General features: G+C 66.8%; 53 protein-coding genes and 2 tRNA genes (1 of these 55 running past the window's edge). 24 read left to right on the forward strand and 31 right to left on the reverse strand.

Annotated features, from left to right (window positions below):
* From ACFOD4_RS15095 to ACFOD4_RS15105, 3 genes are all read right to left on the reverse strand, one after another.
* Positions 1-885, reverse strand: an 885-nt coding sequence (locus ACFOD4_RS15095) for a 50S ribosomal protein L11 methyltransferase (RefSeq protein WP_379598872.1), incomplete at its 3' end; no start/stop codon positions are given.
* On the reverse strand, positions 882-3,122 hold the full coding sequence (locus tag ACFOD4_RS15100) for an ATP-dependent helicase (RefSeq protein WP_379597678.1): 2,241 nt from the start codon (positions 3,120-3,122) through the stop codon (positions 882-884). The genes ACFOD4_RS15095 and ACFOD4_RS15100, both read right to left, overlap by 4 nt.
* Positions 3,122-3,526, reverse strand: coding sequence for a pentapeptide repeat-containing protein (locus ACFOD4_RS15105; protein WP_379597680.1), 405 nt, complete (start codon positions 3,524-3,526; stop codon positions 3,122-3,124). The genes ACFOD4_RS15100 and ACFOD4_RS15105 overlap by 1 nt, the downstream gene beginning before the upstream one ends.
* Before the next feature lie 118 nt (positions 3,527-3,644).
* On the opposite strand from ACFOD4_RS15105, the gene ACFOD4_RS15110 reads away from it, so the two are divergent.
* On the forward strand, positions 3,645-4,649 hold the full coding sequence (locus ACFOD4_RS15110; RefSeq protein ID WP_379597681.1) for a hypothetical protein: 1,005 nt from the start codon (positions 3,645-3,647) through the stop codon (positions 4,647-4,649).
* A 91-nt stretch (positions 4,650-4,740) separates the two neighbouring features.
* Here the strand turns inward: ACFOD4_RS15110 and metF are convergent, their stop codons facing one another.
* Positions 4,741-5,694, reverse strand: a complete 954-nt coding sequence (metF, locus tag ACFOD4_RS15115) for a methylenetetrahydrofolate reductase [NAD(P)H] (RefSeq protein WP_379597683.1) — start codon at positions 5,692-5,694, stop codon at positions 4,741-4,743.
* A 214-nt stretch (positions 5,695-5,908) separates the two neighbouring features.
* Here metF and ACFOD4_RS15120 point away from each other — a divergent pair, with 214 nt between their 5' ends.
* Together ACFOD4_RS15120 and ACFOD4_RS15125 are read left to right on the forward strand one after the other, a co-directional pair.
* Positions 5,909-6,736, forward strand: a complete 828-nt coding sequence (locus tag ACFOD4_RS15120) for an MlaA family lipoprotein (protein WP_379597685.1) — start codon at positions 5,909-5,911, stop codon at positions 6,734-6,736.
* A 63-nt stretch (positions 6,737-6,799) separates the two neighbouring features.
* Positions 6,800-7,432 (forward strand): MlaC/ttg2D family ABC transporter substrate-binding protein, encoded by a 633-nt coding sequence (locus ACFOD4_RS15125; RefSeq protein ID WP_379597687.1) that lies wholly within the window; start codon positions 6,800-6,802, stop codon positions 7,430-7,432.
* A 5-nt stretch (positions 7,433-7,437) separates the two neighbouring features.
* Here the strand turns inward: ACFOD4_RS15125 and ACFOD4_RS15130 are convergent, their stop codons facing one another.
* Positions 7,438-8,331, reverse strand: coding sequence for a hypothetical protein (locus ACFOD4_RS15130; RefSeq protein ID WP_379597689.1), 894 nt, complete (start codon positions 8,329-8,331; stop codon positions 7,438-7,440).
* Between the two features lie 623 nt (positions 8,332-8,954).
* Here ACFOD4_RS15130 and ACFOD4_RS15135 point away from each other — a divergent pair.
* A complete protein-coding gene (locus tag ACFOD4_RS15135) occupies positions 8,955-10,721 on the forward strand; it encodes a putative bifunctional diguanylate cyclase/phosphodiesterase (RefSeq protein ID WP_379597691.1) in 1,767 nt (588 codons plus the stop codon).
* Between the two features lie 7 nt (positions 10,722-10,728).
* On the opposite strand, the gene ACFOD4_RS15140 is transcribed toward ACFOD4_RS15135, so the two are convergent.
* The 6 genes from ACFOD4_RS15140 to ACFOD4_RS15165 form a co-directional block, all read right to left on the reverse strand.
* Entirely contained in the window at positions 10,729-10,935 is a 207-nt protein-coding gene (locus tag ACFOD4_RS15140) for a hypothetical protein (protein ID WP_379597693.1), read from the reverse strand.
* 106 nt (positions 10,936-11,041) lie between these two features.
* A complete protein-coding gene (locus ACFOD4_RS15145) occupies positions 11,042-11,449 on the reverse strand; it encodes a hypothetical protein (RefSeq protein ID WP_379597694.1) in 408 nt (135 codons plus the stop codon).
* Between the two features lie 227 nt (positions 11,450-11,676).
* Entirely contained in the window at positions 11,677-12,204 is a 528-nt protein-coding gene (locus ACFOD4_RS15150) for a GNAT family N-acetyltransferase (protein ID WP_379597696.1), read from the reverse strand.
* A 40-nt stretch (positions 12,205-12,244) separates the two neighbouring features.
* Positions 12,245-13,924 (reverse strand): energy-dependent translational throttle protein EttA, encoded by a 1,680-nt coding sequence (gene ettA, locus ACFOD4_RS15155; protein WP_379597698.1) that lies wholly within the window; start codon positions 13,922-13,924, stop codon positions 12,245-12,247.
* A 99-nt stretch (positions 13,925-14,023) separates the two neighbouring features.
* On the reverse strand, positions 14,024-15,469 hold the full coding sequence (locus ACFOD4_RS15160) for a sensor domain-containing diguanylate cyclase (RefSeq protein ID WP_379597700.1): 1,446 nt from the start codon (positions 15,467-15,469) through the stop codon (positions 14,024-14,026).
* 212 nt (positions 15,470-15,681) lie between these two features.
* Positions 15,682-15,754, reverse strand: a tRNA-Ile gene (locus tag ACFOD4_RS15165).
* Positions 15,755-15,879: 125 nt separating this feature from the next.
* Here ACFOD4_RS15165 and ppa point away from each other — a divergent pair.
* Positions 15,880-16,404 carry an inorganic diphosphatase gene (ppa, locus tag ACFOD4_RS15170; protein WP_379597702.1) on the forward strand — a complete coding sequence of 175 codons (525 nt, stop codon included), beginning with the start codon at positions 15,880-15,882 and terminating at the stop codon, positions 16,402-16,404.
* Between the two features lie 50 nt (positions 16,405-16,454).
* On the opposite strand, the gene ACFOD4_RS15175 is transcribed toward ppa, so the two are convergent.
* The 4 genes from ACFOD4_RS15175 to ACFOD4_RS15190 form a co-directional block, all read right to left on the reverse strand.
* Complete coding sequence (locus ACFOD4_RS15175; RefSeq protein ID WP_379597704.1) at positions 16,455-17,030, reverse strand: GNAT family N-acetyltransferase; 576 nt, start codon at positions 17,028-17,030, stop codon at positions 16,455-16,457.
* Between the two features lie 3 nt (positions 17,031-17,033).
* The gene (rpoD, locus tag ACFOD4_RS15180; protein WP_379597706.1) at positions 17,034-18,962 is read right to left on the reverse strand and encodes an RNA polymerase sigma factor RpoD; all 1,929 of its coding nucleotides are present in this window, start codon (positions 18,960-18,962) and stop codon (positions 17,034-17,036) included.
* A gap of 206 nt (positions 18,963-19,168) precedes the next feature.
* Positions 19,169-21,004 carry a DNA primase gene (gene dnaG / locus ACFOD4_RS15185; protein ID WP_379597708.1) on the reverse strand — a complete coding sequence of 612 codons (1,836 nt, stop codon included), beginning with the start codon at positions 21,002-21,004 and terminating at the stop codon, positions 19,169-19,171.
* A gap of 24 nt (positions 21,005-21,028) precedes the next feature.
* The gene (locus ACFOD4_RS15190) at positions 21,029-21,487 is read right to left on the reverse strand and encodes a GatB/YqeY domain-containing protein (protein WP_379597710.1); all 459 of its coding nucleotides are present in this window, start codon (positions 21,485-21,487) and stop codon (positions 21,029-21,031) included.
* Positions 21,488-21,669: 182 nt separating this feature from the next.
* On the opposite strand from ACFOD4_RS15190, the gene carA reads away from it, so the two are divergent.
* The 5 genes from carA (at position 21,670) to ACFOD4_RS15215 (ending at position 28,986) form a co-directional block, all read left to right on the forward strand.
* The gene (gene carA, locus ACFOD4_RS15195) at positions 21,670-23,076 is read left to right on the forward strand and encodes a glutamine-hydrolyzing carbamoyl-phosphate synthase small subunit (RefSeq protein ID WP_379597711.1); all 1,407 of its coding nucleotides are present in this window, start codon (positions 21,670-21,672) and stop codon (positions 23,074-23,076) included.
* Positions 23,077-23,108: 32 nt separating this feature from the next.
* Entirely contained in the window at positions 23,109-23,858 is a 750-nt protein-coding gene (locus ACFOD4_RS15200) for an SDR family NAD(P)-dependent oxidoreductase (RefSeq protein WP_379597713.1), read from the forward strand.
* A 29-nt stretch (positions 23,859-23,887) separates the two neighbouring features.
* Positions 23,888-27,133 (forward strand): carbamoyl-phosphate synthase large subunit, encoded by a 3,246-nt coding sequence (carB, locus tag ACFOD4_RS15205; protein WP_379597715.1) that lies wholly within the window; start codon positions 23,888-23,890, stop codon positions 27,131-27,133.
* 141 nt (positions 27,134-27,274) lie between these two features.
* On the forward strand, positions 27,275-27,748 hold the full coding sequence (gene greA, locus ACFOD4_RS15210) for a transcription elongation factor GreA (RefSeq protein ID WP_379597716.1): 474 nt from the start codon (positions 27,275-27,277) through the stop codon (positions 27,746-27,748).
* A gap of 2 nt (positions 27,749-27,750) precedes the next feature.
* A complete protein-coding gene (locus tag ACFOD4_RS15215; RefSeq protein ID WP_379597718.1) occupies positions 27,751-28,986 on the forward strand; it encodes a threonine ammonia-lyase in 1,236 nt (411 codons plus the stop codon).
* Positions 28,987-29,006: 20 nt separating this feature from the next.
* Here the strand turns inward: ACFOD4_RS15215 and ACFOD4_RS15220 are convergent, their stop codons facing one another.
* A complete protein-coding gene (locus ACFOD4_RS15220) occupies positions 29,007-29,480 on the reverse strand; it encodes an Lrp/AsnC family transcriptional regulator (RefSeq protein ID WP_379597720.1) in 474 nt (157 codons plus the stop codon).
* A 138-nt stretch (positions 29,481-29,618) separates the two neighbouring features.
* Between ACFOD4_RS15220 and trxB the strand changes: the two genes are divergently transcribed.
* The 3 genes from trxB to ACFOD4_RS15235 all read left to right on the forward strand — a co-directional run bounded on the left by trxB (position 29,619) and on the right by ACFOD4_RS15235 (position 31,938).
* Positions 29,619-30,593, forward strand: coding sequence for a thioredoxin-disulfide reductase (trxB, locus tag ACFOD4_RS15225; protein WP_379597722.1), 975 nt, complete (start codon positions 29,619-29,621; stop codon positions 30,591-30,593).
* Positions 30,593-31,486 (forward strand): LysR family transcriptional regulator, encoded by an 894-nt coding sequence (locus ACFOD4_RS15230; RefSeq protein ID WP_379597724.1) that lies wholly within the window; start codon positions 30,593-30,595, stop codon positions 31,484-31,486. Before trxB ends, ACFOD4_RS15230 begins: the two co-directional genes overlap by 1 nt.
* 299 nt (positions 31,487-31,785) lie before the next feature.
* A complete protein-coding gene (locus ACFOD4_RS15235) occupies positions 31,786-31,938 on the forward strand; it encodes a hypothetical protein (protein WP_379597726.1) in 153 nt (50 codons plus the stop codon).
* Between the two features lie 3 nt (positions 31,939-31,941).
* Here the strand turns inward: ACFOD4_RS15235 and ACFOD4_RS15240 are convergent, their stop codons facing one another.
* From ACFOD4_RS15240 to ACFOD4_RS15250, 3 genes are read right to left on the reverse strand one after another with little or no spacing between them, the layout of a single operon-like run.
* The gene (locus ACFOD4_RS15240; protein ID WP_379597728.1) at positions 31,942-35,214 is read right to left on the reverse strand and encodes an error-prone DNA polymerase; all 3,273 of its coding nucleotides are present in this window, start codon (positions 35,212-35,214) and stop codon (positions 31,942-31,944) included.
* Positions 35,211-36,644: a Y-family DNA polymerase gene (locus tag ACFOD4_RS15245; protein WP_379597730.1), complete on the reverse strand. Its 1,434-nt coding sequence runs from the start codon at positions 36,642-36,644 to the stop codon at positions 35,211-35,213. Before ACFOD4_RS15245 ends, ACFOD4_RS15240 begins: the two co-directional genes overlap by 4 nt.
* Complete coding sequence (locus tag ACFOD4_RS15250) at positions 36,644-37,318, reverse strand: ImuA family protein (RefSeq protein ID WP_379597732.1); 675 nt, start codon at positions 37,316-37,318, stop codon at positions 36,644-36,646. The genes ACFOD4_RS15245 and ACFOD4_RS15250 overlap by 1 nt, the downstream gene beginning before the upstream one ends.
* 189 nt (positions 37,319-37,507) lie before the next feature.
* Between ACFOD4_RS15250 and ACFOD4_RS15255 the strand changes: the two genes are divergently transcribed.
* Positions 37,508-37,747: a hypothetical protein gene (locus ACFOD4_RS15255; protein ID WP_379597734.1), complete on the forward strand. Its 240-nt coding sequence runs from the start codon at positions 37,508-37,510 to the stop codon at positions 37,745-37,747.
* A 16-nt stretch (positions 37,748-37,763) separates the two neighbouring features.
* Here ACFOD4_RS15255 and ACFOD4_RS15260 read toward each other — a convergent pair whose 3' ends face one another.
* Positions 37,764-38,069, reverse strand: coding sequence for a hypothetical protein (locus ACFOD4_RS15260; protein WP_379597736.1), 306 nt, complete (start codon positions 38,067-38,069; stop codon positions 37,764-37,766).
* 185 nt (positions 38,070-38,254) lie between these two features.
* Here ACFOD4_RS15260 and ACFOD4_RS15265 point away from each other — a divergent pair, with 185 nt between their 5' ends.
* Positions 38,255-38,581 carry a multidrug DMT transporter permease gene (locus ACFOD4_RS15265; protein WP_379597738.1) on the forward strand — a complete coding sequence of 109 codons (327 nt, stop codon included), beginning with the start codon at positions 38,255-38,257 and terminating at the stop codon, positions 38,579-38,581.
* Positions 38,582-38,587: 6 nt separating this feature from the next.
* On the opposite strand, the gene ACFOD4_RS15270 is transcribed toward ACFOD4_RS15265, so the two are convergent.
* The 11 genes from ACFOD4_RS15270 to ACFOD4_RS15320 form a co-directional block, all read right to left on the reverse strand.
* Positions 38,588-39,160 (reverse strand): DJ-1/PfpI family protein, encoded by a 573-nt coding sequence (locus ACFOD4_RS15270; RefSeq protein WP_379597740.1) that lies wholly within the window; start codon positions 39,158-39,160, stop codon positions 38,588-38,590.
* 94 nt (positions 39,161-39,254) lie between these two features.
* Positions 39,255-40,250, reverse strand: coding sequence for a GNAT family N-acetyltransferase (locus ACFOD4_RS15275; protein ID WP_379597742.1), 996 nt, complete (start codon positions 40,248-40,250; stop codon positions 39,255-39,257).
* 7 nt (positions 40,251-40,257) lie between these two features.
* Positions 40,258-41,457 carry a pyridoxal phosphate-dependent aminotransferase gene (locus ACFOD4_RS15280; protein ID WP_379597744.1) on the reverse strand — a complete coding sequence of 400 codons (1,200 nt, stop codon included), beginning with the start codon at positions 41,455-41,457 and terminating at the stop codon, positions 40,258-40,260.
* A gap of 127 nt (positions 41,458-41,584) precedes the next feature.
* Positions 41,585-42,361 carry a M48 family metalloprotease gene (locus ACFOD4_RS15285; RefSeq protein ID WP_379597746.1) on the reverse strand — a complete coding sequence of 259 codons (777 nt, stop codon included), beginning with the start codon at positions 42,359-42,361 and terminating at the stop codon, positions 41,585-41,587.
* Between the two features lie 139 nt (positions 42,362-42,500).
* A complete protein-coding gene (locus ACFOD4_RS15290; protein WP_379597748.1) occupies positions 42,501-42,956 on the reverse strand; it encodes a GNAT family N-acetyltransferase in 456 nt (151 codons plus the stop codon).
* The gene (locus ACFOD4_RS15295) at positions 42,953-44,155 is read right to left on the reverse strand and encodes a pyridoxal phosphate-dependent aminotransferase (RefSeq protein ID WP_379597751.1); all 1,203 of its coding nucleotides are present in this window, start codon (positions 44,153-44,155) and stop codon (positions 42,953-42,955) included. The genes ACFOD4_RS15290 and ACFOD4_RS15295 overlap by 4 nt, the downstream gene beginning before the upstream one ends.
* A gap of 75 nt (positions 44,156-44,230) precedes the next feature.
* Positions 44,231-45,049, reverse strand: a complete 819-nt coding sequence (locus tag ACFOD4_RS15300) for a DUF2189 domain-containing protein (protein WP_379597753.1) — start codon at positions 45,047-45,049, stop codon at positions 44,231-44,233.
* A gap of 149 nt (positions 45,050-45,198) precedes the next feature.
* Complete coding sequence (locus ACFOD4_RS15305; RefSeq protein ID WP_379597755.1) at positions 45,199-46,014, reverse strand: ABC transporter permease subunit; 816 nt, start codon at positions 46,012-46,014, stop codon at positions 45,199-45,201.
* Positions 46,011-46,850 (reverse strand): ABC transporter permease, encoded by an 840-nt coding sequence (locus ACFOD4_RS15310; protein ID WP_379597757.1) that lies wholly within the window; start codon positions 46,848-46,850, stop codon positions 46,011-46,013. The genes ACFOD4_RS15305 and ACFOD4_RS15310 overlap by 4 nt, the downstream gene beginning before the upstream one ends.
* Entirely contained in the window at positions 46,850-47,893 is a 1,044-nt protein-coding gene (locus ACFOD4_RS15315; protein ID WP_379597759.1) for an ABC transporter ATP-binding protein, read from the reverse strand. The genes ACFOD4_RS15310 and ACFOD4_RS15315 overlap by 1 nt, the downstream gene beginning before the upstream one ends.
* 4 nt (positions 47,894-47,897) lie before the next feature.
* On the reverse strand, positions 47,898-48,995 hold the full coding sequence (locus ACFOD4_RS15320) for a polyamine ABC transporter substrate-binding protein (protein ID WP_379597761.1): 1,098 nt from the start codon (positions 48,993-48,995) through the stop codon (positions 47,898-47,900).
* Between the two features lie 292 nt (positions 48,996-49,287).
* Between ACFOD4_RS15320 and ACFOD4_RS15325 the strand changes: the two genes are divergently transcribed.
* The 9 genes from ACFOD4_RS15325 to murA form a co-directional block, all read left to right on the forward strand.
* Positions 49,288-49,941, forward strand: coding sequence for a hypothetical protein (locus ACFOD4_RS15325; RefSeq protein ID WP_379597762.1), 654 nt, complete (start codon positions 49,288-49,290; stop codon positions 49,939-49,941).
* A gap of 71 nt (positions 49,942-50,012) precedes the next feature.
* Positions 50,013-52,475, forward strand: a complete 2,463-nt coding sequence (locus ACFOD4_RS15330) for a glycosyl hydrolase family 28-related protein (RefSeq protein WP_379597763.1) — start codon at positions 50,013-50,015, stop codon at positions 52,473-52,475.
* The gene (locus tag ACFOD4_RS15335; protein ID WP_379597764.1) at positions 52,475-53,710 is read left to right on the forward strand and encodes a phage head spike fiber domain-containing protein; all 1,236 of its coding nucleotides are present in this window, start codon (positions 52,475-52,477) and stop codon (positions 53,708-53,710) included. Before ACFOD4_RS15330 ends, ACFOD4_RS15335 begins: the two co-directional genes overlap by 1 nt.
* 54 nt (positions 53,711-53,764) lie before the next feature.
* Positions 53,765-54,136, forward strand: a complete 372-nt coding sequence (locus ACFOD4_RS15340) for a phage tail fiber protein (RefSeq protein WP_379597766.1) — start codon at positions 53,765-53,767, stop codon at positions 54,134-54,136.
* 50 nt (positions 54,137-54,186) lie between these two features.
* Positions 54,187-54,378 carry a hypothetical protein gene (locus ACFOD4_RS15345; RefSeq protein ID WP_379597768.1) on the forward strand — a complete coding sequence of 64 codons (192 nt, stop codon included), beginning with the start codon at positions 54,187-54,189 and terminating at the stop codon, positions 54,376-54,378.
* A gap of 202 nt (positions 54,379-54,580) precedes the next feature.
* Positions 54,581-54,655, forward strand: a tRNA-Thr gene (locus ACFOD4_RS15350).
* A 28-nt stretch (positions 54,656-54,683) separates the two neighbouring features.
* Positions 54,684-54,857 (forward strand): hypothetical protein, encoded by a 174-nt coding sequence (locus ACFOD4_RS15355; RefSeq protein ID WP_379597770.1) that lies wholly within the window; start codon positions 54,684-54,686, stop codon positions 54,855-54,857.
* A gap of 108 nt (positions 54,858-54,965) precedes the next feature.
* Positions 54,966-55,520 (forward strand): dCTP deaminase, encoded by a 555-nt coding sequence (gene dcd, locus ACFOD4_RS15360; RefSeq protein ID WP_379597772.1) that lies wholly within the window; start codon positions 54,966-54,968, stop codon positions 55,518-55,520.
* A 12-nt stretch (positions 55,521-55,532) separates the two neighbouring features.
* A protein-coding gene (murA, locus tag ACFOD4_RS15365) for a UDP-N-acetylglucosamine 1-carboxyvinyltransferase (protein ID WP_379597774.1) crosses the window boundary here: on the forward strand, positions 55,533-55,746 show its 5' end (the start). The gene runs 1,046 nt beyond the window's last position; only the first 214 of its 1,260 coding nucleotides appear in the window; its start codon is at positions 55,533-55,535; its stop codon lies off the right edge, out of view.

Genomic DNA, 55,746 nt, shown 5'->3' on the forward strand with positions numbered 1-55,746 from the left:
TAGCACCAGGGCCGACCATGCGCCCTGATCGATGCGGCGCTCCAGCACCAGTCCGGCGCGACGATGGGCTGCCAGCACCATGCGAACCTGGTTGCCCAAGAGCCCGGCCAGGATGGCGGTGCCGCCCGGCGCCAGATGGTCGGCCAGATCCTTGGCCATGGAGCAGAGCGGCCGCGCCAGGATGTTGGCAAAGACCAGGTCGTAACGTCCGCCATGCACCGCGGGGCTGCGCCAGCCATCGGCCAGCCGCGAGCGGATCAGGTTGCGCAGCCCGTTAAGCTTGGCGTTTTCCTCGGTGATGCGCACGGACCAGGGCTCGATATCGGTCGCCAGGATGCGGCGCTTCAGGCGCTTGGCTGCGGCCATGGCCAGGATGCCCGAGCCGGTTCCGATATCCAGGATGCGGCGCGGGCGGCGATGCGCCATGCGCTCGAAGCCGATCAGGCAGCCGCGGGTGGAACCATGCTCGCCGGAGCCGAAGGCCAACCCGGCGTCCAGCAGCAGAACGGTGCGTCCATAGGTTACCGGGTTCGGCAGGTGGGTTGGGCGGATCAGCACCCGGGCGCCGATCTCCTGCTCGGGGAAAGCCTGCACGGTGCGGGCCAGCCAGCCTTCGGCTTCCACCGGGGCACGCTGCAATTCGGGCGCCTCGATGCCGGACAGCGCGGCGGCCAGCACCAGGGCGGGCATCAGCTCCTCGTCGCCCTCGCCCACTTCGCGCACCGCTTCCAGCCGCCAGGTATCGGTGGGCTCGTCACGGAAATAGCCGACGCTGGGGCAGACGGTCAGAAGGGCAGCCTCGAAGGCGGGAACGGCCTCTTCGGGCAGGCCGTCGAGGGTCAGCGTTTCCAGCGACTGGATATGACGGCGGTTCAAGATGGTCAGGCCTTCTCCACGAAAGTGTCGAGCACACGCTTCCGGCCGGCCTTGTCGAACTCGACATCCAGCTTGTTGTCATCGGCGCCCACCACGCGTCCATAGCCGAATTTCTGGTGAAACACCCGTGAGCCGATGGGAAGAGCGGCAGCGCGCGCCGGGCGTTCCGAAACCTCCCAGGCGCCAGCCTCGATGACCCGCGGCTTGCGCGCCACCAGGGGAAACTGTCCGTTGCCGAAAGCGGAGGGCTGGTTCAGCATCCGCTGCCGCTCGGCGCCCGCACCGCCCTCTACCTGCACCTGATCGGGCGGCAGCTCGTCCAGGAAGCGGCTCGGGATCTGGCTGGTCCAATTGGCGTAGATGCGGCGGTTGGCGGCATGGCTGATGATGCATCGCTTGCGCGCGCGGGTGATGCCGACATAGGCGAGGCGACGCTCCTCCTCCAGCCCCTTCTCGCCCCCCTCGTCGAGCGCGCGCTGGTGGGGGAACAGCCCTTCCTCCCAGCCGGGAAGGAAAACATGGTCGAATTCGAGGCCCTTGGCCGCGTGCAGCGTCATGAGGCTGACGCGCTCGCCTTCGGCATTCTCGTCATTCTCCATGACCAGCGCGACATGCTCCAGGAAGCCGGCCAGCGTCTCGAACTCCCCCAACGCCCGCACCAGCTCCTTGAGGTTGTCGAGCCGCCCCGCCGCCTCGGGCGACTTGTCCTGCTTCCACATCTCCGTGTAGCCGCTTTCATCGAGCAGCGTCGCGGCAGTGACCACATGCCCCTCGCGCCCCAGCATCTCGCGCCAGCGGGCGAAGCCCTCCAGCAGCTCGCGCAGCGCCTGGCGCGGCTTCGGGCGCATGGCGCCCCCCTCCACCATCTGCCAGGCGGCGACCACCAGCGGCCGCTGTGCGTCGCGCGCCTGCTGGGTGATGGCGCGGATGGTGGTGTCGCCCAGCCCGCGCTTCGGAACGTTCACGATGCGCTCGAAGGCCAGGTCGTCGGCTGGCTGGTTCAGCACCCGCAGATAGGCCATGGCATCGCGGATCTCGGCGCGCTCGTAGAATTTCTGCCCACCTACCACGCGGTAAGGGATGCCCAGCGTGATCATCCGTTCCTCGAAGGCACGGGTCTGGAATCCGGCACGCACCAGAATGGCTGTTTCCGAGAGGTTCTCGCCCGAGCGCCGCGAGGCCTCGATGCGGCTGCCCACCATGCGGGCCTCCTCCTCCGAGTCCCAGAGCGAGACGACGCGCACCGGCTCGCCCTTGGCGTCGTTGCGGCCGGGGCGCAGCGTCTTGCCCAGCCGCCCGCTGTTCTTGGCGATCAGCCCGGAGGCGGCGGCCAGGATCGGCGCGGTGGAGCGATAGTTGGATTCCAGCCGCACGATGGTGGCGCCGGGGAAATCCTTCTCGAAGCGCAGGATGTTCTCGATCTCGGCGCCGCGCCAGGAATAGATCGACTGGTCGTCGTCGCCGACGCAGCAGATGTTCCGCTCCGCCGTGTTCTCCCGCTGTGCCAGAAGCCGCAGCCAGAGGTACTGCACCGTGTTGGTGTCCTGATACTCATCAACCAGGATATAGCGGAAGCGGCGATGATAATCGGCCAGCACATCCCGGTGCGTGCGCAGGATCTCGGTCACATGCAGCATCAGGTCGCCGAAGTCGCAGGCATTCAGCTGCACCAGCCGCTCCTGGTAGCCGGCGTAGAGACTGCGGGCTCGGTTGTTGGCGAAGTCGCTGTCCTCGGCCGCGGTGATGCGGGCGGGCGTGAGCCCACGGTCCTTCCAGCGCTGGATGATGGACATCAGTCCCTGCGGCGGCCAGCGCTTCATATCCACGCCCGCCGCATCCATCACCTGTTTCAGCAGGCGCATCTGGTCGTCGGTGTCGAGAATGGTGAAGTTGCTTTCCAGGCCCACCAACTGCGCATGCCGGCGCAGCATGCGGGCGCAGAGGGCATGGAAGGTGCCCAGCCACAACCCCTCGGCAGGCTCGCCCAGGATGGCCGCGACGCGCTCGCGCATCTCGCGCGCCGCCTTGTTGGTGAAGGTGACGGCCAGTACCTGGCTGGGAAAGGCGCGTCGCGTCATCAGGATGTGGGCGAAGCGAGTGGTCAGCACGCGGGTCTTGCCGGTTCCGGCGCCGGCGAGCACCAGCAACGGCCCGTCCACCGTCTCGACGGCAGCGCGCTGCTCGGGGTTCAGCCGCGACAGATAGTCGTCGCTGGAGGCAGGCAGGTTTCCGGGCGACGCGTTCATCACTGGCAGCGCCCTACCGAGCCGGCGGCGCAAAGCTTTTCACCATCCACCCAGCGCGCGCCGTCCAGAGTGGCGGTGGAAAGGTCGGCGCCGCCGATCATGGCGCCGGTCAGGTCGGCCTCGGTCAGGTCGGCGCGGAAAAAGCGGGCGTTGCGCAGATCGGCCTTCACGAGCTTGGCGCCCTTCAGCCGCGTCCGCGTGAAATCGGCGCCCCGCAGCGTGGCGCCAGTCAGGTCCGCCCCCTCCATCTCGGCTGAGGTGAAGCGGGCATCCTGGGCCTCGGCCTGCGTCAGGTTGGTACCGATCAGCCGTGCCCGGCTGAAGCCGGCATCGCGAAGAACCGCGCCGGAAAGGTCCGCGCCGCTGAGGTCCTGCCCATCCTGCAGGCATCGGGTCCAGCGCACCTTCGGCCCCGGGGCGTCGGTACAGGCGGCCCTGGCCTCCGGCGCCGGCACCAGCAGAACCAGGGTTGAAGCAAGGAGGAGGGGAAGGATTGGCGCGCGCACCCCCGGGATATAGAACGTGAAGCGAACGCGGCCAACCTCCGGCCGTCCGGCGATTTGGGGAGGCACCATCCTCGGCTCCATCCTCCGCATCCTGGAATGGTGCGCGCGCCAAGGCAGCACCCTCCTGGTTTGCGGCATCCTGATCGGGCTGTTCGTGCCGCCGCTGGCCGCCGCGATGCGGGAGGTGCTGACCCCCTGCGTCTTTCTGCTGATGCTGCTCGCCCTCCTGCGGGTGGACCCGTCGCGTGCCCTGTCCTACCTGCGGCGGCCACTGCTGGTGGCTGCGCTCTGCGCCTGGCTGCTGCTCGCTTGTCCGATGATCGCCTTCGCCATTGCCTGGACAACCGGACTGACCACGGGCGAGGCCGCGTCGTTTGGCGCCGCCCTGGTGATCATGGCGACCGGCTGCGCCGCCACTTCCTCCCCCGCTTTTGCCCGGCTGGTGGGACTGGATGGCGAGTTGTCCCTGGTGGTGGCCCTGTTCACAACATTGCTGGTGCCCTTCACCGCACCACCGCTGGCGCTGGGACTGCTGGGCATAGACCTGTCGATCTCCATCCCGGCCTTGATGGCACGGCTGGCGCTGCTGGTCGGGCTGCCGCTGATCCTGTCCCTGATCCTGCGGCACCGTCTGGGCACAGACCGGCTGGAGCGGGCCGGCGGTGCCGTGGACGGATCCGTGGTGCTGCTGGTGGTGATCTACGGCTTCGGGGTGATGGACGGCATTCTTGATCGCCTGCTGGCGGAGCCGCTGATGATGGCGGCCGGCACCGCGTTGGCCTTCGCCGGCAGCCTGGGGCTGAATGCATTGACCGCCCTCGCCTTCCGCCCCGCAGGGGCAGGCCCTGCCCTGACCGCTGGGCTGCTGTCGGGCAACCGCAACATGTCGCTCTACCTGGCGGTGCTGCCGGCGGCGACCGATGCGCGCATTCTTCTGTTCTTCGCCCTATGCCAGTTTCCGCTGTTCTTCAGCCCCCTCCTGTTGAAGCCCCTTTATCGCCGGCTGCACAGGCAGGGCTGAGGCCTCAGGGCGCAAGGGAGGATTCGGAGCGCGCGTGCCGTCGCCCTCGATACCCGGCCAGGGCCCGGCGGCATCGCCGCCGGGCGAGGCGTCAGAGCACCGGCTTCGGCCGCGCACCCAGGATATGGGCGATCGCATAGGTGAGATCGGCGCGGTTCAGCGTGTAGAAATGGAATTCGTCGACCCCATTGGCACGCAGCAGCCGCACCTGCTCGGCGGCCAGAGAGGCGGCGACCATGCGGCGGGTTTCCGCATCCTCGTCCAGCCCCTCGAACAGCCGCCCCATCCAGTCCGGGACCGATGCGCCACACATGGCGGAGAACTTGGCCACCTGCTTGAAGTTCGAAACCGGCAGGATGCCCGGCACGATGGGAACGGTGATCCCCGCGGCATGGGCGCGGTCCAGGAAGCGCAGAAACACGTCCGTGTCGAAGAAGTACTGGGTGATGGCACGGGTGGCGCCGGCATCGATCTTCCGCTTCAGGTTGTCGATGTCGTGATCGGCGGAAGAGGCGGTTGGATGAGTCTCGGGATAGGCTGCCACCGAAACCTCGAAGGGAGCAATACGCTTCAGCCCCTCCACCAGATCGGCGGCGTAAGCATAACCTTCCGCGTGCGGCACGTAGCCCGCCTCGCCTGCCGGCGCGTCGCCACGCAGGGCCACGATGTGCCGCACTCCGGCATCCCAGTAAGCACGGGCCACGTCATCCACCTCGCCCCTGCTGGCGCCAACGCAAGTGAGGTGTGCCGCCGGGGTCAGGGAGGTTTCCCGCACCAGCCGCGCCACTGTGGCGTGGGTGCGTTCCTGCGTCGTGCCGCCAGCGCCGTAGGTAACGGAAACAAAGCTTGGCGCCAGCGGCTCCAGCCGGCGAACGCAGGTCCAGAGTTGCTGTTCCAGCGCCTCGGTCCGGGGCGGAAAGAACTCGAAGGACAAGGTGGGCGGCGCCATTTCCGATGGCACGGGCAGACTGGCCACGCGCGGAGCGGTCAGCCAGCGCTGCAAGGTGCCGGGGGCGGCGGAGGCGTGGTCGGCGATCTGGTCCATTGCCTTTCCATAACGCAGGCCGCGACGGAATTGAACCATAACGCCGGCAACACCATAAAATGCGCTACAACCATGAGCGGGGCCTTGCGTTAGGGCTGGAGCATGGCGCCGGCTTCCTAACATTCATTCCAGAATGTATGTAGCTCGGGACGCCCAGCCCTGATCCGGCGCTTCACCAACGCTTTCCCGCGGCGAACACAGGATGATTCGCACCATGCCCCAACTTCGCCGCTTCCGGATGGCCAAGCCCGGCGCCCTGCTGCTGGCGGGCCTGCTGGCGCTTTCCGCCTGCGCCACGCGCCCTCCCGCCAGCGAGCCGGAAGCCCTCGCCGAGTACCAGCAGAACAACGACCCGCTGGAACCAATGAACCGCGGATTGTTCGTGGTGCATAACGGAATCGACACGGTTCTGCTGCGCCCGGCCGCCGAGTTCTACCGCTTCCTGGTGCCGCCGCCGGTCCGCGGCGGTGTCCGCAATGCGCTGGCCAATCTGCGCACCCCGGTAATCCTGGTGAACGACGTGCTGCAAGGCAGCGCCGAGCGCGCCGGCACCACCCTGGCGCGCTTCGCCATCAACAGCACCATCGGTGTTGCCGGCCTGTTCGATGTTGCCCGTGATTTCGGCCTTCCCGGCCACACGGAGGATTTTGGCCAGACGCTGGCAGTCTGGGGCCTTGGCGAAGGCCCCTACCTGTTCATTCCAGTGCTGGGCCCGAGCAACCCGCGTGATCTCGCCGGGTTTGGTGTGGACATGGCCGCCGATCCCATGACCTGGGTTGTGGCGAACCCCAACAACGACAGCGCTTGGGAGACGGCTTCCTGGATCCGCACCGGCCTCACCGCCGTGGATACGCGGGAAAGCCTGATCGAGGCGATCGACAGCGTGAATGAAACCAGCCTCGATCCCTATGCCACGCTGCGCAGCGCCTACCGCCAGCGGCGGGCGCAGGAGATCCGCAATGGCGGCGACAATGCCGCCGGCTCGGACGCCCTGGGCACCGGACTTGGTGCCGGCGGCTCGAGCTACGCGCCGCCGCGCTGAGGCTGGCGCTTCTGCAACGTGCCGGCCCTGCCGGCGACACGGAAGAAGATGAGAACGACCAGGATGAATCGCCGTTCGCTGCTGACCGCCACACTGGCCGCCCCTTTCGCGGCCGCGCTGCTGCACCCGGCCGCGGCGCGAGCCGAGATGGATATCGCCCGCGCCTCTGCCTTTATCGAGAGCACTGGCAAGGAGCTGGTCGCCACCCTCAACACCAACGCGCCGATCGAGCAACGCCGGCAGCAGGTAGCCAACATTCTGCGCCAAGCCGTGGATGTGGAGGGAGTTGGCCGCTTCATCCTGGGCCGCTGGTGGCGCAGCGCCAGCGCTGCGGAGCAGCAGGAATACATGACGCTGTTCGAGGAAACACTGATCCGCAATCTTTCGGCGCGCTTCGGCGAGTATCAGGGCGTCACCTTCACCCTGGGCCGCTCGCAACAGCGGACCGAGGATGACGCGCTGGTGAATACCATCATCCAGCGTCCAAGCGCTGCCGCCTTCAGCCTGGACTGGCGTGTCGGCGAAGTTGCCGGGCAGCCTCGGGTCGTGGATGTGATCGCGGAAGGCACCTCTCTGCGTCTTACCCAGCGCAGTGAGTATTCCTCTGTGATCAGCCGCAGTGGTGGACAGGTTTCCGCCCTGTTGGATGCCATGCGTCGTCAGATCGCTGCCTTGGCCGCCCGCGAAGGCCGCTGAGGCAACTAGCCGATCCGGGTGGTCAGGCTGTAGAGCCGGCGGCCTTCCGGATCGCGGAACAGGCGGCGCCGCGCAACAAGGCGTGCGGGAATGCCGGCTGTCATCGCCTTCATCTCCTCCGGCGTCCGCCAGCGTGGCGCAAGGCGCCAGAAGGCCTGCAGCATGGCGGCTTCTCGTGGCGCCTCAGCTGCCGAGCCCAGCATCAGCAACCCACCCGGCTTCAACGCCGCAAAGGCGGCGTCGGCCAGATCTGCCGCCTCCTTCGGGCGGAGCTCGTCCGGCACAGCCGGCATGGCAATCAGATCGTAGCAGCCTCTGAGAAAGGGCCGTCTGGTGAAATGCGCCAGGCTGCAATGCAGGCCCCGAACGGGAATTGCCGAGGGCACCGACAGGCGCATCGTCTGCAAGACCGTGCGACGGGCATCCTGCGCCACCCAGCGTGCCAGACGATCTCCACGCGTTACATGCCACGCTTCCTGCAAATGGCCCGCCCGCAAGCTTAGGACATCCACGGATGCTTGTTTCTGCTCGGCGACAGCATCAATGACCCGGGCGCTGTAACGCACCGCGTGGCGCAGCGCGGCGAAATGCCCCAGGTCGCTGCTGGCCGCCATAAGGTCCTGCCCTGCCCGGGAAACAGGCGTCAGGCTCTCGGGCACGCGGCCGAATGCCAAGTCCAGCAGCCCGGCCTCGTCCCTGCCCTCGGTCTGGAAGCAGTGGCGGCAAAGGGGGTCTTCATGCAGAAGGCGCTGGATAGGGTGGGAGAGCATGGTGCCGCAGGCGGTTCGCCAGCCATCGGCATCCAGATCCCGCCATAACATCTCGCAAACCGAGACGAGCCGCGAAAGTGCCAGTGGTGCCCAACCTGGGTCCCAGGCGAGTTCGAGCGTATCGTCCAACGCCAGTCTCAGCTGACGAGGATCACGCAAACTTCCTGAATTCAAGAAGATGGAGGATGTCGCATCAGGCATGGACACATCTCCGTCGGTCGGAACCAGCGTGCCGCGTCTGAAGCGGCTGATCAAAGTTGTAATAAGTAGAAGGCGCAATCGGACAACAAGGCAACAATATCCTGTCGCAACGGTGTTCCACCGCAATCCCATCCAAGCTCTTCCAGCTTGGGCAGCATGGGCTGGGTCGGGTTGAAATGCCGGCTCAGGCCGGCCCCTGCGCACCGAGCCTGCTCAGTGTCAGGAAGCGCTACGACACGGCGGTGCCGGCGGATCGCCCCTGGGCGGCAGCAGAACAGCGACGGCGATGGAAGGCCGGTGCGGCATCTCCTGGGCAGCATCTTCGCCGCCTGGTCATTCCTGTGCTGGAATAAGGGAGGATCGACAGGGGCGTGCCACATGGCGCGAAAGCAGATCGCCGCAACCTTAGCTTGCATAGCCCGTTGACCTGTCTGTCACTACGGTGACGATGCAGTAAGCATCGGGGGCGCAGAGTGCCGGCCTCGCAGCACACAGCAAGGGGCGGCAGAGTGTCAGGGGTCAGAGCCAAGGATGCCGGTCGGAGCGTGGCGTTGAGCGATGCCCCCCAGGGCTGGCGCCGGCTTCGCAGCGGTCTGGCCAAGCTGTACCGCCGCGACCGCCCCGGCTCGCCTGAGAACGACCTCAGGCGCCTGCTGGACACCCTGCAAGAAAGCGAGTTGCGCTACCGCCTGTTGGCAGAGAATGCGACCGATATGATCGTCCGCCTGAGTCTGGACGGTGTACGCACCTACGTCTCCCCCGCCAGCACCAATGTGGTGGGCTATGCCCCTGAGCAGCTCGTCGGCATCTCCACCTTTCGTTTCGTGCATCCGGACGACGACGCCCTTGTGCGTGAGCGGATGCGCAAGGTGCGGGAAGGCGAAGGGGACCAGCGTGGTCCCAACCGGGTAATTCGCGCCGATGGCAGCATCACCTGGGTCGAAGCCAATCTGCGCCTGGTACGAGATCCGGCAACCGGTAAACCGGTGGAAATCGTCGGCGTGACGCGCGACATCACCGAACGGCAGCGCAGCGAAGCCCGCATCCAGAGCCTTGCCCATACCGATCAGCTCACCGCCCTGCCGAACCGCCGGACCTTTCTTCAGGCACTGCAGCAGCATCTGGAAAGTGGCCGGTCCTGCGGGCTGCTGTTCATCGATCTTGACCACTTCAAGCCGGTCAACGACCTGCATGGCCATTCGGTCGGGGATGAAGTTCTGGCCGAGGCCGCATCCCGTCTGCGGCGGCATGCGCCGGATGGCGCCATGCTGGCAAGGCTCGGGGGCGACGAGTTCGGTGCGCTGTTGGACGGGGGCGAGAACGCGGAAACTGTTGCTGCCACCCTGCTACGTGCACTCGACCTGCCCATCGTCGTGGGCGACGTGGTGGCGGAAATCGGCGCCAGCATCGGCGTGGCCATTAGTTCGCGCGATGGCTGCAACGCCGAGGCTTTGCTCCGCGCCGCCGACATGGCGATGTATGATGCCAAACGCACTGGCAAGGGTCAGGTCCGGAGCTTCCGGCCTGCCCTGGAGGATGAGCAGAAAGAGCGCGCCTTGCTGACTGCCAGGTTGCGCGACGCTGTGGCAAGGGAGGAGATCGTGCCCTTCTACCAGCCGCTGCGGGAGCTGCGTGGGGGCCGGTTGGTGGGGCTGGAAGTACTGGCACGTTGGCAGCACCCGCAGCGTGGAACCTTGCCTCCTTCCGAGTTCATCACCCAGGCCGAGGAAAGCGGCGTGGTGACGCCCATGTTCCGCTCGCTGCTCTGCCAGGTCTGCCGGGATGCGGTGCACTGGCCGACCGATCTCCGTTTCGCCTTCAACCTGTCGCCTCAGCAATTACAGGACCCGACCATGGCGCAGGAGATCCTGCTTCTGGCTCAGGAGGGGGGAATGGATCCCCGCAGGCTGGAGATCGAGGTGACGGAAACGGGCATTGTTCGCGATGTCGGCACGGCGCGGCGCAACCTGGCGGAGCTGAAGGCTGCCGGTGTCACTCTGGCTCTGGACGACTTCGGCACTGGCTACGCCAGCATTGCCATGTTGAAGGCACTCCGCGTTGACCGGCTGAAAATCGACCGGTCCTTTATTGCCAGCATGCGTTCCACGCCGGAGGATACACGCTACGTAGCCGCCATCATCGCCCTGGCCACCACCCTCGGGCTTGGCACCACCGCCGAAGGGCTGGAGGATGAGGCGGCTATCCATGCTGTTGGGCAGATGGGAGCCGATCTGGGCCAGGGCTATGCCTATGGTCGCCCTTCACCCGCCGTCACAGTGGTCGACTGGCTTTCGCCTCACCTTCTGCTCGCATCCTAAACGACAATCAGGGCCGCCGCCCTCCACGCCCGCCAACTATCAAGAACAGCAGGATGAGAACAATCAGGGCCGCGGCTACGGTGCCGAGCCATAGGCCCAGTTGTCCGGAGTCGCCAAGCTCGGGACTGTCGGCGACCGTCCAGCCGAATGCGGCCACGAACATGGCAATGCCCAACAGCAGCAACAGAATCAGGATGACCATCAAGCGCGACATGCGACGCCCTCCCATCGGAGCAGCCAGCAGGACCGGCTGTTGGGTCAACAACCCGATTGTGGTGAGGTGACGCCTGTTGTGCAAGAAAATCGCGGATTCCCGGTCGTCAGAAGAGAAATCGCAGCGCGGCCAGTCCAAGCAAGGGACGTGGCTCTTCCGGGCCTGTGCTCATCACGCCGGTGGAAAGATAACCGTTAAGCACCACATCGGCTCCGCCAATCTGCCCCAGCGCCATTCCGCCATTCAGGACCAATTGCGGCCGTGAATTGAACACCGGCCGGGTCATGGTTATCGCAGGCAAGGCGCCGGAAAGGCTGATGACGTTTTGCGACGGCGTCTTGCCGGCCAGACGGGCTACCACGAAGGACTCCTTCCCCGCATAGGGGACCGAACCGCCTAGAGCAGCATTCAGGGTGTAGGTCGGCCTGGGTTGCGCCGTGGCGGATGCACCGCAAAAGGCAAAAAGCGGAAGCGCCGCCAGCAAGGCAATACGCGTAAGACGGCTAGGCTGCATAGACTTCGAACTCCTGTCAGGCTGGCGTTTCCTCCTGCCTTTCGTTGAAGTTCATATGCAGCTTGAGCTTGCCTCATTTCAACCACATTGAGGCAAACTCATCGGGATCTCAGCCGCACCGATGCTCAAATGACACAATTTACTCAGCAAAATCAGGGTATTAATCAATCGTTAACGAGGTTCCAAAAAAAGGCATGAATAAGGCAATCAAGGCAGTGCTCAACTGTTCATGCGCCTTTTTCCTGACTCTCATGCTGAAAGCCAAGCGAAGGGCTAAGGCTCTCCAGGATCAGCATGGAGTGCCCCTGATGCTCGAAGTTTCCAACGTCACGCAGGCCAAGATCCGCCAGCACCGCCCTTGAGGCGTGATTTGATTCCCGCGCCACAGCGATGATCCGGCGGAGGCCGGCGCGATGACCAAAGTCCAGCGCTGCCCTGGCTGCTTCCCGCGCATAGCCCTTCCCCCGTGACCAGGGCCACAAGGCGAAGCGCAACGCCACGCCACGCCCGTCAGGGCGTTCCATCAAGCCGGTGATGCCGAGGAATGCATCGTCTTCCGCCCGGTGCACTGCCCATGTGCCGTAACCGCGCGCTGCCCAGAACGCGATGTCCTCGCGCAGTTCCTGCTCGGAGCGCTCCGGCGTACGGACACCATGGAGCATCAGGCCGAAGGCGGCTTCATCCGCTTTCAGGGCGACAAGTTCCGCCAGATGGCCATGTCCGACCGGGCGCAGCACCAGGCGTGGAGTGCGCACGGTATGCGGGGAGTGCTCCCGCGCCGGATGGTCCACCGGGTTACCGGGTGAGCGGCCGGTACTTGATCCGGTGCGGCTGATCGGCCGCCGCGCCAAGGCGTCGACGTCGATCGGCCTCATAGGCCTGGTAGTTGCCCTCGAACCATTCGACGTGGCTGTCGCCTTCGAAGGAAAGGATATGGGTCGCGAGGCGATCCAGGAACCAGCGGTCGTGGCTGATGATCACAGCGCAGCCGGCGAAATCCTGCAGGGCCTCTTCCAGGGCGCGGAGGGTGTCCACGTCCAGATCGTTGGTCGGCTCGTCCAGCAGGATGACGTTGTGCGGGTTGCGCAGCATCTTGGCGAGGTGGACGCGGTTGCGCTCACCACCCGACAGCACGCCCACCGGCTTCTGCTGGTCGCCGCCCTTGAAGTTGAAGGCCGCGGCATAGGCACGAGACGGCACGGAACGCTTGCCCATGGTGATCATGTCCTGCCCGTCGGAGATTTCCTGCCAGACGGTGCGCTTGTCATCCAGGGTGTCGCGGCTCTGGTCGACATAGCCGAGGGACACGGTGTCGCCGACCTTCAGCGTGCCGGCATCCGGCTTCTCCTTGCCGGTGATCATCTTGAACAGGGTGGATTTGCCGGCGCCGTTGGGACCGATCACGCCGACAATGCCGCCGGGCGGCAGCTTGAAGGACAAGTCATCGATCAGCAGCTCGTTGCCGAAGCCCTTGCGCAGACCCTCGGCCTCGATGACCGTGTTGCCCAGGCGAGGCGCGGGCGGGATCTGAATCTCGGTCGGATCCGGCGCGCGCTCCTGCGACTTGGCCAGCAGCTCCTCATAGGCCTGGATGCGGGCCTTGCTCTTCGACTGGCGGGCAGCGGGGGAGCGACCGATCCATTCCTGCTCCTCGGCCAGCTGCCGCTGACGGCTGCTCTCCTCCTTCTCTTCCTGGGCCAGGCGCTTGCGCTTGGCGGCAAGGTAGGCGGAGTAGTTGCCTTCGTACGGAATGCCGCGGCCGCGATCGACTTCCAGGATCCAGTTGGTGACGTTGTCCAGGAAGTAGCGGTCATGGGTAACAATCAGAACGGCACCCTGGAACTCGCGCAGCGTCTTCTCCAGCCAGGACACGCTCTCGGCGTCGAGGTGGTTGGTAGGCTCGTCAAGCAGCAGCAGGTCGGGCTTCTCCAGCAGCAGCTTGCACAGCGCGACGCGCCGCTTCTCGCCACCCGAAAGGTGCGACACCGCGCTTTCCGCCGGCGGGCAACGCAGCGCGTCCAGGGCGATGTCGATGGTGCGGTCCAGGTCCCAGCCATTGGCCGCGTCGATGCGCTCCTGCAGTTCGGCCTGCTCGGCGAGAAGGGTGTTCATCTCCTCCTCGCTCATCTCCTCGGCAAACTTCATGGAGATCTCGTTGAAGCGCGCCAGATCAGCCGTCAGCGTGCCGAAGGCATCCATGACGTTCTCGCCCACGGTCTTGTTCGGATCGAGTTGCGGCTCCTGCGGCAAATGGCCGATCCGCACGCCGTCCGCGGCCCACGCTTCGCCCCCGAACTCCTTGTCCATACCCGCCATGATGCGCATCAGCGTGGACTTGCCGGCGCCATTCGGACCCAGAACGCCGATCTTGGCGGTGGGCAGGAAGGACAGGGTGATGCCTTTGAAGATCTCTCGCCCGCCCGGGTAGGACTTGGTGAGATCCTTCATCACATAGACATACTGGTGAGCGGCCATGGCAACACGATCCCCGGGGGCAGAATTTCGCCAGAGGTTCTAGCCAGCATGGCGCCGCACGCCAAGCGCGGGCCGGGCGGTGCGGCGGCGAGGCCTCGCCTAAATCGCGTCGCGAACCTGGTCGCGACCGCTCCGCTTGGCGGCGTAGAGCGCAGAATCGGCACGCCGCAGCATGCCTTCCAGCCCGTCCTCGCCTGGCTCGGCCAGCGCGATGCCGAAGCTGCCCGATACTTGGCGTCGAGGCGCCGCGATGGGCAGCACGATGCCGGTCAGGGCCACGCGCAACCGCTCCGCCACCCGCCGCGCCTCGGCGCGACCGACCCCGGGCAGCGCCACGGCGAATTCTTCGCCGCCGATCCGGCCGAAAAGGTCGCAATCCCGCAGTTCCGCCGCACAGCGCGCCGCAGTCTGGCGCAGCACGGCATCTCCCGCCGCATGGCCAGCCGTGTCATTGATGGACTTGAAATGATCGAGGTCGAAGGCGATCAGGGCGAAGGGACGGCCGGAGGCGGCGTCGAGCCGCAGGGCGGCCTCGGCGGTCGCCATGAAAGACCGGCGATTGGCCAGCCCCGTCAACCCGTCCGCATCCGCCAGACGGCGCAGCTCCGAGGTGCGCTCGGCCACGCGCCGCTCCAGTGAGAGATTGGCCTCGGCCAGGGCGGTCTCGGCTTCCCGCCTTTCACTGACCAGCGCCAGCAGGGTCAGGATGTTCATGGCGCACAGCACGATGAGCAGCCCCACCGACTGCATGGGATTCGCGACCGAACCGCCCTGGAACGGCCCGAGACCGGCCACCGTACCGGCAGAGGCGATGATGCAGATCAGTGTCAGCAACGTGTAGGCCGCCCGCAAGGAAATCCGCAGAGCGATCCAGGACAGCGGAACGGCCAGCAGGAAGACCAATTGCGAGGCCGGGAGCTGCGGGGGCAGGCGGAGCAGGAAGACCAGCAGCGCCAACCCGGCCGTGCCGATCCAAACCGTGACGTCGAGCCGCTCCAGCCGCTGCCGCCCGCGCCCTGCCGGCACCCGTTCCACCCCCAGCCAGAGCGCCAGGGAAGGCGCGAAGTAGAAGGTGCCGCCCGCATCGCAAAGCAGCCAGCGGCTCCAGATGCCGGGCAGAGCCTCGACAGGCACACCGCCCAGAAGCCAAAGCGCGGTCACGCCGCCGAGGGCCGAAAGCGATGCATGCAGCAGAACCACCCCTGCCAGAAAGGCCACCACGCCGCGGAACCGCGTGAAAAGGCCACTGGAAGGTCGGAAGCGACGGGTCAGAGCCACACCAGCCAACGGCCCGATGGCATTGCCAACCGAGATCAGCGCCGCCAGCCCCGGCGGGCTGCCGAAAACCGATGCATTGACCAGGAACGAGCCGACAAAGATGCCCGGAAGGATGCGCCATCCACCCAGCATGGCGGCCGTTGCGGCGAGGCCGGCCGGCAGCCAGATCGGTGCGGGAAACAGGCCAAACACGGCGAAGAACCGTCCAACGGCCAGTCCCAGAGCAAGATAGGCCAGCGCCACGGCCAAGTTGAGGCCGAACCACATATCCAGGCCACCGCCGGCGCACCAAGCGGGGCACCACGGATCATTCCGCCGCGGCATTTCACCTAGGATGGGCCGGCCTAAGGGAAGAGGTAGCGAAGCAGACAATCCTTCCTCCAGCGGTTGGGCTGGAGGCCCGATGATCGCCTGGAAGAATATCACGCATTCTTGATCACAACTGCAACATGCAATTGCGCCTTCAATACGGCTCTCCCTGCGCCTGGCAGGACTCGAACCCGCAACCAAGCCGTTATGAGCGGCCCGCTCTGACCATTGAGCTACAGGCGCACCGGGAGATCCTGCCTGCGTGCTAGACCGAGGCGCGTTCCAGGGCAAGAAAGGGTTGGTTTGCTGCCCGGCGCAGCCCCTGCTAACAGCGCGCTCTCCCCATCCTGCACGGAACGGATGCCCGCATGGACGTGACCAAGCTTTCCACCGGCAAGAACCCGCCGCACGACATCAACGTCGTCATCGAGATTCCCCAGGGAAGCGCGGTGAAGTACGAGGTGGACAAGGATAGCGGTGCCGTGGTGGTGGACCGCTTCCTGTTCACGCCGATGGCCTATCCGGCCGCCTATGGCTTCATCCCCAACACGCTCGCCGATGATGGCGACCCGTCCGATGCGCTGGTGCTGGTGCCGGCTCCCGTGGTGCCCGGCGCCGCCATCCGCGCCCGGCCGATTGGCGTGCTGTTCATGGAGGACGAGAGCGGCCAGGACGAGAAGCTGGTCTGCGTGCCGCATGACAAGATCTCCCTTGCCTATACGGACGTGAAGGAGCTGGAGGATCTGCCGAAGATCATCCGCGACCAGATCGAGCACTTCTTCACCCGCTACAAGGATCTGGAACCGGGCAAGTGGGTGAAGGTGAAGGGCTGGGGCGACGCGGCCCAGGCGACCGAGATCATCCAGAAGCAGATCGCTGCGGCGCAGAAGTAAGCCGCCATTCCGGCGGGGCGGCGGGTTGTTGGGCCGCCCCCCCGCCACGCTCAGGCCAGCAGGTTTTCCGGCACGTTGAGGCCAAGCCGTAATGGCACCGGCCAAATCTCGCGCACCACGCGCAGCCGCGAGAAGCCGGCGGCCAGGTAGTTGGGCAAGGCGCGGGGATGGTCGGCGGTGCAGGTGTTCACCGTGACCCCTCCCTGCCCTGTTGCCCACGCGGCATCGATGGCGGCGCGCAGGAAGGCAGCGCCTATTCCCTGCCCCACCGCGTGCGGCAGCAATCCGAAATAGCCGATATTGGCCGTGCCGGTGGCCGGCCGCCGCTCGAGCTCGAAAAAGCCGGCAGGCGCACCATCCCTGTAGAGCACATGGATGGTAATCGCGGGATCCGCGAGAATTTCGGCGATCTCTGCATCCGGCGTGGCACGCCGCAGCCACCAGACGTAGTCCTGCCCCACCGTGTTGTAGAGGTAGCGATAGAACGGCACCGTGCAACGTGCCACCTGCTCCAGTCGGCAATCGGGCGGCAGGGCCGGCGCCGGAGTGTCAGGAGGCGCCGCCATGCGCAGAAAGGTGACCTGCACCGCGACCCGAACCACCGGCTCCACGAGCGACAGGCCCATCGCTCAGCTGTCCAGGAAGGACCGCAGCTTGCGGCTGCGGCTGGGGTGTTTGAGCTTGCGCAGCGCCTTGGCCTCGATCTGCCGGATGCGCTCGCGCGTCACGTTGAACTGCTGCCCGACCTCTTCCAGCGTGTGATCCGTGTTCATGCCGATGCCGAAGCGCATGCGCAGCACCCGCTCCTCGCGCGGGGTGAGGCTGGCCAGCACGCGGGTCGTCGCCTCGCGCAGGTTGCTCTGGATGGCAGCGTCCAGCGGGATGATCGCGGCCTTGTCCTCGATGAAGTCGCCGAGGTGGCTGTCCTCCTCGTCGCCGATCGGGGTCTCGAGGGAGATCGGCTCCTTGGCGATCTTCAGCACCTTGCGCACCTTCTCGAGCGGCATGCCGAGCTTCTCGGCCAGCTCCTCCGGCTGCGGCTCGCGGCCAATCTCGTGCAGCATCTGACGCGAGGTGCGCACCAGCTTGTTGATCGTCTCGATCATGTGGACCGGGATGCGGATGGTCCGCGCCTGGTCCGCGATGGAGCGGGTGATCGCCTGCCGGATCCACCACGTGGCGTAAGTCGAGAACTTGTAGCCGCGGCGATACTCGAACTTATCGACCGCCTTCATCAGGCCGATATTGCCTTCCTGGATCAGGTCCAGGAACTGCAAACCGCGATTGGTATATTTCTTGGCGATGGAGATCACGAGGCGGAGGTTGGCCTCGATCATCTCCTTCTTCGCCTGGGTCATGTCGCGCTCGCCACGCGACACGGTGGAATAAACCCGCTTGAACTCAGCAACCGGCAGCCCGGTCAGCGCCGCCGTGTTGGCAATCTGGGCGCGGATCGCCTCCGCGTCGTTGCGCGAGCGCTCAACGAAGTTCTTCCAGGACTTGGCCGGCAGCAGGGCGACGCGCTCGAACCAGGTGGGGTCGATCTCGGCGCCGGTCCAGTGCGCCAGGAAGTCCTCGCGCTTCACCTTGCTGGCCTCAGCCAAGCGCAGAACCTGGCCCTCGAAGCCGGTGATGCGGCGGTTGAGGCCCTTGAGCTGGTCCACCAGCTCCTCAATGCGGTTGTTGTGGAGCTGCACCTTCTCGACCAGCGCCACCAGCTCGTCGCGCAGCTTCTCGTAGGACTTCTCGCTCTTGCCGGCCAGTTCCTCGCCGGCGCTGTACGCGTCCATGCGCTTCGAGCTGAGCTTCTGCAGCCGCCCGAACACCTCGCCGATCGCCTCGAACGCCGCCAGCGCCTCCGGCTTCAGCTTCTCCTCCAGAGCGGAAAGGGACAGGCCTACGCCCTCGCCTTCCTCGCCTTCCTCGAACTCCTCGGCCTCGGCGGCGGCGGGTGGCGCTTCGGGGCTGTCGGCGCTGGCGGTGGCCTCGAGGTCGATCACCTCGCGCAGCGCCATGCGACCATCCTTGACCGCCTCGTGCCAGGTGAGGATGGCCTGGAAGGTCAGCGGGCTCTCGCACAGCCCGCCGATCATCATGTCGCGCCCGGCCTCGATGCGCTTGGCGATGGCGATCTCGCCCTCGCGAGAGAGCAGCTCCACGCTGCCCATCTCGCGCAGGTACATGCGGACGGGGTCATCGGTGCGACCGGCCCCCTCATCCACATTGCCAGAGGCTTCCTCTTCTTCCTCTTCTTCCTCGGCGCCCTCGGCCTTGGTGGCGGCCTTGCCGTTCACCGCCTCGGGATCCTCGGCTTCCTCGCCCTCCACCACGTTGATGCCGCTCTCGCTCAGCATCGCCATGGTGTCCTCGATCAGCTCGGAGGAGACCTGACTGTCGGGCAGGGCCTGATTGACCTCGTCATAGGTGACGTAGCCGCGCTCCTTGCCCCGGGCGACCAGCTTCTTCACCGCCGCCGAGAGTGTGTCGAGGAGCGCCCCCTCCACCGCCTCATCGCGGTTCTCGACCGTGTCCGTGCCGTTCGCGACCTTGCTCGCCATGCCGATCCGCTCCGTCTGACACCGTCCGGCCTGTTCTGGGCCGGAATGCCTTGCAGTCCTTGCCGTCCCCCGCATGATGCGGGTCGGAAATGCTGCGGCCGCATGCAGGCCACCTTGGGGCCATAACGCCCCCGCACCCGCCAACACAAGAGCACCACCGCAGCCCCCCGCATGTTCGGGTGAGGTTTTGCAGCTGCCGCACCGGCTCAGATCACCTCGCCACCCGTGCTCTCATCCTCCATCTCCCCGCGCCGCTGCGCCGCGATCAGCTCGTTCAGCCGGATCAGCCGGGTCTGCGCGGCGGCATCGCCGGTTGCTGCGAAATCCCGCTCTGCCGCCTGCCGCTCGGCCAACAGGGCCGCCTCGCCCCTGAATCGGCCGAAGAAGTACCACCATTGCTCGGCCACCAGCTTGGGCAGCGCCTCAGGGCCGGCGGCCGCCGGCAGCATGCGGGGAGTCCGGCGCAGCCAGGCAAAAGCCTCCGGCTCCACCGAAAGCAGGTGGTCGGCCAGCGGCGCGGCTTCAAGCGCCATGCCGGCCGCATGCCAGGCAATCAGCGCCGTGCGCAGCCGGTGCGGCATACCATCCGGCAAGTCGATCTGCCCCAGAACTTCTTCAATCTCGTTCAGCAGCCAGGGATGTGCCGCGGTGATGGCCAGGAGGCACCGCGCCTGCTCGAGCCGCACCTGGGTGGGATCGATGCCAGGACGCGGCAAGGCCAGGGCGGGCGGCCCAGGGCGGGAGCGGCCGCCGCGATCGACGCCGCGAGGTGCCAGGGCCGAGCGCCGGCCGGACGCGAAGAAGCGGTCCAGCAGGGCACGACGGTATTCACCCGCCAGAAACTTGTCCGGGATCTTGCCGGCGGCCTCCTCCAGCGCGTGACGCAGGGCGGCCCGCGCTTCGGGCGCGCCGCCCGGATGGTGTGCCGCCACCATGTCATAGAGCACCCCGGACAGCGGCCTCGCGGCATCCAGCAGGGAACGAAAAGCCTGCGGTCCAGATTTACCGATGAGGGTATCCGGATCTTCTCCCGCGGGCAGGGTTACAAAGCCCAGCGAACGCTCCGTGGAAATCAGCGGCAGGGCCAATTCGGCCGCACGGGCGGCGGCACGGGCACCCGCGGCATCACCGTCGAAGCACAGAATGGGCTGGGGCGTCAGGCGCCACAGCTCGGCCAACTGCTCCTCCGTGAGGGCGGTGCCGAGCGGCGCCACGGCACCTTCGAGCCCTGCCTGGTGCAGGGCGATCACATCCATATAGCCCTCGACCACCACCACCGGCGCGCCCTTAAAGGCGGCGTCGCGCGCGAGGTCGATGCCGTAAAGGTTGCGGCGCTTGGAAAAGAGCTCGGTTTCAGGGCCGTTGACATATTTGGGCTGTCCGTCGCCCAGGATCCGGCCGCCAAAGGACACGATACGGCCGCGGCGGTCCCGGATCGGAAACATGACACGGTTGAAGAACAGGTCGACGGCAGGCTGGCCATTCTCCGCGGCACGCATCAGCCCGGCCTCGGCGAGCTGGCCGGCGTCGATTCCTGCGGGCTTCAGGTCGGCGGCCAGGGCACCGCGCCCGCCACCTGACCATCCCAGGCCGAACTTGCGGATGGTGCTTTCGGACAATCCCCGGCGCAGCAGGTAGTCGAGCCCCGCCCGCCCCTCGGGCAGGCGAAGGCGGCGCTGGAAAGCCTCCGCCGCCGCATCCAGCACGGCGTTCAGGTCGCGCCGCTTCGCCTCCCGGCGGGCATGCTGCGGGGTGGCCTTCGGCACCTCCATTCCGGCCTCAGCGGCCAGCCGCTCCACCGCCTCGGGGAAGGTCGCGCCCTGGCTCTGCATCACAAAGGCGATCGCGTCGCCATGCGCGCCGCAGCCGAAGCAATGGTAATGATCGTCATAGACGTAGAAGGAGGGCGATTTCTCGCCGTGGAAGGGACAACATCCCTTCCATTGCCGGCCAGCCCGGGTGAGTTTGGTGCTGCGGCCGATCAGCGCCGGCAACGGTGTCCGCAGGCGCAGCTCATCCAGGAAGTTCGGCGGCAGGGACATGCCGCCTTCCTAAGCCATCGGGCCTCAGCCGCCCAGCGCCGCCTTCACCAGCGGACCCGCCTTGGCCATATCCAGAGTGGCGGCATGCTTCGCCTTCAGCACGGCCATGACCTTGCCCATCTCCTTGACAGAGGTGGCGCCGGACTCAGCGACGGCCTCAGCCACCGCAGCCTTCATGGACGCCTCGTCCATCTGCTGCGGCAGAAAGCCCTCGATCACGGCGATCTCCGCAGCTTCCTTGTCCGCCAGTTCAGGACGCCCGCCATCCCGATACATGGTCTCGCTTTCACGGCGGGACTTCACCATGCCACGCAGCATGGAAGTGATCTGCTCATCGCCAACCTGATCCACGCCAGAGGGGCGGGCAGCGATGTCGGTGTCCTTCAGCTTGGCCATGATCATGCGGATGGTCGAGGTGCGGGCCGCATCCTTGGCGATCATGGACGCCTTGAGTTCTTCGGTGAAGCGGGCGCGCAGGCTCATGGGGGCGGTCTCCGTTGCAGGGATCCGCACGGAGGGTAGGCCCTTCCGTGCGGCGGGGGTATAAAGCGCCTCCGCCAGACCCGAACAACCGGGAAGGCGGCAATACAGCCTCTGGGAAGAAAATTCCCAGCGCTTCGGAACGATGCCTTGCTTTGGGAATTTTCTTCCCAGATAAGGATGACATGCGGTCCGTCGAAGACATCATCGCCCTCGCGGGCGGCGCCGAAACCCTGGCAGCCCGGTGCGGTGTCGGCACCGAAGCCGTGCGCAAGTGGCGCCAAGCCCGCGCCATTCCTGCCAAGCACTGGGCCGCAGTGGCAGCCGCCACCGGCTTGCCGTTGGACGCGCTGGCCGTGCTCGGCGCAAACACCCCCTCCCCTCGTTCTGCGGAGACGAACATGGCCCAAGACACCGCCGCCCCGGCTTCGCAGGATGCCGGGATGCCGCCAACAGGTGCAACGGCCGCCCTGGTGCTGGCCGACGGTTCCGTGTTCTGGGGTATCGGTTTTGGAGCGCGGACCCGCAACACGGGCGAGATCTGCTTCAACACCGGCATGACCGGGTATCAGGAAACCCTGACCGATCCTTCCTATGCCGGGCAGATCATCACATTCACCTTTCCCCACATCGGCAATGTCGGCGCCAACGCCGAGGATGTGGAAAGCATCACCCCAGCCGCGCGCGGGCTGGTGGTGAAGCTGGACCTTACCGAGCCCGCCAATTACCGCGCCACCCGCCACCTGGATGATTGGCTGAAGAGCCATGGCATTCCAGGCATTGCCGGGATCGACACCCGCGCCCTGACCATCCGCATCCGCGACGGCGGCGCGCCCAACGGGGTGCTGGCCTTTCCGGCGGACGGCAAGTTCGACTTGGCCGCGCTGCGGGCCGAGGCCGCGGGCTGGCCGGGGCTGGAAGGCATGGACCTGGCGCGCGAGGTTTCCTGTCGCCAGTCCTATCGCTGGGAAGAAGGGCTTTGGCACTGGGGTCAGGGCTACGACGTGGCCCCGGTCCGCAAGCACAAGGTTGTCGCTGTGGACTACGGCGCCAAGCGCAACATCCTCCGCTGCCTTGCCGATGCCGGCTGCGACGTCACCGTGGTGCCCGCCACCGCCACCGCCGAAGACATCCTGGCGCAGAACCCGGATGGAGTTTTCCTGTCCAATGGCCCGGGCGACCCGGCAGCCACCGGCGAGTACGCAGTGCCGGCCATTCGCGGCGTGCTGGAGGCCGGCAAGCCGGTCTTCGGCATCTGCCTAGGCCATCAATTGCTGGCCCTGGCGCTCGGGGCCAAGACCTTCAAGCTGGATCGCGGCCATCGCGGGGCCAACCAGCCCGTGAAGGATCTTGCCACCGGGCGGGTGGAGATCACGAGCCAGAACCATGGCTTCGCGGTGGATGACACCTCCCTGCCCGTGGGGGTGAAGATCACCCATGTCTCGCTGTTCGACGGATCAAACGAGGGCATCGCGGCCGAGAATAAGCCCGCCTTTTCCGTTCAGTACCATCCGGAGGCCAGCCCCGGCCCCTCGGACAGCCACTATCTCTTCCGCCGCTTCGTGGACATGATCGAAGCCCACAAGGGCTGATCCTCGGCCCGGTCTCGGGAAGGAAGCGGATGATGTTTGATCTCAGCGGGCGTGTCGCCCTGGTCACCGGCGGCAATGGCGGCATCGGGCTCGGCATGGCGTGCGGGCTTGCCGCCTCCGGCGCCTGGGTGGCGGTGGTTGGCCGCAACGCCGACAAGAACAAGGCGGCGGTGGCCGAGCTGGGCAAGGATGCTTTTGCCGTCCAGGCCGATCTGTGCGAGCCGGGCGCCGCCGACCGCGTGATCGCCCAGGTGGTGGATCAGGCGGGTGGGCTGGACATCCTGGTCAACAATGCCGGCACCAACATCCGCCGCCTGCCGCAGGATGTGACGGATGAGGACTGGATGGCCGTGATGGACGCCAACCTCACCAGCGCCATGCGGATGAGCCGGGCGGCCTATCCGCACCTCAAGGCCAATGGCCGCGGGCGGGTGATCTGCATCGGTTCCATGATGTCGATCTTCGGCCTGCCGCTTTCGCCTGCCTATGGCGCCAGCAAGGGTGGCATCGTTCAGTACACGCGCTCCCTCGCCGTAGCATGGGGTTCGGACGGCATCACCGCCAACTCCATCCTGCCCGGCTGGATCGAAACGGAGCTCACCGCCGGCGCCAAGCGGGACATCCCCGACCTCAATGACCGCGTGGTCGCCCGTACGCCGCAGAAGCGCTGGGGCCTGCCCCGTGACTTCGCCGGCATTGCGGCCTTTCTGGCCAGCGATGCCGCCGCCTTCATCACCGGCACCGCCATCCCCGTGGATGGCGGGCTCTCGGTGCATGGCTGAACTTTCCCCCTAACAACAGGGTCCCCCCGATGCCGAAGCGTACCGACATCAAAACCATCATGATCATCGGGGCCGGCCCCATCGTCATCGGCCAGGCCTGCGAGTTCGACTATTCCGGCGCACAGGCTTGCAAGGCGCTCAGGGCGGAGGGTTACCGGGTGGTCCTGGTGAACTCCAATCCGGCGACGATCATGACCGATCCGAGTCTGGCGGATGCCACCTATATCGAGCCGATCACGGTGGAGATGGTCGAGAAGATCATCGCCAAGGAGCGCCCTGATGCGTTGCTGCCCACCATGGGCGGGCAGACCGCGCTGAACACTTCGCTGAAGCTCGCCGAAGCCGGCGTGCTCGAAAAGTATGGTTGCGAGCTGATCGGCGCCAAGGCCGAAGTGATCGACAAGGCCGAGGACCGGCTGAAGTTTCGCGATGCCATGACCAAGATCGGCATCGAGAGCCCCCGCTCCCACATCGCCCACACGATGGAGGAGGCGCGGGCCGGACTGGAGCAGGTGAAGCTGCCCTGCGTCATCCGCCCCTCCTTCACGCTGGGCGGAACAGGCGGCGGCATCGCCTACAACAAGGAAGAGTTCGAGCAGATCGTCTCGGCCGGCCTCGCCGCCTCCATGACCACCGAGGTGCTGATCGAGGAGAGCGTGCTGGGCTGGAAGGAGTTCGAGATGGAGGTGGTCCGCGACGCCGCGGACAATTGCATCATCGTCTGCTCCATCGAGAACCTCGACCCGATGGGCGTGCACACGGGTGACTCCGTCACGGTGGCCCCGGCGCTGACGCTGACGGACAAGGAATACCAGCGGATGCGCGACGCATCCATCGCCTGCCTGCGCGAGATCGGCGTCGACACCGGTGGCTCCAACGTGCAGTTCGGCATCAATCCCGCCGATGGCCGCATGGTGGTCATCGAGATGAACCCGCGCGTGTCGCGTTCCTCGGCGCTGGCCTCCAAGGCCACCGGCTTCCCGATCGCCAAGATCGCCGCGAAGCTGGCCGTGGGCTACACGCTGGACGAGCTGAAGAACGACATCACCATGGTGACGCCGGCCGCCTTCGAGCCGACGATCGACTACGTTGTGGTGAAGATCCCGCGCTTCACCTTCGAGAAGTTCCCCGGCACGCCGGCCACACTGACGACCTCGATGAAGTCGGTGGGCGAGGCGATGGCCATCGGCCGCTCCTTCAACGAGGCTCTGCAGAAAGGGCTGCGCTCGCTGGAAACGGGGCTGTCCGGCCTCGACGACATCGGGCAGCCGGGCGACGGCTCGAAGGAGGCGCATATCGCATCCCTCGCCACGCCGAAGCCGGACCGAGTGCTCAACGTGGCGCAGGCCTTCCGCGCCGGCCTCTCGGTCGAGGAAATCCACGCGGCCTGCAAGTTCGAGCCCTGGTTCCTGCGCGAGATCGAGAAGATCGTGAAGGCGGAGGAGTGCGTGCGCGCCGAAGGGCTGCCGGACGACGCCACCGGCCTGCGCCGCCTCAAGGCGATGGGCTTTTCCGACAAGCGCCTCGGCGTGCTCGCTGGACAGGGCGAGGCCGAGGTGCTGGCACTGCGCGAGGAGCTGGGCGTGCTGCCTGTTTTCAAGCGCATCGACACTTGCGCCGCCGAATTCGCCTCCGACACGCCCTACATGTATTCGACCTACGAGGGGGGCTTCGGCACGCCCGTCTGCGAAAGCAGGCCGACGGAGCGGAAGAAGATCGTCATCCTTGGTGGTGGGCCGAACCGCATCGGCCAGGGCATCGAGTTCGACTATTGCTGCGTCCATGCCTGCTACGCGCTGCGCGAGGCCGGCTTCGAGACCATCATGGTCAACTGTAATCCCGAAACGGTGTCGACCGACTACGACACCTCCGACCGCCTGTATTTTGAGCCTCTGACGGCCGAGGATGTGATCTCCATCATCCGGCGCGAGCAGGAGAAGGGGGAGATCCTGGGCTGCATCGTGCAGTATGGCGGGCAGACACCGTTGAAGCTCAGCCAGGCACTGCACAAGGCGGGCATTCCCATCCTCGGCACCTCCGCCGAGGCCATCGACATCGCCGAGGACCGCGAACGCTTCCAGCAACTGCTCAAGGGCCTGGGGCTGAAGCAGCCGCAGAACGGCATCGTGCGCACGCTGGACGAGGCGGTGCTGGAGGCGGAGCGCATCGGCTACCCTGTTGTCGTGCGCCCGTCCTATGTGCTGGGCGGCCGCGCCATGGAGATCGCCTACAACCGCGACCAGTTGCTTCGCTTCGGCCAGGAGGCGGTGAAGGTCTCGGGCGAGAACCCGATCCTGATCGACCAGTACCTGCAGGACGCCATCGAGGTGGATGTCGACTGCATCGCCGATGAGGCGGGCGAGGTCTACGTCGCCGGCGTGATGGAGCATATCGAGGAAGCCGGCATCCATTCCGGCGACAGTGCCTGCTCGCTGCCGCCCTACTCGCTGTCGCCTGCCATCATCACCGAACTGCGCGCCGAGACCGAGGCGATGGCCAAGGCCCTGAAGGTCAAGGGGCTGATGAACGTGCAGTATGCGGTGAAGGACAGCGAGATCTATGTGCTGGAGGTCAATCCCCGAGCCTCCCGCACCGTGCCCTTCGTTGCCAAGGCGACGGGCGTGCCGGTGGCCAAGATCGGCGCCCGTGTGATGGCGGGAGCCAGGCTGGCCGAATTCAAGCTGGATGACGATGCCATCAGCCGGCATGTCGCGGTAAAGGAAGCGGTGTTCCCCTTCAACCGCTTCCCCAATGTGGATGTGATCCTTGGTCCCGAAATGAAGTCCACCGGCGAGGTGATGGGCCTCGATGCCAGCTTTGAGCGCGCCTTCGCGAAATCCCAGCTGGGCGCAGGGGTGAAGCTGCCGGAGGCGGGCACCGCCTTTGTGTCCGTGAAGGACAGCGACAAAAAGACTGCCGTGCAGCTCGCCCGCCGGCTGACGGAGATGGGCTTTGCCGTTGCTGCCACCAAGGGCACGGCGGCGGTGCTGCGGGACGCCGGGCTGCCTGTGTCGGTGGTGAACAAGGTGATGGAGGGGCGGCCGCATTGCGTGGACGCCATCCGCAACGGCGAGATCCAGCTGGTGATCAACACCACCGGAACAGGCCAGGCGGTGGCGGACAGCTTCGACATCCGCCGCGGCGCCCTGACCCAGGGCGTGCCGCACTACACCACCATGGCCGGTGCCCGCGCCGCGGTTCACGCCATCGCCGCGCTCAAAGCGGGAACACTTGATGTGGCGCCGCTCCAGGCCTATTTTGAAGCTTCTTTCTGAAGGGCGGGCGGGTCCGTGAAACCGGGTCCGCCCGCTCCCCATTTTGACGGATGGGTTTTCGCCACAGGCCCCTGACAGGGTGCCGACCGGCCGCCAGGCTCAGCCCGGCGGCCGCTTCCGCGTATGAAGGATGGGACTGCCGTGCAGAAGTTCCCGATGACCGCCCAGGGCCTCGCCAAGCTGGAGGACGAGCTGCGCCAGCTCAAGTCCGAGGAGCGCCCCGCCGTCATCCGCGCCATCGCGGAGGCGCGCGAGCATGGCGACCTTTCCGAGAACGCCGAGTACCACGCCGCCCGCGAGCACCAGTCCTTTATCGAGGGCCGCATCGCCGAGCTGGAAAGTGTGATCCCGTCCGTCGAGGTGATCGACGTGTCCAAGCTGTCGGGTGACCAGGTGCGCTTTGGCGCCACCGTCACCATCATCGACGACGACAGCGAGGAAGAGAAAACCTACCGCATCGTCGGCCAGCATGAGGCCGATACCAAGCAGGGCTCGATCTCGCTGTCCTCGCCGCTGGCCAAGGCGTTGCTGGGCAAGTCGGTGGGCGACACAGTGGAGGTGCCGGCCCCAGGTGGTGCCCGCGCCTACGAAATCACCAAGGTGCGCTTCATCTGACCATGGGTGGAAGCGTCCTGTCCGGCGGCACGGCCACAGTGGCGCTGGCCGATGTGCGCGCCGCCGCATCCCGTATCCAGGGGGCGGTTCTGCGCACTCCTACGCTTCCTGCGCCTGCCGTCGGCCGCGTCGCCGGCTGCCAGGTGTGGCTGAAGCTGGACAATCTCCAGGCTACCGGCGCCTTCAAGGAACGCGGCGCGGCCAATCGATTGGCGTTGCTGACGGCGCGGGAAAAGGCGGCGGGCGTGATCGCCATGTCTGCCGGTAACCACGCCCAGGCGGTGGCGCGCCATGCGGAGCGGCTCGGCATCCGCGCCACCATTGTCATGCCGCGCTTTACACCCTCCACCAAGGTGGTGCGCACGGAAAGCTGGGGGGCCATGGTGGTCCTGCATGGCGAGACGCTGGCCGAGGCTGCCGCACATGCGCATGAGTTGGCCTTGCGCGACGGGCTCACCTTCATCCATCCCTATGACGATCCGGGCATCATCGCCGGCCAGGGCACTATGGCTCTGGAAATGGTCGAGGATACGCCGGAGCTGGACACCCTGGTGTTTCCCGTGGGCGGTGGCGGATTGTTGGCTGGCTGCGCCGCGGCGGCGCTGGAGCTGAACCCGTCGCTCAGGGTCTACGGTGTCGAGGTCGAAGGCTACCCGGCGATGGCGCAGCGTCTGGCGGGGGAGCCGGTCGCCGTGGGAGGACCGACCATTGCCGAGGGAATCGCTGTGCGCGACGTCGGTGAAACGCCTTATGCGCTGCTGAAGCGTCTCGGGATCGAGGTGCTGGTCGTGCCGGAACGTGCAGTGGAGCAGGGTATCGCCCTCCTGGCGGAAGGCGCCAAGGTGGTGGCGGAAGGTGCCGGCGCGGCCGGGGTTGCCGCACTGTTGGCGCACCCCGCCCGCTTCGCAGGGCGATGCGTCGGCACGCCGGTCTGCGGCGGCAACATCGATGCGCGCGCGCTATCCAATGTGTTGCTGCGGCAGTTGCTACGGGATGGTCGGATCATGCGGCTGCATTTCGACATTCCCGATCGGCCTGGCGTGCTGGCCGACATTTCCAAGCGAATCTCGGATGCCGGCGGCAATGTCATCGAGGTCAAGCACCAGCAGCTCTTCGGTGCGCCCACTGTGCAGTCCACCGAGCTGGAACTGATGATCGAGGTGCGCGACAGCGTCCAGGGACAAGCCATCATCTCGGCCATGGTTGCCGCCGATTACGTGGTACGGCGGGTTCAGTAGCCGACCGGCAGCAACCGGCATCAGATCGGCACGCCGGGCTCTTCCTTGGCGGTCTGGATGGTCTGCAGGGTCATCACACGCGCCACATTCGCGGCCGAGGTGAGGCGGTTGGTCAGCTGGTTCTCATGCGCCGTGTCTCGCGCTACCAGCCGCAGCAGGAAGTCGCCGCCGCCGCGGATCATGTGGCATTCCCGCACTTCTGGCCAAGTGGTCACATCGGCCTCGAAAGCGGACAGGATGGCGTGCTTCTGGCTTTCCAGTGCCACCAGGGCAAAAAAGGTGATTTCCCAGCCCAGGGCCACGGGGTCGATGTCCGCATGATACCCGCGGATGATCCCCGCCTCCTCGAGCCGGCGGACCCGGCGCAGGCAGGGCGGAGCTGAGAGGTCCACGCGCCGTGCCAGCTCCACATTGGTCATGCGGCCATCCTCCTGAAGCTCGGAGAGGATTTGGCGATCGACGCCATCAAGTGTTTCAATCGTATCGGACTTCATCGGTACCGTTTCATTGCTGGCGCGGCGTCTCCGACGCAATATCCTTGCACAGAGCGGTGGATTCAAGGCATCGGGTTGGCATTGCCGCCCATCTTTCCGATATCCTGCATCTCCGAAGCGATTCCCAGGATCAGAGCCTTGCCCGAAACGCACCGCACCCGCCTTTTGATTCTCGGTGCCGGCCCTGCCGGGTACACGGCGGCCATCTATGCCGCCCGCGCCGGGCTGGAGCCGCTGATCGTCGCCGGCATGCAGCCGGGCGGGCAGCTCACCATCACCACCGAGGTCGAGAACTACCCCGGCTTCGCCCAACCGATCCAGGGTCCGTGGCTGATGGAGCAGATGCGCGAGCAGGCCGAGCATGTCGGCACCCGCATCCAGTATGATCTGATCACGGCGGTCGATCTCGGTCAGAGGCCGTTCCGCGCCACCGGGGATTCGGGCGACACCTATATTGCCGAGGCCGTGGTGATCGCTACCGGCGCCCAGGCCAAGTGGTTGGGCATCCCGGGCGAGAAGGAGCTATCCGGGTTCGGTGTCTCCGCCTGCGCGACCTGCGACGGGTTCTTCTATCGCGGCAAGCATGTGGCGGTGATCGGTGGCGGCAATTCGGCGGTAGAGGAGGCGCTCTACCTTTCCAACCTCGCCAGCCAGGTGACGCTGATCCACCGCCGGGATTCGCTGCGTGCCGAGCGTATCCTGCAAAAGCGCCTCTTCGCCAAGCCGAACGTGACCGTGCTGTGGGACACCGTGACAGAGGAAGTGTTGGCCGAGACCGGAGGCCGCACTCCGGTGGCTCGTGGCCTCCGGCTGCGTGACCGCAAGGGCGGCGAAGCCCGGGAACTGGCCGTGGACGGCGTGTTCGTCGCCATCGGCCACGCCCCGGCGACGAGCCTGTTCAGAGGACAACTCGAGATGGATGCGGAGGGTTATCTGGTGACAGCGCCTGATTCGACTCGCACCAGCCTGGACGGCGTATTCGCCGCCGGCGACGTGCAGGACCGCACCTACCGTCAGGCGGTTACCGCCGCCGGCACCGGCTGCATGGCCGCGCTGGAAGCCGAGAAGTTCCTCGCCGTGCTCGAGGACGGCGAAGCCGCCGAGGCCGCCTGATGCCCTTGGACTGGGACAAGCTCCGGGTCTTCCACGCCGTTGCCGAGGCGGGCTCCTTCACCCATGCGGGCGAGTCGCTGAACCTCAGCCAGTCGGCCGTATCTCGCCAGATTCAGGCTTTGGAGGAGGCGTTGGCGGTGCCGCTGTTCCACCGCCATGCCCGGGGCCTGATCCTGACCGAGCAGGGGGAGACGCTGAACCGCACGGTGCGGGAAGTTTTCGCCAAGCTGGCCATGACCGAGGCGCTTCTGACGGAAAGTCGGGAGCGCGCCGCCGGCCGGCTGAAAGTGACCACCACCACCGGCTTCGGCGCCACATGGCTGGCGCCCCGCCTCAGGAAGTTCATGGGCATCAACCCTGATGTCACCGTGACGCTGCTGCTAGACGATGCCGATCTGGACCTTGCCATGCGTGAGGCCGACGTGGCCATCCGCATGCATCCTCCGAAGCAGCCGGACCTGATCCAGCGCCATGTGGCGACCTTTGGCTGGAAGGTGGTGGGATCGGCCGATTACCTGAAACAGGCCGGTATCCCGCAGCGAGTCGAGGATCTCGATGCCCATCGGCTGATCGTTTATGGTGACTACCGCCCGCCGATCGAGAGCATCAACTGGCTGCTGGAAGCGGGACGACGGCCCGGCAGTCCACGCCGCGCGGCCGTGGAAGTGAACTCGCTGCCGGCCATGCTGCACGCCGTTCGCTCCGGACTGGGGCTTGCTGCCCTGCCCGACTATATGGGTGACCAGCTGGATGAACTGATTCCGGTCCTGCAGGACTTCAAGCCGCCCAGGATCGACGCCTACTTCGTTTATCCGGAAGAAATGCGGAACTCCAAACGGGTGGGGGTGTTCCGAGACTTCCTGGTCACGGAGCTAGCTTCGCTCGGCGGGTAAAACAGAAACTTAACTATGCCTCTGATGCATAGGTGCGGCGCAGTAATGCCAAGTCGTGCATGGCCGTGCGAGCGTTACCATTCGCTCATCCGGTTTGATCGGATGGGGTCCCTGACCCTACGTCTCCCAGACGTGAAGCCTCCCTGTATGACTTGGCCCGCTCGCCCAATGGCTGAGCGGGCTTCTTTTTGGGTGCCGTATTTGCGCATCACCGGTCATGCTGATCGCTTCAAGCAAAGTCTTTATTAAGAATTTCGCGCGATAGTGTCGTTGTCGGTTCCTGAAACGGCGGGTGCATCATGCGCGATCTTTCCATCGAAGCCTCCTTTGTCCAGCCCCGCGTCATGGGCGGAGATCGCCAGCCCTCCTTCGCCAAGGGCCTGCTCTGGGGGTGTGCGCTGTGCGTACCGATCTGGGGTGCCATCGGCTGGGCCGTGTCCCGCGCTCTGTGAGCGTTACCGGAAATCCCGGCTTGGCGGCAGGCTGACCAACGGCACCGGGCCGGGGCGACGAACCTCATCGGCGGGCCCCAGGCTGCGTCGGGCGATGGCATCGACATCACCTTGTGCCATCCCGGCCAGCAGATCGGATCGGTCCGTCAGTCGCCGCGCGATCAGGTGTGTGATCGGCACCTGGGTCATGCGAGGATCTGCCTCACGCTTAATCCGCCCTTCCGCGATCAGTAGCCGCGCCCCCACCAGAGCCGCCCGATCGCGGGCGCCGATGGCGGAATAGACCACGATGTTGGCTTCGCCGAACTCATCCTCGATCGTCAGGAAGACCACCCCCTTGGCGGTACCCGGGCGTTGACGCATCAGCACGATGCCCGGCAGGCGCAGCAATGCCCCGGGCCTCGCATTCCGCACATCCCGTGTATCCTGAAGGCCAAGCCTGCTCAGCGCCGGTCGCAGCAAGGCCATGGGATGCCGGCGCAGGGTCAGACCGGTACGGGCATAGTCATTCGCCACCGCCTCCCCTTCTGCCTCGGGGGGCAGAGACACGGACGGCTCGGAGAGCAGCCTTGCCGCTTCAGCCGCCGCAAAGAGAGGCAGGTCCTGCGCCGTGCCGCTGGGCAGGGTTGAGGCTTCCCACAGCGCACTCCGCCGCCCCAAACCCATGCCGCCCAGTGCATCCGCAGCGGCCAATGCTTCCACCGCATGTCGCCCAATACCGGCGCGGCGCACCAGTTCCTCCACTGAGGCGAAGGGTGCGCCATTGCCCGCCAGCCGTGCTGCGACCACCCCCTGCCCGTCCTTCTCGGACAATCCGGCGACCATGCGCAGCCCAAGGCGCAATGCCAGGTAGCGGTGGCCGGGCGCCGCCTCCAGGGTGCAGTCCCACGCGCTGGCATTCACATCGGCAGCGCGAACCGGAACGTCATGGTTCTGCGCATCGCGCACCAACTGCGCCGGGGCATAGAAGCCCATGGGCTGGCTGTTCAGCAGCGCCGCGACAAAGACATCGGGGTGGTGGCATTTGATCCAGGCTGAAATGTAGACCAGCTTGGCAAAGCTGGCCGCGTGGCTCTCCGGGAAGCCATAGGAGCCGAAGCCTTCGATCTGCCTGAAGCAGTTCTCGGCGAAGTCGCGGGGAAAGCCGCGTTCCACCATGCCTTCTACCATGCGATCCTGGAAGCGGCTGACCTTGCCATGCGCCTTGAAGGTGGCCATGTCGCGGCGCAGCGCATCGGCTTCGGCGGGAGTGAAGCCGGCGGCGACAATGGCGATCCGCATCGCCTGCTCCTGGAACAGCGGCACGCCCAGCGTTTTTTCCAGCACCGGGCGCAGCGCCTCCATGGGTCCTCGGAAATCCGGTTTCTCCAGCCCTGATTTCCGCTTCAGATAGGGGTGCACCATGTTGCCCTGGATCGGGCCCGGGCGGACGATCGCCACCTCCACCACCAGATCATAGAATTTCGAGGGCCGCAGCCGGGGCAGCATGTTCATCTGCGCGCGGCTTTCCACCTGGAACACCCCGACGCTGTCGGCCCGCTGCAGCATGGCAAAGGTTTCAGCGCAATCGGCGGGCACGGTGGGCAAGGTGAGTGTTATTCGCTTGTGCCGCTCCAGCAAGACCAGGCCACGCTGCAGGCAGGACAGCATGCCAAGCCCCAGAACATCCACCTTCAGCATGCCCAGCGCATCGATATCGTCCTTGTCCCATTCCAGGACGGTGCGGTCCTTCATCGCCGCGTCCCGCACAACGGCGAGTTCCACCAGCGGCCTCTGGGTGATGACGAAGCCGCCCACATGGGTGGCCAGGTGACGCGGGAAGTCCTGAATTTCCTCGGCCAGTTCCAATGCGAGGGCCAGGCGCCGGTCGGCGGGGTCCAGCCCGTCTGCGGCTGCGATCTCGGACAATGTCCGGTCCCGCCCCGGCCCCCAGGCGCCCTTGGCCAGCCGTCCCGTCACATCCTCCGACAGGCCGAGCACCTTGCCGACTTCGCGCACGGCGCTGCGGGCGCGGTAACGGATCACAGTGGCGCAGATCGCCGCTCGGTCGCGGCCGTAGCGCTGGTAGAGATGCTGGATCACCTCCTCACGCCGCTCATGCTCGAAATCGATGTCGATGTCCGGCGGCTCGTTGCGGCTTTCGGAGACGAAGCGGGCGAAAAGCAGATCGTGCTCGTCGGGATCAATGGCGGTGATGCCGAGCACGTAGCACACTGCCGAATTCGCTGCCGAGCCGCGCCCCTGGCAAAGAATGCCTTTCTCCTGGGCGAAGCGGACGATCTCATGCACGGTCAGGAAATACGGGGCGTAGCCGAGCCGTTCGATGAGCTGCAATTCCTCATCGAGCCGTGCCCGCAACCCATCCGAGACGCAGCCCCACCGGGAGACCAGGGCCGCTTCCACCCGGGCCGCCAGGCTTTGCTGCGGAGTGCGGCCTTCCTCCAGGATCTCGTGCGGATATTCGTAGCGGAGCTGGTCGAGGGAGAAGCCGCGTGTGGCTTCCAGCACACGCAGGCTGGCGGCCAGCGCGTCCGGGTGCCGGGCGAAGATCCGCGCCAGCCATTCGGGCGATTTCAGTGCGCGCTCCCCGTTGCGCTCGGCGGCGAAGCCCAGCCGGTCCACCGTGGTGCTGAGGCGGATGGCACTCAGCACATCCGCCAGCCGGCGCCGGTCCGCATGGTGGAAGCGTGGATGGGTGCTGGCGAGCAGCGTGGCGCCGGCCTGCGCGGCCATGGCCGAAAGCACTCCGATCCGCCAATCGTCATGCCCATCAAGCAACGGCACGGCGGCACAAAGCAGCGGCAGGGACAACACACTCCGCAACGCCGCGGCGTCCCGCGCCATGCGGGCGGCGAAGGCATCGTCGGGCCTCTCCGGCGGCAAGGCGGCGAGGCACCACTCGCCCGCCGCGGCCAGCAGGGCCCGATGCGTGATTCGGCATTCGCCGCGCAGCCGGCCAGAGGCATCCTCCTGGTTCAGCCCGGCCCGCGCCTCGGACAGCAGGCGGGTCAACCGTCCATAGCCAGCAAGGCTCACTGGCCAAGCCAGGTACTGCGATCCATCCTTCAGCACCAGCCTCGCGCCGGGGGCAAAGGGGAAACCCAGCTTCCGCGCCTCGCCATGGGCGCGGACCACGCCGGCCAGGCTGTTCTCATCGCATAGTCCAAGGCCTGCCTGCCCCAGTGCATGGGCCGTCCGCACCATTTCCTCGGGGTGCGAGGCGCCATCCAACAGGGAAAAGTTGGAGCGTGCCGCCAGTTCGGCGAAGCGGATCACGGCAGATATCCCTGCACCATCCAGCGTCCCGCAGAGCGGAACACCCAGAGACGAGGGCGACCGCCCCCTCCAATCCGATAATAAACACGACCAGATTGCCCCTCGGGCGCATGCCACCATTCCGGCTCGACACGCAGGGGGATCATGCCCAAATCATCCGGCACATCCTGCCGTAATGGGGAAGGACGACGCAGCAGCAGCACGGGCGCGTGCGGGATTGTCCACCCGGCTGGCACGGCAGGTGGCGGCCGGCTCGCTGCCCAAGGGGCGGCGGCATGCTCGGGCCAGTGGCTGGCCAGCGGCTCCACCCCTCGCACCTGCACACGCTGCGCCAAACGATCCAGCAATCGCAGCAACTCTTCCCGCCGTGCTGCCTCGCCGGAAGGGCCGAACCCCTGTTGCTGGCCTTGCAGCGGATCGGTAGCACTGGCCTCCAGCACCAGCCGCTCGAAACCCAGGCCTGGTTCCAGCCGCTCCAGCCGGCCGGCGAGCAGGCGCATCAGGTGATCAGGATCTCGCATGGCAAGGGCAGTGCCGACACGGAGTTCCTGCACCGCCCCATCGACTCGCCAAGCCAGCAAAGTGATGCGCCGCGCGCCGCGCCCCGCAGTATCCAGCCGGGCACAAAGCCGCCGCAACAGCCCGTCCACCGCACGGTCGATGGCGAGGCGGGTCGTGACCGGCTCGGCAAAATCCAGCGTGGCTTCCAGTTCAGGCAACGGCAAAACGGGATTGAGGGCCAAGCGAAGCTGGCCGGAAACAGCGTCCAGTCGCTCCAGCAGGGCGGTACCGAATCGGCGGGCCAAGGCACCCCGCGGCAGCGCCTGCAGGTCCCCCACCCGTCGCAGACCGAGCCGGGCCAAAGCCAGGAGCTGATCCTGTTCCAGTCGGAGCGCCGCACCCAAGCCCAGCGGAGCCACCGCCTCTGCCTCGATGCCGGAGGCCACAACAGGGTTGTCGAGCCGGCCACGTGCCAGTGCACCGGCACTCATGGCCGCCCCCGCAACGGCGCCGCGTGCCTCGATACCGCCACGGGCCAGCCGCACCCGGGCCTCCTGCAACAACTCCGCCTCGCCGCCCAGGAGATGAGCACAGCCGGTGATGTCCAGCAGCAAGCCGCACGGCGGATCGACCGCGGCAAGAGGGGTATAGCGGCGTGCCCAGAGTGCCAGGCTGCGCAGCGCGGCGGCCTCTGCCTCGGGCGCCGCATGACGCAGCACCAGGCCAGGCTGCAGCGCCCGCGCATCGGCCAGGGCCTGTCCGGCGAAAAGGCCGCCAGCGGCCGCCACAGCATCCACCGCCACCAGATGCCGGCGGCTGCCGGAACTGGCCCAACTGGCCAGCGGGACGCCCTGGGGCAATCCGGGTTCAGCCCTGCGCAACAGATCCGTTTCCCAGCAGGGCAGATGTAAGGCCAGGAAACGCGGCATCACCCCTCCTCCAGGAAAAGCGCGCCATTCCGCAGCAGCACCGGCCATGGACCGGTTGGCCGGCCACCTCTGGCGCGCAGCAGTTCCAGCGACCAACGAGGATTGTTAGAGACCTCAGACAGGTCACCGCGCGGCGATACGAACCAGCGCGTCGTCGCTGCACTGGGGCGTCGGCCGCCGCCTGCCCCTTCTTCCAGAAGCAGGCCGATGCCTCCTCCTGTTTCAGCCGCGAGATGCAGCCGCCTTGTGGCCGTCAGGTCGGCGCGCAGTGGGCCGATCGCCAGCACGACCCCGGCGACCGCCCGGCAGCGCAGCGCCTCCTCCATCGCCCAAAGCCCCTCAGTGGGACTGGGCGCCTCCACCAGCACGAGTCTCTCTGGTGGGAGCCCGCAGCGCGCGAGCCCCGGTGGCCAGGGGATATGGGGGGCGCGTTGCGCATGGATCCAGAGCACCGTTCCACCGGCCTGACCCAGCAAGGTGGCGCAGAAGGCTGCTCCGCACCCAGGTGCGGCGGCCAGCACTTCATGCAATGCACCACGCGCCAAGCCGCCGCCAGGCAACTCGATGCCGGCGCAAACCGGCAGCGGCCTGGCCTCCTGACGAAGAACCGGACGTTCGAGCCGCGCCAGTTCGGCGCGCAGAGAGGAAAGCGATGAGGTGGAGGCGGCAGACATGGGGCATGGTTGAGAAGCTGTGTGCCCTGACACTACAAGCCCGCGCATAAAAAGAACAAGACATGAACATGGCCGTGGAAAAAGCTCTGCCTTAGTCGCCCGGATTAACGATTCAGTGAGAGTGGTGGCCTAAAGTCTTTCTCGGCGATGCCCCCACGCCATCCCCCCATCCCAAGAAGGGATCCGGCCTTGCGCTGCCTGACCTTGATCCTCGGCTCCGCCGCCTTTCTGCTCAGCATCTGGCTGACATCTGGCCTGCTGGGCAATGCGCTGCTCGAGCCGTCCGAACAGGATTGCTCCACCGCCGCCGTGACACGGGAGGGGGCTTCCGCCGGACGCCTCAGCCCACGCGACATCGCGCTCGCCGTGTGCATGGTGCACCGCGACCTCCCCCCACGCCCACCGGCGGTTATCGCCCAGGCAGGCTGAGGGCCTTTACGCTCCCTCAGCCCAGCTTGCGAGCGGCGCGCCGCAGCAGCCAGCCCTGCAGGCCCGGCGCCTTCTGGATGGCGTCGCGCAGACGCTTCAACTCGGCCTCGGCCCGCGAGCGTTCCAGGGCCGCATCAACCGCATGGCCGCGTGCCACCTGCCGTTCTTCCTCCAGCGTCGCCAGCCGGCGCGCCAGCATCAGGCTTCCAGCCTCGGTGCGGTTCTGCTCGATCTGCTGCAGCAGCGTGCGAGCCTGTTCCAGCTCCTGCCTCAGACGCGAAATCTCGCGCCCCGGATCAGCCGCCACCGACCCACGTGCCATCCGGTTCGACGATCTCGGGGTGCCCTTCACTCGGCCACGGCCCATTCCACGCACTCCTCTCACAAGCCGGGGGCCTCGGGACTCGGCGCCGGCGGATCATCCGGCAGACTACGCATGAAGGCCGCGCTGTCGATGCCCCACGGTTCCGGCTTGGCAAGCGCCCGCAGCAAGGCTACCGCCGGTTCATGGACCTCTATCTTCCCGCCATGATGCTGCTTTCCGGTGGCGCCTTCATCCACAACCGCTCCACCGTTCCGGAGCTCCGCCCCGCTTCGGAAGCGGCCGACACGGTGTGGAAGCTGCTGGCGCGCTTCGCCTTCTTCCTGTGGCTCGGGCTACTGGTCTGGGGCATTTACCAGCGGCCGCTGATGGCGGTGCTCGTGGCCTTCATCCTGTCCCTGGCCTTGAACGTGGTGATTGCCAGCCGCGGCGCACGCCCGTTCTGGCCAGGCCTGTCCATGGGCATGTCGGCGATCGGTGCAGGGCTGGCGATTTACCTGCTGCTGGGCTGAGGAGGGTCAGGCGGTTCCGCCTGCATGCCTTCCTTCCGCCAGAACCTGCTGCAAATGGCGCAGCATGTCCGCCTGGCCGGCGGGCGGCACGGTGATAATGGGTCCATCCTGCACCACCGGCAGGTCGAGCCAGAGCGCCCCCGCATTCTGCAGGTCGGTCCTGATCGCGGGACAGGAAGTCATGCGACGCCCCTTTGCCAACCCGGCATCGACCAGCACCCAGGCCCCGTGGCCAATCGCAGCCACCATGCCGCCGGCCAGGGCCCAGTCGCGCAGGAGGGCCAAGACCTCGGGCTCCGCCCGCAAACGATCCGGCCCGACCAGCCCATCCGGCAAAACCAGCGCATCCCACTGCCCCGGCTGCACCGTTTCCAGCGTGTGATCCACCGGAACAGGCTTGGCCAGGGCTGCGGGGCCAGCCTGGCCGTCCCAGGACAGGATGCTGTCGCCTCCATCCCGCGGAACGGGAGCAGCCACGCTGAGCTCCGCACCTTGCCGGCGCAGCTCCTGCATTAGATCACCCAGATCCGATCCATCGGTCGCGAGGATCAGGATCCTGGCATGGGCGCGACCTGCCATCGTCTTGCTTTCCTCCGTTTCCAGGAGGCAAACGCAGTCAGGCCGGATTCGGTTTGCGGAAGCCGGGAGGCTTCCTGCCCGTGCCGCCTGATCGTCAGAGCTGGCGAAACAGAAACACCTGATCCGCCGGCCGACCGGCCGCATCCCGCCCGAAGCCGGGGATGCGCCCTGCTTCCACCCAGCCCAGCGCGCCCAAAAGCCTTTCGGCCGGGGCGCCGGCGCGGCAATCCAGCGTCAGCAGGGACCGTCCGATGCCGCGCCCTGCTTGCTGTGCCCGCTGCGCCAGGGCGCGGCCCACGCCTTTCCGACGGAAATCCGGGTGCACGAGAAGGTGCCGCATCACCGCGCGGTGCGGCTCGGTTTCCGGCGTGGCGAGATCGAGCTGGACGGAGCCGGCCATCCGCCCTTCCCGCCAGGCCACCAGCAGCAGTCGCGTGCCCATCGCCACATCGGCGGAAACCTTGCGCCACAGCGTCCGCGCAGACTCGGGCGAAAGTGGGTGGCGGTATCCGAGATCGGCGCCATCCGCGACACAGGCGGCCAGGATGGCTGCCAGGCTGCGCTCGGCGCTGGCGGCTGCGGCGGCATCCAGCGCCTCCACCACCAGGCCATGCGCCGGCTTGGCGTAGCGGAACTCCAGCGACTTTGAAATATCGTCGAGGATTCGAATGGAGCCTGAACGGACATAGCCCCGCTTCTCGTAGAAGCGATGGGCCGCCTCGAAGCGCGTATCGGTCCAGAGCACGATGCGCTCGGCACCCTGGGCCCGTGCGTAATCCTCCGCCCCGTGCAGCAGGGTGTGCGCGAGGCCGGTGCCGCGGGCGGCGGGCTCCACATACATCTTGTTGATCTCCCACGCGCGGTCAGAGCCGAGCGGGCGCGTGGCGACCATGCCGGACACATGACCGGCCTCTTCGGCAACCCAGACCGCGCCGCCGGTCGCGCGGAAATGGCTATCGAGGGCGCGAAGCTCCGGCACCTCGGCATCCACGTCCAGGATGCAGTTGGGGTATTCCGCCCAGGCCTCGCCGATCAGGCGGATGTAGTCGGCCGCGTCATCGTCGCGGCCCGGACGGATGGTGGGGGTCATGGAAGGCTCAGCTCAGTTCGCGGCAGAATTCCTGGATGCGGGTGCAGGCCTCGCGCAGGCTTTCCGTGTCGGTGGCATAGGAGATGCGGATATAGGGGCTCATGCCGTAGGCCGTGCCCTGCACCGTGGCGACCAATTTCTCTTCCAGCAGGGCGAGCGCGAAATCGGTATCGGTTTCAAGTTTCTTGCCGCCCTTGCTGGTCTTGCCGAGGCATGCCGCGATGTTGGGATAAACGTAGAAGGCGCCTTCCGGCTTGTGGCAGGTGAGGCCAGGCGCGTCTCCCAGCATGGAGACCACAAGGTCGCGGCGCTGGCGGTAGATGGCGGCGCGCTCGGCCAGGTAATCCTGGGGGCCTTCCAGCGCGGCCACGGCGGCGGCCTGGCTGATGGTGCTGATGCCGGAGGTAAGCTGGCCCTGCATGTTGGCCATGGCCTTGATCAGCGGCGCCGGGCCGCCGGCGAAACCAACGCGCCAGCCGGTCATGGCATAGGTCTTGGAGGCGCCGTTCACCGTCAGCACGCGGTCCTTCAGGCGCGGATCGACCTCGGCGATGGTGCAGAACTCACCATCATAGACGAGGTGCTCATACATGTCGTCCGTCAGGATCCAGACATGCGGGTGCTTCACCATCACCTCGGCGATGGCCGCCATTTCTGCGCGGGAGCAGGCGGCGCCGGTCGGATTGGAGGGAAAGTTGAGGAACAGCCACTTGGTCTTGGGCGTGATGGCGGCGTCCAGATCTTCCGGCCGAAGCTTGAAGCCGTTGTTCTGCGGACAGTTGACGAAGGTGGGGGTTGCCGTCGCCAGCTTCGACATGTCGGCATAGCTGACCCAGAAGGGTGCTGGGATCAGCACCTCGTCACCCGGGTCGCAAGTGGCGAGCAGCGCATCCATGATGATCTGCTTGCCGCCATTGGCGACCAGGATCTCGTTCAGCGCGTAGTCGAGGTTGTTGTCGCGCTTGAACTTCTTCTGCACCGCCAGCTTCAGCGCACGGGTGCCATCGGTCGGGGGATATTTGGTGTCGCCGGCCAGCGCCGCCTGGTAGGCCGCCTCGATGGCGTGGGCGGGGGTGGCGAAATCCGGCTCCCCGGCGGCGAGGCTGATGACCTTCTTGCCCTCGGCGGCCAGCTCGCGGGCACGGGTGCCCATGACCACGGAGGCAGAAACGGCGATGTCTTTCAGGCGACCGGCGAGGGCGGGCATAGCGGCGGTGATCTCCAGGATCTCGTGCTGAGACCAGACAGCCTAGGGGGGCGACGCGCCGCCGCCAAGCCGCCGTGCCGTTGATGACACCATCAGCGCGGCTGATCCCATCCTGCCCGGGCCCTGGTCAGCCACCACGCCCGAGCCGCCACCCTGCCGCCTCCATGTCAGCAATTGCAGCATCAAAGGAAGCAATGCGGTCCGGCCCTGCGGGATGGGTGGAGAGCATGCTTGTCTGTGCCTGGCCCGAGAGCCGCGCCAGGGCCAGCAGCATGGTGCGTGCCTCGGCCAGATCATAGCCGGCGCGACGCATGATGGTGGCACCGATGGCATCCGCCTCCCTCTCCTGCGCCTTGCTGTAGGTGATGACGGCAAGCTGCGAGCCGATACCGGCCGCGCCCTGGGCCAGACCATCCGTTTGCACCCCGGCATAAGCGCCGGCGACCGAGGCCAGAATGCCGGCCAGAGCACCGCCGATCTGCGCTCGCTGCGTGGTGCTCTGCACATGATTAGCGGCATGGTGTGCCATCTCATGCGCGATGACGAAGGCCATCTCGTCATCGTTGCGGGCGTATTCCGCCACCCCGCGCTGAATGATGATGTCGCCCTCGCCCGTCGCGGCGGCGTTCAGTTCCTGGCTGGGATCGTAGATGAAGCGCCAGTTGCACGCACGGCCCAGATCGCGACAGGCAGTGGTGCCCGCGGGCGCCAACCGCTTCGCCACGCGGGCGATCGCCTGTTTGGCCTGTTCATCCGTCATCGAGCGGCGCACCGGCGCTGGGCCGGCTGCGATGTCGCTAACGGCCCGGGATTCCTGCATCGGGGTAAAGGCCGGACCTTGGTAGGAGGGGTTGGCACAGGCCAGCAGCGGCAGCAAGGCGAGGATGGGCAAGGCAGGGCGCATGAGCTTCTCCGGGCTTTGAGCCAGGAAAGCCTCGGCTTTCCCGGCCCCCTTCGGTTCCTATCCGTACCAGGCGCCGACGGCGCCCTTCGTGGCTGTCGCGCCACGCAACTGACAGAGTAAAGATAAGGCTATGGGAAACTCATTCCCACAGCGGCTTCTCGTACAGCCAATCGACGCCATCCTCGCCTGTCCGGTTGAAGCCAAGCCTTTCGTAGAAGCGGGCGGCACGGCTGTCGCGCAGCACTTCAAGCCGAACAGGAAGCCCTGGTGCTTCGGCCAGAACAGTGCGCATCACGGCGGCACCCAGGCCAGCCCCTTGGCGGGAAGGCTCGATGTAGAAGGAAAACACATAAAGCTGATGCGGCTGCTGCTGCACGCCGATGCAGCCCGTCGGCACACCGCTGCATTCGATCATGCGAAGGGCCCCGGTCTCAAAGGCCTTGCGCAGGTTGGCGCGTCGCCGGGCCTGATCAAATCGGCCAAGCCGCTCCAGATCGGTCCGCAGGGTGCGGACCGACAGATCGAGCAGCGGCTCGAAATCCGCTTCCGTCGCGGGGCGGAAACGGAAGGGTAGCAGCCCTTCCGCCTGCGTCACTTCAGACCGGCGCAGAAGCGCTGGATGCGCGTGCAGGCTTCGGTCAGCAGTTCGTCCGAGGTGGCGTAGGAGATGCGGAAATGGCCGGGGAACATGAAGGCCGATCCGTGCACCGCTGCGACGCCCTCCTCTTCCAGCAGCGCGGTCACAAAGGCCTCGTCATCGGCGATCTTCACGCCGCCCTTGCTGGTCTTGCCGATGCAAGCAGTGACCGAGGGGAAAACATAGAATGCGCCGTCCGGTGTCGGGCAATGCAGGCCCTCCGCCTTGTTCAGCATACCCACCACCAGGTCGCGGCGGCGCTGGTAGACCACGCGCATGGCGGCCACGCTGTCCTGCGGCCCGTTCAGCGCCTCGACCGCCGCCGCCTGGGACACGGAAGAGGTGTTGGAGGTGGACTGGCTCTGCAGCTTGTCCATCGCCTTGGCCAGGGCGAGCGGCGCACCGGCGAAGCCGATGCGCCACCCGGTCATCGCCCAAGCCTTGGAGCAACCATTCATGGTAACCGTGCGGTCCTTCAGACGCGGCTCCACGGCAGCAATGGTGGAGGCCTTGAAGCCGCCATAAACCAGTTGCTCATAGATGTCGTCGGTGAAGACCCAAACATTCGGGTGGCGCAGCAGGACCTCCGACAGGGCCTTCAGCTCATCCGCCGTGTAGGCGGCGCCGGTCGGGTTGGACGGGTTGTTCAGCATCAGCCACTTGGTCTTTGGGCTAATCGCCGCCTCGAGCTGCTCCGGCGTCATCTTGAAGCCCTGGTTCGGCCCGGCCGGCACGATCACCGGCTTGCCGTCGGCCAGGGCAACAATGTCCGGGTAGGAAACCCAGCAGGGGGCAGGGATCACCACCTCGTCGCCTGCATTGATGGTGGCCAGCATGGCGTTGAAGATCACCTGCTTGCCGCCGGTGGAAACGACGATCTGTTCCGGCGCGTAGTCCAGCCCGTGCTCGCGCTTGAAGTAACTGGCGGCCGCCTCGCGCAGGGCCCTGGTGCCCGAAACGTCGGTGTAGCGTGTCTCGCCAGCCATGATGGCTTTGATCGCCGCCTGCTTGATGTTGTCGGGCGTGTCGAAATCCGGCTCGCCGGCCGAAAGGCTGATCACGTCCTTGCCGGCCGCCTTCATGGCGCGGGCCTTGGACGAGATAGCGATGGTCTGGGAAGGCGAGACGCGGTCGAGCCGCTCGGCAATCAGGTTCATGGGTCGGACGGGTCCAGGACAAGAAAAGCCCCGGACCCTAGCCCCGGCCCGGCCGGTGGGGCAACCCGCGCCGGCTCAGCGAGCCACCAGGCGGCGGTAAAGGTGCCATGTGCCGTGGCCGAGAACCGGCAGCACGACGGCCAGACCCACAAAGAGCGGGATGCTGCCAAGCACCAGCAGCACGGCGACGATGAGGCCCCAGAGGGCGACCGGAACAGGGTTGGCCGCAGCCGCGCGCCACGAGGTGCGAAGAGCGGTACCGGCATCGATCGCTCGCCCTTCGGCACCACGGTCCAGCAGCAGGGGAAAGGAGACGACCGTGGTCACCAGCACCAGGGCCGCAAAGAGAAAGCCCGCCAGATTGCCCCAAAGCAGCATCTGCCGCCCTGCATCCGTCGTGAAGGCGCGCTCGGCCAGTGCCGCCACATCGGCAACAGGCGGCAGGTAGGGCGCCCGGCCCAGCGTCGCGCCATGGATCAGTTGCGCCACGCCCAACCAGGCGAGGAACACCACCACCAGCAGCAGGCCCAGCGCCAGGATCGATGGCAAGGCCGGGGAATGCCGCACATCCAGTGCATGCCTCCACGACACCGGCAGCCCCTTCTCACGCCGCCGGCTCAACTCGTACACGCCAAGGGCAGCGACCGGTCCGATCAGGGCAAAACCTGAGGCCATCGGCCACAGCAACGGCATCACGGCACCGCCGCTCATGGCTCGGGCCGCCAGCAGGCCGACCACCGGATAGATGACGGCGAGAAAGATCAGCTGCGTCGGGTTGGCCAGGAAGTCGCGCCAGCCGAGCCGCAGCGCCTCCCACACCGCCTCCGTGCCCACGCGTCGGATCACGGGGGTTTCGGGGGCGACCGCGCGTTGCAGGGTCCAGGTGGCGGTCATGTTCGGTCCTCCCTCGCCCGCTGGTTCATCCCACGGGCGTTGCTGTTGTCATGCGGAAGGCCCGAGGGCGCCGGAAGCGACCGCGATCCGGGTCGTCCACACTGGAGCATCTGGGACGCGGCCTGAACAATGCAAGCAGAAGCGGAACGTTACGAAGAAGAATCGCCTTTTTGCCGCTGCATCAACCGCATGGCCAGCAGCGCGCCACCGAGGCCGGTGCCGGCCAGCACCAGCACCACCACGGCCAGCGCGTTGATCTCCGGTGTCAGCCCCAGCCGCAGCATGGAGAAGACCACCATGGGCAGGGTGGTTCCGGACGGGCCGGACACAAAGCTCGCCACCACCACATCGTCGAGCGAAAGGGTGAAGGCCAGCAGCCACCCGGCCACCAGGCTGGGGGCCATCAAGGGCAGAGTGACGGTGGCGAAGGCGGTGCCCGGACCCGCGCCGAGGTCCTGCGCCGCCTCTTCCAGCTCCGGCGCCAGCTCGGCCAGCCGGGCCTGAACCAGAACGGCGGCGTAGGCGGCGCCGATCGTCGCATGGGCCAGCAGGATGGTGGTGGCGCCGCGCTCGGCGGGCCAGCCGGTGACGCCCTGCAGCAGCACGAAGAACAGCAGCAGGGCAAGGCCGGTCACCACGTCGGGCAGCACCAGGGGCGCACCGGACAGTCCGCCGAAGATGGCGCGTCCGCGGAAGGGGCCGTGCCGCGCCAACACCCAGCCGGTGGCGCCGCCCAGCAGCATGGCCAATGTGGCCGCCCCCAGCGCGACGCCGAGCGACAGCAGGGCCGCATCGATCAGCCGCTGATTCTGCGCCAGCGCGGCGAACCAGCGGAAGGAGAAGCCGCCCCACTGGAACGGAATGCGGGCATCGCTGAAGGCGTATCCTGCCAGCAGCAACACCGGCAGCCAGAGAAACGCCAAGCCGAGCACAAGGCCGAGACGAGCGACCGGGGCACGCTTCACGACTTCGCCTCCAGCCGCTGGAACAAGCGGATCGGGATGATCAGCACCAGCAGCAGGATCACGGCCAGTGCGGCGGCAACGGGCCAGTCGCGGTTCTGGAAGAATTCCTGCCACAGCACGCGGCCCACGAGCTGCGCCGAGGGCGGACCCAGCAATTCAGGGATGACGTATTCCCCGGCCGCCGGAATAAACACCAGCAGGAAGGCCGCCGCCGCGCCCGGCGCCGCCAGAGGCAGGGTGACGGTAGCGAAGGCCATGGGGCCAGTCGCGCCGAGATCGGCCGCCGCTTCCTCCAGCGTCGGGTCGAGGCGAGACAGGCTGGCGTAGAGCGGCAGTACCGCAAAGGGCAGGTAAGCGTGGACCATGCCCAGAAACAGGGCCGGCCATGAGTAGAGCAGCGGCAAAGGGGCGTCGATCACGCCCCCCGCCTGCAGCACGCCGTTGATCCAGCCTTCGTCCCGCAGCAACCCGATCCAGGCACCGATGCGCGGCAGAAAGCCGGTCCAGAACGGCAGCAGCACCAGCACCAGCAGCAGTGGCCGCCAACGCGGCGCCGCCCGCGCGACGCCGAGTGCCATGGGAAAGGCCAGCATCAGGCAGAGCAGACCCGTGCCGCCCGCCACCAGTAGGGCGTCAAGGAATGCATCCCGGTAGAAGGTGTCCTCTAGCAGCAGAGAGAAGGAGTCCGTGTTTGCCCCTCCAGACAGGCTAGGGAGGGTGAAGGGCGGGATGCCTTCGCTGGGCCAGGAAAAGGCCAGGGCCACCACCAGCAGCAGCGGCGCGGCCACCAGTGCCACCAGCCAGATCGACGGCAAGGCGACGACCAGACGCCGCATCAGCCCGCCAGCGGCACCACGGAGGCCGCCTCCCAGGCGAGGGTGACGCGGGTGCCCCGCGGTGGTGGGGCGCCATCCTCCTCGGCATGGCCCACGCGCAGCAGCGCGCCGCCGGGCGCACGAACCAGCAGTAGGGTGTCGTCGCCACGAAAGGCGAGTTCCTCCACAACGCCTTCCGCGGTGTTGGGACCGCTGGCGCCGGGCCGCACCGCGATACGCTCCGCGCGCAGCGCGCAGGCGGTACTCTCGCCGGGCGGTGTGAGGGGGCGGAGCGTGGCGCCGAGGGTGGAACAGCTGAAGCCGCCGGCCCCATCGGCGCGGCCTTCCAGCACATTGGCGGCGCCCAGGAAGCCCGCCACGAAGCGCGTCGCCGGGCGGTCATAGACCTGGCGCGGCGGACCGTCCTGCACCAGCCGCCCATGCTCCAACACGGCGACGCGGTCGGCGAGCGCCAGCGCCTCGTTCTGGTCATGCGTCACCATGATGAAGGCGGCGCCAGTCTCGCGTTGCAGGGCGCGCAGCTCGAAGCCGGTGCGCTCGCGCAGATTGGCGTCCAGTGCGCCAAGCGGTTCATCCAGCAGCAGCAGGCGCGGTCGCTTCACCAAGGCGCGGGCCAGGGCCACGCGTTGCTTCTGCCCGCCCGAAAGGCGGTGCACGCCGCGTTTGCCGAAGCCCTGCAGGCCGACCAGGGCCAGCACCTCGTCCACGCGGCGATCACGCTCGGCGCGGCCCATGCCGTCGCGCTTGAGCCCATAAGCGACATTGCCGCCGACCGAGAGATGCGGAAACAGCGCATAGGACTGGAACATCATGTTCAGCGGCCGCGCATGCGGCGGCACACCAGTGATCTCCCGCCCCTCGAACAGGAGCGTGCCCGAATCGGCCGCCTCGAAACCGGCGATGACGCGAAGGAGCGTCGACTTGCCGGAGCCGGAGCCGCCCAGCAGCGTCAGGAACTCGCCTGGCGCCACGTCGAGGTCGAGCCCGGCTAGCGCGATGGTGTCGCCGAACCGCCGTGTCAGGCCCCGGATGGACAGCAGCAACGTCTCAGCGCCCGGCCTTGAAGCGGTTCCACAGCCGGCTGCGTGCCCGCTCCGCCTGTGACGACATCACGGTGGCGACGAAGGTGCGGCTCAGCATCTCAGGCGTCGGATAAACATTGGCATCTTCACGCACCGCCTCATCCACCAGCGGCGTCGCCGCAGGAACGGCGTTGGGGTAATGCACCGCATTGGTGACGCCCGCGATCACCGCGGGCTGCAGCAGGAAATTGATGAAGCGCTGCGCCGCCTCGGGGTTTGGAGCATCGGCCGGGATGGCCAGCATGTCGAACCAGAGCTGCGCGCCTTCCTTGGGCTGCACATAGCCGATGGCGACACCCCTGCCCGCTTCCTCAGCCCGCGCCTTGGCCTGGATGACGTCGCCGGAGTAGGTCAGGGCGACGCAGTATTCACCGGTGGCCAGCGCATCGAGGATGCTGCCGCTGGCGGTGATGGCCCGCACATGCGGGCGGATGGCGAGCATGGCCTGTTCGGCGGCGCGCAGGTCGGCCGTGTCGTTCCCATTGGGGTCCTTGCCGAGCCAGCGCAGCACGCTTGGCAACACGTCGATCGCGGAATCCATGACCGCGATGCCGCAGGCGGACAGCGCCTTGGCGTTTTCCGGCTTCATCAGCAGGTCGAGGCTGTCGAGCGGCGCGTCGGGCAGCACCTCGCGCACCTTGTCGGGGCGAATGCCGAGCCCCACCGTTCCATACAGGTAGATGGCACCGTGCTGATTGCCCGGGTCGCTGCTTTCCACGCGGCTCAGCAGCGTCGCATCCTGGTTGCTCCAGTTCGGGATCTGCGCCCGATCGAGCTTGCGCAGGGCGCCTGCACGGACCAGCCGGGCGAAGGTCGGCTCGCTGGTCGGCACGATGATGTCGTAGCCGGAGCGTCCCGCCGAGAGCTTCCCTTCCAGGGTTTCCAGGCTGTCGAACACGTCATATCGGACAGTGATGCCGGTTTCCGTCTGGAAGCGCTGCACCGCCTTGGGGTCGATGTAGTCCGACCAATTGTAGACGTTGAGCGTCTGCTGGGCCTGCGTGGGAGAGGCCGCCATCATGGCGGTGGCGCAGAGGGCGGCAGCGAGGAAGCGTCGGAACATGGCGCGGAACCTGGCGGCAAGGGTGGGGGGAAAGGTCATAGGCTAGGGGAGCTTGCCCCGAAGGTCTATCTCGACAACCCAACTAGGACTTTTGTCCTTGACTTTCATCGAATAACCCTTTAATTCCTATCCTGTCAGCGGGCGAACTGCGCCTGCACCCCTTCCCATATGCCACCAAGCCTACCCCACCGGCCGTGCCGCAGCACGCGGCCGGATTGTCGCGCCTGCGCGCCGGGTGGCGCCGTGGCCGCAGCGGTGAATCACCGTATCTCGCAGCAACCAGGAGACGCGCATGCCCTTCGATCCTCGTGGGCTCTCGGCGCTGAGCAGCACCGGCAGCTTCACGCTCTGGCTCTACGTGACCTCGGACACGCGCGCCGGTGTTCTGGCCGCAGGCTATTTCAGCAGCGCCGCCGAGCGTCTGCAGCCTGGCCACATCCTGATCGTCCAGGCAGCGGATTCGCTCAACTTCCTGCCGGTCCAGAGCACCGCCAAGGTGGGCAACGGCTTGGTGCTCGACGCCTCGGCACCGCCGCTGCGGATCAACGCGTTTGGCGTGCTGAACTTCGTCTTCAGCCTTGCGCCAGTAGCCTCCACCACCCGCAGCGTGGCGCTCGGCCCAGTCCCGACCGGTCTCTACAAGGGCCGGGAATTCGCCGTCGGTGCCACGGCGAGCGGCCCGGTCACCACCCTGGTCTTCACCATGCTCAACGCGGCCGGCCAGACCATGGCCGGTCCGATCCAGCGCACGGTGTCGAACGGTGCCGCCTCGGCCATCTTCACCGCGCCGCAGCCTGGCTCGGGATACCGCATCCGCGTGGCCGACGCTGCGGAGCCGCTGGCGGCGCAGACCTCTGCCTCCTTCGTGGTCACGGAACCCTACGCGCTGCTGACCGAGATGGGCAGCAACATCAATGCCGAGGATGGAGGGGAGATCCTGATCTGAGCCGCGTGATCCTTCGCGCCTCCACCCGCGTCCCTGCCCGCCCCGCATAAGCCTGAGGACATCTTCCCCCGATGACCGACAAGAAGATCAGCGAGCTGCCGCTCGCCACTTCCCTCGAAGACAACGACGAAACAGCGCTGGTCCAGGGTCTCACCAGCTTCGCTGAGACACGCCGCGCCACGCTGCGGCAGCTGCGCGGCGGCATCCTGGCCGAGCGCAGCCTGCATGTTCGCGACTTCGGCGCTGTGGGTGACGGCGTGGCGGATGACACCGCTGCCATTCAGGCGGCGATCAACGCCGCCGCTGCGCAGGGCGGTGGGACCGTGCAGCTCGGTCCCCGGCGCTACCGCGTCGCCTCGGCGGAGCTGGACGTCAAAGACGGCGTGTTCCTGCAAGGCCGTCCCGGCGCTGGTGGCTGGCGCAAGGATGGCGACTACACCGCCGTACAGTATGCCCTGCTGCTGGACACCACGGCACGTGCATCACTGACGGTGCGGGTTCGCCGCAATGCAGGTGTGGAGGGAGTTGCGCTGCTGCGTGCCGGCATGAGCAATCCCACCACTCTTCGCCAGGCGCTCGACGAGGCGAAGCGCTTTGCCGGAACGGCCATCACCATCGGCGACGGCAGCGGCGGCAACGAGGCCGGAAACGGTGCCGATGCCCGGCTGTCGCGACTTCTCATCCTGGGCTTCAACTGGGGCATCTATTCCGTCGGCAATGCGCGGGTCCGTGTGCAGGACGTCCTAGGCGACTGCACCAATGGTCTGCATCTGAGCCGCTCCTTTGACGTGTCGCGCATCAGCGAGGTGAACTTTCATCCGCTGGTCACCACGTCGAGATCCTGGTCGAACACGCGGCTGCTGATTGCCGCCGTGGGCAACAATGGCACGGGACAGTTCCGCGTCACCACCGCCACGGCGCATGGCTTGGCCACAGGCGACGTCGTCAACCTCTCCGAGGTCCGCAATTCCGGTGCCAGCGCCCTCTATGGCCGCTGGACCGTGACAACGGTGGACAGCACCCGGATCGACCTGCAGGGATCCGCCTTCGCCAGCGGATGGGCCTCCGGCGGGGCGGTGTACGTCAATCCCAACCGCCGCCTCGGCACCGGCTTCGAGATCGCCGACTGCGACATGGCGAGCTTCGAGAACTGCTTCGAGTACGGCCACGACATCGGCTTCCATGCCGGTGAGCGGGTGCATTCCTGCTCCTTCTTCAATGTCGGCACCGACGGCTGGGTGGACATGGCCGACCCCGTCCCGGTCGGCATCAAGATCAGCGGCAGCGCGCTGCGCACCAAATGGGTCGGCGGCTTCCTGTCGTCCAAGGCATGCTCGATCCAGGTCAGCACCACGGGGACCGAGCAGCATGAAGTGATCGGTGTCAACGTCACCGGTGGCGGGCGCCGCATCGCCGAGGTGCTGCAGGGTCAGCTGGCGCTTATCGGCTGCGACTTTACCGGCGGACCGGGCACCGGCAACAGCACCGTCAGCGCCATTCATGTGGGCGCGAGTGCCGGCAACGTCACGGTGATCGGCTGCGACACCACCTCGGTCACCTTCACGGCCGACACGGCCGAGGCAATGCAGAAGCTGCAGCTTGCCGGCAACCGCGTCAACGGCGCGCCGAACACCCAGCGCATCGCGGCGGGCCGTGTGGAGATCGCTTCCGTTTCCGCGTCGGCGGCGATCGAGCCGCGGCTGTCGGCCGACACCGACGGTGCGGTGAACATCCATCGCCGCAGCGCCAGCCTCGGCGGTCAGGTGAAGCTGTTCAACACCAACAATGCCGGCGCCGCTTCCTTCTCGATCAACGGCAATGATTGCGTCTTTGCCGGCGAAACCGGCAACGCCAATGCCGCCTTCGCTTTCGGAGGCAGCGGCATGACGGCGGCGCAGACGGTGCGGCTGCGCCGGCTTTCCTCCAGCCCGGCGGCAAATGACCGCGTCGCGGTGCTGGAAGCCACAGGCAACAACAGCGGCGGCACCGAGCAGGTCTTCGCCCGCATGGTGACAGTGGCCGAAGGAGTGAGTTCAGGCGCGGAAGCCGGCGCGGTGGTCTTCGAGACGCGCTCGAGCGGCAATGTGAGCGAGCGCTTCCGGATCAGCGCAAACGGCACCTTGACCGCCACGGGCCCGCTGGTGCTGCCGGCCAATCCCACCTCCAGCCTCCAGGCGGCGACCAAGCAGTACGTGGATGGTCGCTTCCTGGAACAGCGGCTGACCAGCGCGGTGCTCTCGGCCACCACCAACTTGACCTTCGCCAGCCATCACAACCGGATGCTGCTGGCGAATGCCGGCACGGCGCTGAACATCGCCTGGAGCAACACGCAGGATGGCTTTTCCTGCACCGTGGTGAACCGCACGGGCGCCGACCTGTCGCTGAGCCTGTCGGGCTTCACCAGCAACACGGCGCCGACCAACAGCGACGGTTTCAGCCGGATCCGCGCCGGTGGGGTGGCGACGCTGCTGGTGTACTCGCCGGATGGAGGCACCACCCGGATCTGCCACCTGGCTGGCGCGGGGGCGCCCTGATGGTGATGGCACTCTTCTCGCCCGGGGTGCTGGGGGCGGGTCAGGGGCTCAGCGTCCTCGGCACCGGGCATCCCGGCCGCGTCGGCGTGACGCGGCCGGGAAGCGCCCTGGTCCAGGATGCCGCAGGCGCCTTCCAGTCCGCGGCCATCAACACGCCGCGCTTCCAGGGCGGCCAGCGCCTGCTGGTCGAGGAGGCGCGGCGCAACGGATTGCGCAACCCGCGCGCTGTGGGTGCCCTGCCAGGGTTGATCGGCTCGGGCGGGGCATTGCCGACCTTCTGGAGCTTTGAGGGAACGGCTCCGGCCACCACCATCCTTGGCACCGGCCTGGAGGACGGGCTGCCCTACATCGATCTCAGAATGCAGGGGACCGACACCTTCGCACTGCGGATGGAGCAGCCGAATGGCGTGTCCTGCAGCGGCGGCCAACGCTGGACCGCGAGCTTCTTCGCGCGGCTGCTCAGCGGCAGCCTCAACAACGTCGGGCTACAGGTGGCGCTGGCCAACTACTCCGTCAGCAGCCAGGCAGTGCTTAACCACGTTTTCGAAGGTTTCGTGCCCACTGGCGGCGGCCTCGGCGGGCAACGTCAAAGCATCAGCTGGACCGTGCCGGGCAGCGGCACCTACGGCATCGCCAATCGCCTCCGGCTGCAAAGCAGTGGCGGCTTCGACCTGGTGCTGCGCCTGGCGGCGCCTCAGCTTGAGCTGGGTGCAACACGCTCCTCTCCGATTCTACCGGTTGCAGGCGTAACCGCCGCCGCCGAACGGGCGGCGGACGTGCCGATATGGGCGCCGCTCGGCGGACTGGGCGGCAGTGGCACGGTGGTGCTGGCAGCCATGCTGCCCAGCACGGCGGGCGATGCCGACCAGGGGCTGCTGCAGGTCGACGACGGCACCGACAGCAACCGCCTTGTTCTGCGCAGCCCGGCCGGAGCTGGCAGCATCCTGGCCGCGGCCGATCGCGCCGGCCTCCCTCAGGCGGCCGTCAATGCCGGCACCGTGGCGGCAGGCATGCCTTTCCGCCTGGCGCTTGCCTGGGCGCCGGATGGACTGGCCGTGTGCCTGAACGGGGGGGCGGTGCAGACCGCTGCCGCCAGCCTTCCCACCGGCCTGGCCCGCCTGCTGGCCGGACATGCCGGAGTGGCGCTCAACCGTGCCGCCAACGGCGAGATCGGACCGATCACCTACCGCCCGGCACGCCTCGACGATGGCTGGCTCCGTGCCCTGACGGCCTGATCCCGCCATCGCCTCTTTGCCGATCCTCGAAGCCTTCCTGGAAGGACCGCTCCCATGCCCATCCTGACCGATTATGCCCGTAATATGCTGTCCCGCGCCCTGTGCGGACGGAACCCGGCCTTGCCAACCACGATCTTCGTGGCGCTCGGCACCGGCGGCGGTGCCAACGGCCTGACCGGCGAGCCCGCCGGCAACGGCTATGCCCGCCAGCGCATCAGCTTCACCGGCAATGGCCCGCAGCGGAACAGCGAGGTGGCCCGCTTTGTGTTCAACGCCGCGGCCGGCACGCTCACTCATCTTGGCCTCTACGACGCGATCTCGGGCGGCAACGCCCTGGCCTATGGACTGCTGACGCAGAGCGCCGCCATCACCGGCCCGGGCACAGTCACCATTGCCGCCGAGGCGCTGACCGTCACCGCCGATTGACGCATCTTTTCCTTCAACGCTTCCCCGGCACAGCTCAAGGACCCTTCTCCATGGAAGCCTGGCTTCGCGCGCAACTTTCCCAGCCCAGCACCTGGCGCGGACTGTTCCTTCTGATCACCGCCCTGTTCGGCATCAGCCTTTCGCCCGAGATGCAGGCGGCGGTACCGAACGCCGCCATCGCCCTGCTCGGGCTGTGGGAGGCAATCCGCAAGGGTGCCTGCTTCGGTCAGAAGGGCGACTGATCCGGAATGCCGGCTTCGACCACCTTCCGGGCCGAGGCCGGCACCGGGCCCTGGGACGGCGATGCCATCCCGGAAGGCTGCGTTTCCAGCGGGCCGCGTGGCGCTAATGGCGAAATACCCGGATTTTCGCCAGGGGCGCACCAGAAGCCTCTTGCACTTGTGCCGCCATCCCCCTAGGAACCGCCTCGCTTTCGTGACCCCGGCTGCTGTAGCTCAGTGGTAGAGCACTCCCTTGGTAAGGGAGAGGTCGACAGTTCAATCCTGTCCAGCAGCACCATTCCTTTCCAGCGGACGCATCAGGCCCCATGGCCGAGCCCCCTGACCCACCGAAATCCACGCAGTCCGTCGCACAGGCCGAGCGCGAAGCCCGCCGGGCGGCAGCCCTGCGCGAGAACCTGCGCCGCCGTAAGGCGCAGAGCCGCGCACGGGCCGAGGCGCCGGCGCCACTTCCCCGCACGCCCGAGAAGACCGGCGACTGAGCTTTGGCGCCACGGGGCACCTGGCTGCCATGGTCATGGCTGTTGCCGGGGCGCGGCCGCTGCGGTATCCCGGCCGACCCTTCAGCCGTCGCACGGAAGAGCCGCCTCATGCCCATCATGCCCGACAGCTGGATTCGCCGTATGGCGGCCGATCACGGCATGATCGAGCCCTTCGTGGAAAGCCAGCGACGCGAGGGGGTGATCTCCTTTGGCCTCTCCTCCTACGGCTACGATGCCCGTGTGGCGGACGAGTTCAAGGTCTTCACCAATGTGGACAATGCCCTGGTGGACCCGAAATCCTTCGCCGACGACAGCTTCGTCACGCGCAAGGGCCCGACCTGCATCATCCCGCCGAACTCCTTTGCCCTGGCCCACACGGTCGAGTATTTCCGCATCCCGCGCGACGTGCTGGTGATCTGCCTGGGCAAGAGCACCTATGCCCGTTGCGGCCTGATCGTGAACGTCACACCCCTGGAGCCCGAATGGGAAGGGCAGGTGACGATCGAGATCTCCAACACCACCCCCCTTCCCGCCCGCATCTACGCCAATGAAGGCATCTGCCAGTTCCTGTTCCTGCAGGGTGCGGGCGAGCCGGAAATTTCCTATGCCGACCGCAAGGGCAAGTACATGGGCCAGCGCGGCGTGTCGCTGCCGAAGCTTTAAGGAGCCCGCGCCATGGACCGCATCCGCATCCGCGGCGGCCGCCGGCTGAACGGCCGCATCGCCGTCGGCGGCGCCAAGAACGCCGCCTTGCCGCTCATGGCCACTGGCCTGCTCACGCATGAGAACGTGGTGCTGACCAACGCCCCGGCCTTGTCCGACATTGCCACCATGGGTGGATTGCTGGCACAGCACGGGCTGCGGGTGGAGCATGATACGGCGTCCCGCC

The sequence above is a fragment of the Teichococcus globiformis genome, from assembly GCF_042646265.1.
Taxonomy (GTDB): Bacteria; Pseudomonadota; Alphaproteobacteria; order Acetobacterales; family Acetobacteraceae; genus Pseudoroseomonas; species Pseudoroseomonas globiformis.

What these genes read in the sequence shown, in the direction of transcription:
- ACFOD4_RS15140 (WP_379597693.1), bottom strand. Translation starts at nt 10,935, where the DNA reads ATGTCGCGCTTGATGGTCATCCTGATTCTGTTGCTGCTGTTGGGCATT.
- ACFOD4_RS15230 (WP_379597724.1), top strand. Translation starts at nt 30,593, where the DNA reads ATGCCCTTGGACTGGGACAAGCTCCGGGTCTTCCACGCCGTTGCCGAG.
- ACFOD4_RS15175 (WP_379597704.1), bottom strand. Translation starts at nt 17,030, where the DNA reads ATGGGCCTGTCGCTCGTGGAGCCGGTGGTTCGGGTCGCGGTGCAGGTC.
- ACFOD4_RS15235 (WP_379597726.1), top strand. Translation starts at nt 31,786, where the DNA reads ATGCGCGATCTTTCCATCGAAGCCTCCTTTGTCCAGCCCCGCGTCATG.
- ACFOD4_RS15275 (WP_379597742.1), bottom strand. Translation starts at nt 40,250, where the DNA reads ATGACCCCCACCATCCGTCCGGGCCGCGACGATGACGCGGCCGACTAC.
- metF (WP_379597683.1), bottom strand. Translation starts at nt 5,694, where the DNA reads ATGGACCAGATCGCCGACCACGCCTCCGCCGCCCCCGGCACCTTGCAG.
- ACFOD4_RS15355 (WP_379597770.1), top strand. Translation starts at nt 54,684, where the DNA reads ATGGCCGAGCCCCCTGACCCACCGAAATCCACGCAGTCCGTCGCACAG.
- ACFOD4_RS15340 (WP_379597766.1), top strand. Translation starts at nt 53,765, where the DNA reads ATGCCCATCCTGACCGATTATGCCCGTAATATGCTGTCCCGCGCCCTG.
- ACFOD4_RS15250 (WP_379597732.1), bottom strand. Translation starts at nt 37,318, where the DNA reads ATGTCTGCCGCCTCCACCTCATCGCTTTCCTCTCTGCGCGCCGAACTG.
- ACFOD4_RS15215 (WP_379597718.1), top strand. Translation starts at nt 27,751, where the DNA reads ATGGGTGGAAGCGTCCTGTCCGGCGGCACGGCCACAGTGGCGCTGGCC.
- ACFOD4_RS15100 (WP_379597678.1), bottom strand. Translation starts at nt 3,122, where the DNA reads ATGAACGCGTCGCCCGGAAACCTGCCTGCCTCCAGCGACGACTATCTG.
- ACFOD4_RS15325 (WP_379597762.1), top strand. Translation starts at nt 49,288, where the DNA reads ATGCCCTTCGATCCTCGTGGGCTCTCGGCGCTGAGCAGCACCGGCAGC.
- ACFOD4_RS15125 (WP_379597687.1), top strand. Translation starts at nt 6,800, where the DNA reads ATGAATCGCCGTTCGCTGCTGACCGCCACACTGGCCGCCCCTTTCGCG.
- ACFOD4_RS15345 (WP_379597768.1), top strand. Translation starts at nt 54,187, where the DNA reads ATGGAAGCCTGGCTTCGCGCGCAACTTTCCCAGCCCAGCACCTGGCGC.
- ACFOD4_RS15295 (WP_379597751.1), bottom strand. Translation starts at nt 44,155, where the DNA reads ATGAACCTGATTGCCGAGCGGCTCGACCGCGTCTCGCCTTCCCAGACC.
- ACFOD4_RS15200 (WP_379597713.1), top strand. Translation starts at nt 23,109, where the DNA reads ATGTTTGATCTCAGCGGGCGTGTCGCCCTGGTCACCGGCGGCAATGGC.
- ACFOD4_RS15260 (WP_379597736.1), bottom strand. Translation starts at nt 38,069, where the DNA reads ATGGCACGTGGGTCGGTGGCGGCTGATCCGGGGCGCGAGATTTCGCGT.
- ACFOD4_RS15270 (WP_379597740.1), bottom strand. Translation starts at nt 39,160, where the DNA reads ATGGCAGGTCGCGCCCATGCCAGGATCCTGATCCTCGCGACCGATGGA.
- ACFOD4_RS15245 (WP_379597730.1), bottom strand. Translation starts at nt 36,644, where the DNA reads ATGCCGCGTTTCCTGGCCTTACATCTGCCCTGCTGGGAAACGGATCTG.
- ACFOD4_RS15310 (WP_379597757.1), bottom strand. Translation starts at nt 46,850, where the DNA reads ATGCGGCGTCTGGTCGTCGCCTTGCCGTCGATCTGGCTGGTGGCACTG.
- ACFOD4_RS15145 (WP_379597694.1), bottom strand. Translation starts at nt 11,449, where the DNA reads ATGCAGCCTAGCCGTCTTACGCGTATTGCCTTGCTGGCGGCGCTTCCG.
- ACFOD4_RS15160 (WP_379597700.1), bottom strand. Translation starts at nt 15,469, where the DNA reads ATGTGGTTCGGCCTCAACTTGGCCGTGGCGCTGGCCTATCTTGCTCTG.
- dcd (WP_379597772.1), top strand. Translation starts at nt 54,966, where the DNA reads ATGCCCATCATGCCCGACAGCTGGATTCGCCGTATGGCGGCCGATCAC.
- ACFOD4_RS15320 (WP_379597761.1), bottom strand. Translation starts at nt 48,995, where the DNA reads ATGTTCCGACGCTTCCTCGCTGCCGCCCTCTGCGCCACCGCCATGATG.
- ACFOD4_RS15285 (WP_379597746.1), bottom strand. Translation starts at nt 42,361, where the DNA reads ATGCGCCCTGCCTTGCCCATCCTCGCCTTGCTGCCGCTGCTGGCCTGT.
- ACFOD4_RS15190 (WP_379597710.1), bottom strand. Translation starts at nt 21,487, where the DNA reads ATGAGCCTGCGCGCCCGCTTCACCGAAGAACTCAAGGCGTCCATGATC.
- ACFOD4_RS15120 (WP_379597685.1), top strand. Translation starts at nt 5,909, where the DNA reads ATGCCCCAACTTCGCCGCTTCCGGATGGCCAAGCCCGGCGCCCTGCTG.
- ACFOD4_RS15265 (WP_379597738.1), top strand. Translation starts at nt 38,255, where the DNA reads ATGGACCTCTATCTTCCCGCCATGATGCTGCTTTCCGGTGGCGCCTTC.
- ettA (WP_379597698.1), bottom strand. Translation starts at nt 13,924, where the DNA reads ATGGCCGCTCACCAGTATGTCTATGTGATGAAGGATCTCACCAAGTCC.
- dnaG (WP_379597708.1), bottom strand. Translation starts at nt 21,004, where the DNA reads ATGTCCCTGCCGCCGAACTTCCTGGATGAGCTGCGCCTGCGGACACCG.
- ACFOD4_RS15335 (WP_379597764.1), top strand. Translation starts at nt 52,475, where the DNA reads ATGGTGATGGCACTCTTCTCGCCCGGGGTGCTGGGGGCGGGTCAGGGG.
- ACFOD4_RS15220 (WP_379597720.1), bottom strand. Translation starts at nt 29,480, where the DNA reads ATGAAGTCCGATACGATTGAAACACTTGATGGCGTCGATCGCCAAATC.
- carB (WP_379597715.1), top strand. Translation starts at nt 23,888, where the DNA reads ATGCCGAAGCGTACCGACATCAAAACCATCATGATCATCGGGGCCGGC.
- ACFOD4_RS15330 (WP_379597763.1), top strand. Translation starts at nt 50,013, where the DNA reads ATGACCGACAAGAAGATCAGCGAGCTGCCGCTCGCCACTTCCCTCGAA.
- ppa (WP_379597702.1), top strand. Translation starts at nt 15,880, where the DNA reads ATGGACGTGACCAAGCTTTCCACCGGCAAGAACCCGCCGCACGACATC.
- ACFOD4_RS15300 (WP_379597753.1), bottom strand. Translation starts at nt 45,049, where the DNA reads ATGACCGCCACCTGGACCCTGCAACGCGCGGTCGCCCCCGAAACCCCC.
- ACFOD4_RS15280 (WP_379597744.1), bottom strand. Translation starts at nt 41,457, where the DNA reads ATGCCCGCCCTCGCCGGTCGCCTGAAAGACATCGCCGTTTCTGCCTCC.
- rpoD (WP_379597706.1), bottom strand. Translation starts at nt 18,962, where the DNA reads ATGGCGAGCAAGGTCGCGAACGGCACGGACACGGTCGAGAACCGCGAT.
- carA (WP_379597711.1), top strand. Translation starts at nt 21,670, where the DNA reads ATGCGGTCCGTCGAAGACATCATCGCCCTCGCGGGCGGCGCCGAAACC.